This is a genomic window from Paenibacillus sp. USDA918EY (genome assembly GCF_009870825.1).
Classification (GTDB): domain Bacteria; phylum Bacillota; class Bacilli; order Paenibacillales; family Paenibacillaceae; genus Paenibacillus_AQ; species Paenibacillus_AQ albilobatus.
The window spans coordinates 173,015-230,685 of record NZ_WTWY01000007.1; the positions used below are offsets into that span (position 1 = coordinate 173,015).

Here is a 57,671-nt window from a genome sequence, read left to right on the forward strand (position 1 = left end):
GTTCCGTTGAAGTTCCCGACCGATTTGCCGGATACGCAGTTTACGTTGAGCAATTCGATTTTGTTGCGGACGAACGATCAAAACACCGGGTACGCGTTCAGGCAATCGGCGGATGCGCTGTGGAACATTTATCGTCCACCGTACAATTCCACCATTTACGATCTGAACGACGAACTTTGGTTTTACCAGAGCAAGACGCCCCTTTTGGACACGGACAAGCTTGCATACCTTCGTAAGCTGCAAATCAATGGCGTTGAAATTTCGGCTTACGCCGACAACAAACACGTCTACTTTAAGCCCTACTATTCCGAACCGTCGAAAATAAAAAGCCGAACCCTCTATTTGTGGAAGCAAGACGGTGTCTGTTATTCCGCAGTGTTTCTTGGTCTTGACCAACACCAGGAAAAAAACCTGAAGGCTTTGGTGCTGGCTCCTTACCGCCAAACCAATGCCTTACCGGGATGATTCACAACCGCCGTGCATTTTGTCCGAGCTAACCGTTCGTTCGATTGACCGTTCATATGTCCAATCCGTCACATTCAAATGCACCCCGTTCGTAGTACAGGATTTACGGATTACGGGTCCATTTGAACCGTACGAAAACAACCTTTGCCGACCGTCAAGTCAGCAAAGGTTGTTTCTTGTTCCTTGTCACATCAATACGTCATTTTCGGCATATATGCAATCAACGTTGTCGCTCCCGCACGGGTCATACACCGAATTGAACGTTGGTGCCCGCCACACCCACGCTCTTATTGCTCCACCTCATACAAGGACGGATCCGCCCCTTGAATGAACGGCGTCCACTCTCCTTCTGCAAAAAGCAGAAGCCGGTGCATGGCACGCGTGCATGCCGTATAAAACAGCTTGCGCTCACTTTCCCGATGATACGTCTGCGAAGAGGCGTCGTAGATAAGAACGGCATCGAATTCAACGCCCTTGGCGAGATAGACGGGGAGAATCAGCGTCCCCTTCTCGAAGTTGGGCGTATTCTTCGTCACAAGCTTCAGCCCGTGGCACCCCTGCGACGTCAAAAGATCAAAAGCTTCCTTGCTTTCGGCTGCCGTCTTCGTAACGATCCCGATGGAGGTAAAGCCCTCCTCTTGAAGAACTGCAAGGTGCTCGGCAATCCGCTTCACCCGCTTCTCCCCGCTCTCTACCTTAGAGAGGAGCGGTTTCCTGCCGCTTCGTTCAAACGGCACGATTTCCCCTGCGTTCGGCAGCACAGGTTTCGTGAATTCCACGATTTCCTTGGTTGACCGGTAACTGCGAACCAGGCGAAAGAGGGTCGTTTCGGATTCGCCATAAAGCCCGATGAGCGGCGAATCCTCGCCGTGCAGCTCCGTCGACTGGGCAAAAATGGCCTGACCGAAATCGCCGAGCACCGTCATGCGGGCACGGGGAAACAACCTTTTAAGGAATTCATATTGAAACATCGAATAATCCTGGCCCTCGTCGACGAATACATGCCGGATTTCGGTGTTTGTGCGGACGCCTTCGATAAGCTCTTTCAAATACAGGTACGGCGTCGCATCCTCATAGAACAGCTCATGCCGTTCAAGCTTATCCCTGGTCTGCCCGCAAATTTCCGTCCAAAGTGAAGGGATTTCGGCTGCATCCGTCATCGTTTTAAATGCATCATCATTTTCGAACAGTTGAAGGTACAACCCTACCATATCAATAAACAACATCCGCTTCACGCTTCGCTTGAGCGGTTTAAATTGCTCTTTTACGATCATCCGCCGCAGCAGTTGTTCCTCCCGATCGGCGTAGTCGAAGTCGCCTTCATCCGGCCTGCGCTCGCCTTGCAGTCTTTCACGGACTTCTTCATATTGCTCGGCGAAGTCAAAAACGCCTCTCTCTTTGTGCAGTTGTTGATATGCTTCGGCGTATTGATCTTTGTCGAGGTAATCAAGCTCCTCCTGCACCCAAAGCGCCTCCCGCTCCTTGCTCTCCAGCGAAGCCAGCTCGCGCAGCAGCCATTCCTGCAGCATTGCAATGCGGTTGGTCATGCGGATGGAAGGGTCATAGCCGTAAAACTTGGATTTCATTTGCTTCGCGGTGATCAGATCGCGGTCCCGAAAGCGAATGCTTGTGAACAGCATGCCCTCCCGCTCCAACCAATGGGCATAATGTTGAAGGGCATGAAGGAAGTCGACGGATGCCTTGTATTGGATCCCTTTTAACCGGGCCTCGTACCCTTGCGCCGATTGTTCCGTAAGCAAATATTCCATTTGATCGAAAGGATCTTCCAGGCGAAACGTTCTGCCAAACCAGTAGTCAAGGTATTCCTGGAACGTCGTCTGCTGCATGTTTTCTTCGCCGAGCTCGGGGAGAACGGTCGAAACATAGCTGTTAAACATCGGATTCGGCGAAAACAGAACGATTTGATCGGCTTTGAGCCGCTCGCGGTGTTTATACAGCAGGTACGCTACCCGCTGCAGCGCCGCCGAGGTCTTCCCGCTTCCGGCCGCCCCCTGCACGATGAGCATCCGGCTTTTGTCCTCGCGGATAATGGCGTTTTGCTCCTTTTGGATCGTCGCGACGATGCTTTTCATCTGATTGTCCGCGCCCTTGCCGAGCACCTGTTGCAGCAGTTCGTCGCCGATCGTCAGGCTCGTGTCGAACACGTTCTGCAATTTGCCCTCGCGAATCTGATACTGCCGTTTCAGCTTCATCTTGCCGGAGACGTGTCCAACCGGCGTATCGTACCCGGCTTCTCCCGGGGAATAATCGTAATACATGCTCGCAACCGGCGTACGCCAGTCATAAATCAGAAAACTCATGCCGTCCGAATCGACGAAGGAGGACACGCCAATATAGATTTGCTCGGTAAAACTCAAGCCATCTTCATGGAAGTCGATGCGTCCAAAATAAGGTGACGGCAGCAGCCGTTTCATGTTTTTCCATTGCTGCACGCGCAGCCGGTGGCTCCGCTCCCGCTCGGACAACAAAGCTTCCTGCTGCCGGATACTATAGAAGGTCTCTTCAAAGTCTTCGTCCGTGCTTGTGTTGACGGTGACCTCCTCCCAAAACTGTTTGCGGATGTCCGTCACCTGACCATGCAGCCCGACCACTTCCGGCTCCAGTTCGGCAATTCTCGCTTGCAGCTTTTCCGTAACCGCATCCAGCCGCTCCTGCTCCTGCTTCCAATCCTCCGCGTTGATCATCTTCCGCCACACTCCTTCATTCGAATTTGGTGAAAAAAGAATGTTTGACAAATCCCAATGTCCTGTGATAAGATTAAAGTGTAAATAAGATGGGATATCTATGGTGATTTTAAAGACATTGACAGTTCTTTAATCATATCATAGTGTCTTTTTGCGCGCAACTTTATTTAGTTATAAGATAACCCCGGCAGAATCTGCCGGGGTTTTTTTGCGGTTTAAAATCCAAGACTGCTTGGAGCTCGGCTCCAAGCGCTTGCATCATAAACGAGTGTCGTGGCTTGATTCGAACTCCTGTTGAATTTGAATACGCGATGCAAGAGCCCTATAAGACAAGCTGAGTGTGTTCCCGATGATTTTCGGAGGGTTTTGGGCCAAAACACGGAGGGAATCGGGAATGGCTATTCCCGCGCTGTTTTTTCCTCCCACTTCTCCTTCAAAGCTTTCAAATCCTCGACGAAAAACCTTAGTAAATTGGGCCTCCTTCTTACTGCCAACGGATGATAGGTGAATCCGATCGGCATACCCCCGAACTTGTGCCAGTTCCCTCTCAACTCTTTGACGGTGGCATTCTCCTGCTGCGGGAACAATGCTGCCGCAACGGCATTCCCAAAGCCGAACAATACCGATGGCTGCTTTTGAAGGAGCTGCAATTGCAGATGGGAAAGGCATGCCGCTCGGGTCGCGGGTTTATTGTAAGCACGGATTGGGCGGCGTTTGAGCAAATAAGTGACATAAACCGCGTGGGTATCCATCCCCGCTTCCCTCATCCCGAGTTGGAGAGTTTCCCGCGTGCCGCACAAGAACGGATTTCCTTCCCGGTCCTCCCGGGCTCCCGGATTATCAAGGATCAACATCAGCGAGCTTTCCGGATTGCCTTCCCCCCAGATGATGCGATTCCGCTGTTTGAATAGTTCGCAACGTTCACAATGTTGAGTACTTTCTGGAGCTTGCTCTTCAGGCAAGATGACACAGGGATGACCCATTTCCGTCGTCATGCATATCCCTTCCTTTCTATTGCACGACATGATTCCATTATGCCCAGTTATCGAAGTAGGCTGTCCGTTGATTTTCTTGAGAAGCCGGCAAGACCCGAAAAAACGTACCCTCAACCCAAAAAATGATGCCTGTTCTTCCGAATGCGGTATTCGATAGAATGAAGATGGCTCCATCTGTAAGCGTTTTCTTACCCACTCAACCAGCTGGAGCTCCAATATTTTTTAAGGGGGGGTATTTATGAAGCGATCTTACGCTACGGAAAGGCTGTTTAGGAAAAAGGCAGTGAGTCTGTTCCTTGGGATCTTGATGCTGGCCGGCGTCGGCCTATGGCCAACTTCGCAGGTTCAAGCTGCCGGGACGGCCGGAACCACCATTACCTCGATGTCTTATTTTTCGGCATCAGACGGACCCGTCATCACAAAATCGGGGGTTGGCCAGGCCAGCTACGGTTTTGTCATGCCCGTATTCAACGGGGGCTCCGCCACCTGGAATGATGTGGCCCAAGACTTGGGCGTCAAGGTGAAAGTAAACGGCAACTGGGTCGATATCGACAGCGTCGGCAGCTTTGTTTATAACCAGAACTGGGGGCACTGGAACGACGGCGGCTTTACCGGCTATTGGTTTACCCTCTCCGCGACGACCAATATTCAGCTGTACTCCAAAGCGAATGGGGTTACTCTGGACTACACCCTCGTTTTTGAAAACATCAACAAAACTACCATTACGGCGATGACCCCGACGCAAGGGCCGCAAATTACGGCGGGTTTTACGGGCGGTGCCGGGTTTACCTATCCGGTTTTCAACAATGACCCGTCCATTACCTATGAAGCTGTCGCGGATGATTTGAAAGTGTTAGTGAAGCCTGTAAACAGCAGCGAATGGGTCGACATCGACAACAATGCAGCCAGCGGTTGGATCTATGATCAGAACTTCGGCCAATTCACCGACGGAGGCGGCGGTTATTGGTTTACCGTCAAGGAATCGATCAACGTCAAACTCGAATCCAAAACCTCTTCGGCTAACGTCGTGTATACGATCACCTTTCCCGGTTCCGCGAGAAATTCATTCGTCCTTACGCCTTATGAAGGAACAACCTTTACCGCGGATGCAAACGGGGCCATCGGCATCCCGCTGCCTAAAATCGACGGAGGGGCGCCAATCGGCACCGAGCTTGACAAATTCGTATATCAGATCAACATCAACGGGCAATGGGTGGATTTGGACAATTCGAGTCAGAGCCGATTTGTATATTCAGCGAACGGCTACAATCATATGTCCGATGCCAATCAGTGGGGATATTGGGCCGACTATATCTATGGCCTATGGTTCCAGCCGATTCAAGAGGACATGCAGATCCGAATCGGCTATCCACTAAATGGACAGGCAGGTGGAAACGTGGGCAACAATTTCGTCAATTACACCTTGATCGGCAATCCGGATGCTCCCCGCCCGGACGTCACCGGTCAGGAGGATATTCCGATCGGAACGCCAAGCGATCCGGCCATCGAAGGCATGAATCTTGTCTGGCAGGATGAATTTAACGGGACCTCGCTTGATCGAAGCAAGTGGAACTATGAAACGGGTTATTATCTCAATGACGATCCCAACACCTGGGGCTGGGGCAATTCGGAGCTTCAGCATTACACCGACAGCGCGCAAAATGTTTTTGTGCAGGACGGGAAATTAAATATCAGAGCCTTAAACGAGCCGAAATCCTTCCCGCAGGATCCGAATCGGTATGCCCAATACTCTTCCGGGAAAATAAACACCAAAGACCGTTTTTCCCTCAAGTACGGCCGGGTGGACTTCCGTGCCAAGCTGCCGACAGGCAGCGGCATCTGGCCTGCGCTCTGGATGCTTCCGCAAGATAATGCGTATGGGACATGGGCATCCTCCGGTGAAATCGATGTGATGGAAGCAAGAGGACGCTTGCCAGGCGCGACGAGCGGCGCCATCCACTTCGGCGGGCAATGGCCGGCGAACCGGCATCTTTCCGGCGAATATCATTTCCCTGAAGGTCAAACCTTTGCCAATGACTATCATGTCTATTCCGTGGTCTGGGAAGAGGACAACATAAAATGGTACGTGGACGGCAAGTTCTTCTTTAAAACGACCCGGGATCAATGGTATTCCGCGGCAGCGCCGAACAATCCGAACGCACCTTTCGATCAGCCGTTTTACCTTATTATGAACTTGGCGATCGGCGGGGCCTTTGACGGCGGCCACACCCCGGATCCGTCCGATATCCCTGCAACGATGCAGGTGGACTATGTACGGGTATACAAAGCAGGCCAGGGCGGGCAGAATCCCGGAAACGTGCCGGTGACCGGCGTCACGGTGAACCCGGCTTCGGCACAGGTAGAAGTCGGACAGAAGGTACAGTTAACCGCCGCTGTGACGCCATCGAACGCAACGAACAAGCAGGTCAACTGGTCCGCAGCCAATAACGGCATCGCTTCCGTGAGTCAGAACGGCCTCGTGACCGGACTCGCTCCGGGCACGACAACCGTTACGGCGACAACCGCCGACGGCAATAAAAAATCCAGCGCCACAATTACCGTTGTGCCCGCGCCGTCCACCGTCATCGTCATCGGCGATGAGGTGAAGGGCCTGAAAAAAATCGGCGACGACCTGCTGTTCTATGTCAATGGCGCAACCTTTGCCGATTTGCACTACAAGGTCAACAACGGCGTGCAGCTGAACGTCGCCATGACCCCAACGGGGAACGGCAACTATACCTATCCCGTCCAAAACCTGAAGCATGGGGATAAGGTCGAGTACTTCTTTACGTACAACCCGGGGCAAGGGGCGCTGGATACCCCTTGGCAAACGTACGTTCATGGGGTAACTCAAGGGACGGTAGAGTAACTCCCCCATAACATGCTCGGAATGCACCTTTAGCCGTACGGATGATCCTCCGTACGGCTATATCGGTTTATTCCGCTTACGACATATGGATTATTTCCAGATCTCTTCGGCAATTTCTTTAATAAAAGCAAGCTTGCGCCACTGCTGCTCCTCGGTCAAGTGGTTGCCTTCTTCCGTGGAGGCGAAGCCGCATTGCGGGCTCAGGCAAATCCGGTTCAGATCGACGTATTGCGTCGCTTCCTCGATCCGTTTCAGAATATCCTCCTTGCTTTCAAGCTCGCCGAATTTGGAAGAGAACAGGCCCAGCACAACCTGCTGATTGTCCTTCAGGAAGCGAAGCGGCTTGAAATCCCCTGCCCGTTCGGTATCGAACTCCAGATAGTAGCCGGAATAGTTGTCGATGCCGAGGAGCGTTTGCGCGATCGGCTCGTAACCTCCCCCTACTCCGGCATAAGTGGAAACATAATTGCCGCGGCAGACATGCGTCGTTACGATGAGGTCTTCCGGCAAACCCGATACCACTTCCTCGTTCAATTTGGCAAATTCGTTCGCATATTCCGCTACGTCCACGCCAGCCCGCTTCATGAATGCCATAAACTGTTCGTCGCAAAGCGCCCCCCACGTGCAATCGTCGAATTGAATGCTGCGGCAGCCGGCTTCATAGAAGGCAAGAACCGCCGCTTTGTACGCTTTGGCAATATCCGAAACAAGCTCTTCCCGATTCGGGTAGACGGCCTTCGTGCTTTCCTGATTTTCTGCCCGGTCCAGCTCGAACAGGAACTGCGCGGCTGCAGGAATGGATTGACGCGCAACGACGTCCTCGCCTGCAACCCCTTTTAAAAAAACATAGTGCGAAACAAACGGGTGACTGCTGTAACCGATTTTACCGGTCAGGCGGGCGGTTTCGGGTCTGGATTCCGCGCCGTTAAATCGATAGCCTTGGTCAATAAAGGTCCGTTCTACGCCGTCAAAACCCCAGAAAAAGTCCAAGTGCCACCAGGAGCGGCGGAACTCGCCGTCAGTTACGGCTTGAAGACCAACCTCTTTTTGTTTCTGTACAAGCTTAACGATTTCGGCGTTCTCCACTTCATTCAACTGCTCGGCGGTCAGTTCGCCGTTTTGAAATTTTAGTCTAGCCTCTTTCAACGCCTGAGGGCGCAGGAAGCTGCCAACGATATCATATCGAAACGGAGTAACGGTTCTCTTTTTAGGTTCGGTTTGTATGCTCATCGATTAATCTCCTCGGAAAATAATAATAAGATCAATATAGCACACGGGATTGGTTATACCGTTCTACCAAAAGGTTATAGCTTGTTATAGCTAATAGCTATAACAAATGTTTGGACTCCTGCAATGCGGGATCGACAAGTCAAAGCAACCCTCGATGCTTGTCAGAAGAAAGCCCCGTTACCACTTTATTGTCAAAACCTTCATGTTGCCGTATCCTTAATCTTGTTGTAAGCATTTTCCTTCATGTACATAGAAATGGAGACTAAAAAACGCAATGAAATCATCGATCCTAACCCGTCCTTTCTATTTCCTGTGGACCACCCAGACTGCGGCGAATGCTGCGGATGTGCTCTATATCATGGCGCTTACCGTATTGGTATTAACCCGGACCGAATCGCTGGTGTCGGCGGCGTTTATGCCGCTGATGCGCAGCGGGGCACAAATGGTGAGCGGCCTGATCGCGCCGCTGCTGATGAACCGCTTTAAACTTCCGGCTCTGCTGCTTCTTTCGCAGACGGGCCAGTTTCTCCTGTTCATATGCTTGGCCGTATACCTGCAGCTTCAAGGAAGCGATGCTCTGCTTGTTCTTGTGTTTGCGCTGGTTTTTGCCATGTCTTTCCTCGATGGATGGACGGTTCCCGCCCGCAACGCGCTGGTTCCCCGGCTGGTCGCCCATGAACAGGGCCTGCTCAAAGCAAACAGTCTGATTAGCGTCAGCGATCAGGTGGTCATGTTTGCCGGTTGGGGGCTGAGCGGCGTGATCGTCGCCTTGCTGGGGCCAAGTCACACGCTGCTGCTGACAGCCGTCATCTACGGGTTGGCGGCCGCTTTTACGCTGGGCGTCAAGGAGCCGGCGGAGGCCCAGTCCGGGCCGCAGTCGACCGATGTCTTGCCTGGAGGCAATGGAGCGGCAGCTTCCACTACCAAATGGCACACCTTGACCGAGGGCTGGAAAATGATCTGGAAGGTACCTCGACTGCGGCTGCTGACCTTTATGGATATCATCGACATGCTGGGCGGTTCGGTATGGGTCGGCGCCTTTACGCTGGCCTTCGTTCAAGTGGCGCTCGGCAAGGGCGAAGAATGGTGGGGCTTCATTAATGCGGCCTATTTTGCGGGTTCGGTTGGCGGCGGACTGCTGGTTCTGGCCATGGCACGCGCCATCGGCAGCAATTTCCTGGCCGCCATGCTGATCGGCATGGCGGGTTATGGCGTCCTGACGGCCATTTATGCGCTCAACACCCAACCCTTTATCGCACTCATCCTCGTGCTGCTGATGGGCCCGTTCGCCGAGCTCTCGATGATCAATCGGCGCACGTTGATTCAGCGCAGCGTGGACAATGACATGCTGCCCAAAGTGATGTCCGTCCAAGCCTCCCTGCTGAATCTGGTGTTCTGCATTTCGCTGCTGGTCATGGCGGCCCTTGCCGAATGGCTCGGTATCGTGAACCTCTACTTGTTAGCGGCAGTCCTAACTTTGCTGGCGCTGGGAGTCGGCTTGATCGGCCGCCGGGCCTTCCGCAGCACTAACGAAATCGGCACCAAAGGCGATTGAATTTCCCAAATGCTCCGAAGCAAGGTTATTTCCGTTTCGATGGAAAAAGCCGAAGTTTTCAGGCGCTGTTACAACGTCAAGGCCATCCTGTGAGGGATGGCCTTTTTAAGATCGCTTTGTTCAACTGGCAATGAAGGACAGTCGTGTATTTATTATGCTTTTTCATGATGGATAAACCCCGTCACCCTGCGCACCCGGCACCGATTGTCGAATTGGCACTCTCGCGGCCAGGCGACTGGTACCGACATGGCTGTCAGGTCATACGCCGTCAAGCCCTTATTTGGACTCGATGCGCCCCAGCGGGTTGCCGCTCTCTTCCAGAGCAGCGCGGGCTGCCGCCCAGCTTGAATCGTCGATGCCGAGCGCGCTGCGCAGATAGGCCCATGTGACCTTCTGGAGCAGGGCGACCCGTTCGGGGTTCTCGTCCGTCGTCTCCGTGACGTTGTATCCGGGAATTCCGCCCAGCGAGTGCTCTCCCCCGAAAAGGGTGAGCAGGCTCTTGCTGCCCGGGCTCAGGAAGTACGGGTCGGCGAACCAGTCCGGCCCCCGGGTGGATAGCCGGGACTGATCCTGGTCCCCCGCAACCACGAGGGTCGGCGTGTTCATGTCCGCGAAGCTCGGGTTCATGAAAGGGAAGTGCTCGGCCGCGAACGGGCTTAAATCGGCGTCACCCTTACCGGTCGTGGCAAGCAGGACGCCGGCCTTAATCCGCGGGTCGGACATATCCTCTCCCGGCTTGCCGTCGGCATCAAGTACACGGGCGCCGAGCAGCGTGCTCACCGTCTGGCCTCCCCAGGAGTGTCCGGCTGCGGCGATGCGGCTTCGATCCAGGCGCCCGCTGAGGCCGGGCACGGAAGCTTCAATCCGATCAAGCTGGTCGAGGATGCGCTTCAGGTCATCGACCCGAATGCGCCAGATCAGCGGTGTTCGGGAATCTTCGGGAGGAAGATTCAGCGTTCTCGAGTCGAGGTGGGTGGGTTGAATGACCACGAAGCCGTGTGCGGCCCAGAAGTCCACCAACGGGGCGTAGCCGTCCATCGACGAGCCAAAGCCGTGCGAGAAAACGATAATGGGCAGGTCGTGCCCCGTTGCGGGCGCAGACACCCGCACTTGCAGATCCTCACCCCGTTCCGGGGCGGGCAGCACTACCGGTTTTACCGAGATGATTGGAGTAGGTGTATTAACGTTGATTTCCATAATTAAAGTTCCTTTCGTTGAGAGAATTGGGTTTGGATCAATCACTAGAGGCTGCATTACCATGGGAGCGGGCCGTCCTCGTTCGAAAACGTGCCTGTCGGACCGTTCTGATCGAATGAGCGCCAGGCGCACGGGTTCGCGTGCCCCCTGTTCGACGTTGCGCGTGCCCGCGAAGTTGTTGACGTCCGTCCCGGTAAAGCCCGGGCAGGCTGCGTTGACCTCGATGCCCGTCGACTCGAGTTCAATGGCGAAAGCAAGCGTCACGGCGTTAAGGGCGGTCTTCGACGGGCTGTACACGGCACCGAACATCGGGCGATGCGGATTGGCCGGGTCGGCGTTGAGCCTCAACGATCCCGCTTCGCTGGATACGTTGACAATGCGTGCCGCCGGCGCCTTACGCAGGAGCGGCAGCATCGCTTGGGTGACAGCGAGGACGCCAAACACGTCCGTCTCAAACACCGTGCGTACCTCGTCAAGAGAAGCGACGCTTGGCCGGCACGATTCCGCTATTTCCTCAAGCGGCCGGCCCGGATTACCTGCATGCGAGATGCCCGCATTGTTCACGAGCACGTCGAGACGGCCGAGCTCAAGGCGGATACGCTCTGCCGCAGCGTCGATGGAGGCTTGATTTGTGACGTCGAGCTGGAGGGCGCGCGCGTCCGCTCCGACGCTTTTCGCAGCCTCCTCCCCATTCTTAAGGCTGCGCGACCCAACGAGTACGATGAAGCCATGTGCCGCGAGTTCTTTGGCAATTTGAAGACTGATTCCTTTGTTGGCCCCGGTAACCAGGGCGACGGGTTTATCCTACACCTGAAAAATCTCCTTTCGTGCATTGAAGTGCGCTATTTGTAAATGCTCCAGGTTGATGCGCCAACTTCGTATCCAAAATGGATCATCGAGTTGATACGTCAACCCAAAGGATAAAAAACTTGGTTGCGCCTCAACCCGTCATGTGTGATCACACCTTGGTTGACACATCAACTAGGGATCCACTATAACATGTTGTGGTTGACGCGTCAACCATGATATGATGTTTCTATGGATAAGAACGAGCTAAATGAAGAAGAAATGCGAATTTGGCATATGTGGAAAGGCTCCTTCCAGACCATCTTCGGCCGCGTAATCAAAGAAATATCCGAGCAGACCGGACTATCGGAAGGTGATTATGGCGTATTGGACCGGTTAGACTTGCTTGGGGACGGCAGCCTTCGCCAACAGGAATTAGCCGACTCGATGGACTGGGATAAGAGCCGATTGTCGCATCATTTGACGCGGATGGAGAAACGTGGACTCGTGAGGAGGAAGCCGCTGAACACGGATCGTGGCGTTCAAGTCATCATCACTCCCGCCGGGAAATCGGCGTTGGATGATGCCCGTCCCATTGCCTCCAAAGCAATACGCAAGCATTTCTTTGATCAATTAACCGAACAAGACAAGGAGTCGATTACCAGGCTGGCGGAGAAGACAAGGTCTTCGTCTTGTAAAGCCCCGCCGCCTTGACCGCATTCATGAAGCAGATATGCACATCGACCGACTAGGAACCGGCCTCTTCCGCCAAAAACGCGGAGGGGGCCTTTGCTTTCCGCAAGCAAAAGTCCCCCTCTTATTCCCGTACTCGGACCCCAACGACATTGGGAAAAGGAGAGTCTCATCCGCTCCAATCGGAACCCGGAGAACGGATATAGGACCTTCACGTCGGGGGAATTAAAAAAGATTATCGTGCTGAGCAGCTTAAGGAAAACCGTCTATTTTATTGAAAATATGAGACAGCTTCTTACGGCTTTAGAGACCTCCGATTTCGCTGCGATTGAACGCTCCTTCAAGATGGCGCTGCAGCAGCTGAATGAGCAATTAAAAAATCAAATGAACGGCATATCCGAAATGATGAAATATATTGAGCTTCAGTCCACCCTATCTGTCGAAGCGCCAAAATTGTAATGCTAACATACAGCACCAGAAGACGCTTAGTTCTATCTTCTACGTTTGAGATCCGGCTCTTATTTTCCGTTATTTATGATACGGTTCATTGTAACTGGGCTAATGGCGAAAAACAAAAGAAGCTGCCTGCGTGGGCAGCTCCTTCGTTATTCGTCAGGTGTGAGGAGATCCCCCATCTTCTCCAAGCGGGAAACGAGGACCTTTAGCCTCCCTCAAAAGCGATCAGTTCGTGGCATTGCGGCTAAACCGATTCACGGCGCTAAACAGCGCTTTTACCGATGAGGTCATAATGTCGGCGTCGATGCCGCAGCCCCAATATACGCTGCCGTCGGAAGTCTTGATGCCGATATAAGAGACGGCTTGCGATTTGGAACCTGTTTCCAGGGCATGCTCCGTATAGACCAAATCGGAATAATTCAGCCCAAGATCGGTTTGCAGCGCATTGCTGATCGCATCAAGTCTTCCGTTGCCGGTGCCTTCGATTTCCTTGACTTCATTGCCGGTGCGGATCGTGACGATGGTGCGAAAATCTTCGTTGTCTGTAAAGCGATATTTGACAAACTCGACAGGCGTTTTGATATTCACGTATTCTTTCATGAAAATATCGTATATTTCATCGGGCATCAGTTCCTTTTGCTGCTGATCCGATACGTTTTTCACGAAGTATCCGAAGTTTTCGCGCATTTTCGCCGGGAGGTCGAGTCCGTATTTCATTTGCAGCACGTATCCGATTCCGCCTTTGCCGGACTGGCTGTTAATGCGGATAATATCGCCTTCGTACTCCCTGCCGATGTCCTTGGGATCAATCAGGAGATAAGGGACCGACCAATGCTCGGGTTCCTTTTCCTCGCGCCATTTCATGCCTTTGGCGATGGCATCCTGATGCGAACCGGAGAACGCGGTAAATACGAGCTCGCCTCCGTAAGGATGTCTTTCGCTTACTCTCATTTTGGTCAGCCGTTCATACACGGAGGCAATCGCAGGAATGTTTTCGAAATTCAGCTTCGGATCCACCCCGTGCGAGTACATGTTCAAGGCCAGCGTGACGATGTCCACGTTCCCCGTCCGTTCTCCGTTGCCGAACAACGTCCCTTCGACGCGCTGGGCTCCGGCCAGCATCCCCAGTTCGGCGTCAGCCACGCCCGTTCCTCTGTCGTTATGCGGATGGACGGATAAAATCACGTGCTCCCGGTAGTTCAGGTGCTCGCTCATATACTCGATTTGGCTGGCGTAGACGTGAGGCATCGACATGGATACCGTTGCAGGAAGATTGATGATGACCGGATTCTCCGCCGTCGGATGCCAAACGTCCAGAACGCGATTACAGATGTCCAGCGCAAAATCGATCTCCGTCCCGGTAAAGCTCTCCGGCGAATACTGGAACTGAAAGTTCCCTTCCGTCTCCGATGCGCATTCTTTCAGCAGCTTGGCGCCGCTCACGGCAATGTCGATAATCTCTTCCCTGGATTTGCGGAATACCTGCTCCCGCTGCGCCACGGAGGTTGAGTTGTACAGATGGACAACGGCTTTTTTCGCGCCTTTCAGCGATTCGAACGTTTTGCGGATGATGTGCTCCCTTGATTGGGTAAGCACTTGGATCGTGACGTCATCCGGAATCAAATCCTGCTCGATCAATGTGCGCAAAAAGGCAAACTCTGTTTCCGACGCCGCGGGAAATCCGACTTCGATCTCCTTGAACCCGATATCCACGAGCATCTTGAAGTATTCCAGCTTCTCCTCCAAATTCATCGGAACGATCAACGCCTGATTGCCGTCGCGAAGGTCAACGCTGCACCAAATCGGCGCCTCCGTAATATATTCCTTTTGGGCCCACTTCAAGCTGGTCTCCGCCGGCATAAAATATCCTCTGGCGTATTTGTTTACATTTTTCATGGATATCCTTCCCTTCATCGATTTCCTGCGTTGACCTGCCAAAGATCGAACGCACAAAAAAAGCCTTCCATCTCCACCAACAGAGACGAAAGACTTTGACATCTTACGCGGTACCACTCCGAATTCATGCCGTCGTCGGCATGCACTCTACGGATACGGGATTATAAAAAACGGACAACCCTGCATCCTCCTGATGATAACGGTCAGGCTCCGGCTCCGCCTACTTTACGGGTTCAGCGAGCAACTCCAAGGCGAGTTCCGATCTTCTCCGCGTCTGTTTCGCACCGTCCAACAGCTCTCTGTTCGCTTCAAAAACCGTACTATTCCTTTTCAACGTAGTTTAATTATTAGGGTTAATGTTATATAACCAACGCGATGGTGTCAAGTGGAATCTAAAACGTATTTTTCTTCAGTTCACGCTTTTTTATTTGGCGAATGAGCTATAGGTTCATACAGGATTTATTTTTGATTTCGTTCCGTCAAAATGTAGGCGGAGTGGAAACTGCTATGAGTAGCGTTTCACCGTCCCAGATATTCTTATAACTATGGGGGGTTCTGGCATCATAATAGATGCTGTCCCCTTCTTCGAGCGTATAACGTTCATTGCCAAGCACAAACTCCAAACGCCCGGAGTGAACGAATAGAAACTCCTCGCCTTCGCTATGGCCGACGCTGACGTCACCGTAAGATGCTCCTTCTTCCAGTACTCCCCAGATCGGTCCCATTTTGTTGCTGCTTCCTTGGCTGAGCGCGTACCAGGTAATGCGGGAACCCTCGGAATGCACCAAAGGTTTGCGCTCGTTTTTTCTAACGACAATGCTTCGCTTCTCCTCGCCGAACAAATCCGTAAAATTCACGTTTAATGCGTTCGCTATGCGCTTAAGCACACTGATGGAGGGATTCGCCTTATCCCGTTCAATTTCACTAAGAAAAGACAAGGATACAGATGCCGCTTCGGCTACCCTCTTGAGCGTTAATTTCTGTTTTTTTCGCGTGCTTCGAATGGTTTCACCGATCGAGTTCATTTGTAAGTCTCCTAAATTACGGAAGTAATTTCGCTGATAGCGAAATTCATAATTTTATAATAGGGGTAAACACGAGCAATATCAAGCCCTTTTACCAGGACGGAATTACGGTGTAAAAACGTTGATTTGTTAGTTTTATTGGGCTACTATTTTATTAGCGTTGACGAACGAATTTTACCCGGGTATGGCAGATCGTTCATTCTCAACAGAATAATTTTCATTTACAGCGAAATTTTTGATGGTTACGTGGCACGAATCACATGATGGCACCGGAAAGCCGTTCCTTGTTATTCGGATTCATAGAAACATGTCAGAAGGACGAAAGGGGCATAAAGAATGACTAATAAAATTCCCAAGGTCTATCAAGTAGGTGACGTTACCGTTACACGTGTCACGGAGATGATGCTTGACGGCGTCCCACCGGAAGTGTATTTTGCGGGATCGTGGGACCCCAAGTTTCTGGAGGAACATCGGGACTCTCTTCCGGCCGGCCTGATCGATGGCAATTCTCAGCTTATCGTTAGCATTGGAACATGGGTAGTGAAAACCCCGAAGCATACGATCCTTATCGATACGGCTACAGGAAATGATAAAAACCTGCCTTTAAATCCGGATCTCGCCAATCTTGATCTCCCTTATCTCGAGCGGTTGAAAGAGGCGGGAGTTACACCGGAGGAAGTCGATTACGTTCTGCTGACGCATCTGCACGTAGACCATGTCGGTTGGAATACGAAGCTCGTTGACGGAAAATGGGTACCGACGTTCCCAAATGCCAAATACGTATTTCCCCTGGCGGAACAACAATATTATTCGAGCGAGGCCAGCCACAACAAGGCAAACGAAGCCAACTTTAACGTTTACGAAGAAAGCGTATTGCCTGTTGTTGAAGCCGGCTTAACGCAAACGATTAGCCCTGATGGCGGGGAATTTCTTGATATTTTTACATTCATACCGACGCCCGGCCACAGTATCGGCCAAATGTCCATCCGTCTTAAAACCGGCGGAGAGGAAGCTTTATTTGGCGCCGATGTGATGCACCATCCGTTCCAAGTTTATAACCCCGAATGGAATTCCATGTACTGCGAATTTACCGACAAAGCCCGTGTTTCACGGCTCCAGGTATTGGAGAACATCGCGGATCGCCCAGTCATTTATTTCAGCACGCATTTTCCGGAAAGCGCGGCGGGGTACGTGACTCGAAGCGGGGACGGATACAAGTGGGAATTTATTTAATACGACCTGATACAAACACAATACGAAAGGCGTTGAGCTTATGACAACCCATGATTTTCTTAAGGATGTAAATATCGTGACCGAAGACCTTCGTATCCCTAGCGATACGCCCGGAATCGAACTTTATGTGCGTAATAAACGGCCAGCTTCCATGAATACCTTCTCCAACGAAAAAACGATCGTGATGGTTCATGGCGCTACCTATCCCATTGGCAGTCTGTACGATGTGGAGCTGGACGGCTTCACTTTTCTGGACTACCTTGCCAGCCATGGCTATGACGTGTACGCCGTGGACGTTCGCGGCTACGGCGGCTCGACAAGACCGCCCGAGATGGAGCAGCCTGCCGACCTTAATCCACCGCTTGTCCGTACGGAAACAGGGGTCCGGGATTTTGGCACAGCCGTGGACTATGTTCTGAAACACCGGAATTTAACGAAGGTTAATGTTCTGGGCATGTCTTGGGGAGGAACGGTTGCGGGGGCTTATACCAGCCAAAACAACGATAAGGTAACCAAGCTTACGCTTGTCGCTCCGCAATGGCTGAGCTCCAAACCGGTTCCGATCGATACCGGAGGTCCGCTTGGTTCGTATCGCCTTGTTGCTGTTGGCAGCACGAAGGAACGCTGGCTGAGCGCTGCGCCGGAACCTAAACGCGGAGATTTGATTCCGGAGGGCTGGTTTGAACAATGGGTCAAAGCCACCCTTGCTTCCGATCCAGGAAGCCTAACCGATCATCCTGAGCATATTCGGGCGACCAACGGCCCTATCCTGGATATCCGCGAATACTGGACGGCTGGCAAAGCTTTCTATGATCCCAAGGAAATCACCGTTCCCGTCCTTCTTGTTCATGCCGAGTGGGATATTGATGTACCCCTTGAGTTAGCCCAAAATTTCTTCACTTCCCTGACAGGAGCTGCCTATCGCCGCTGGGTCGAAATCGGAGAAGGGACGCACATGGTTTTGCTGGAGAAAAACAGACTTCAGGCTTTTCAAGCCATCCGCGGTTTCTTGGATGAAGCGTACGCACCTGCGAAATAAAGATGCCGCTGCAAGAGCGGATTTAATGATATCGCTCGCCTAATTAGAGAGGCCCGCGGGATTGTTGCCCCGGGCCTTTTATTACGAATTTATAAAAGACAGAGAGGAATTTCATACGATGAGCCATACCGCCATAACAACAACAAAAGCACCGTCAGCAATCGGCCCTTATTCGCAAGCCATCGCTTTGGGAAATACCGTCTACACTTCGGGCATGCTGCCAATTGATGCCGAAGGAAATCTGAAGGAAGGCATCATTGACCAAACCCATCAAGCATTAAAGAACCTGCAGGCCGTCTTGGCTGAAGCCGGATTTTCCTTAGAAGATGTTGTAAAAACATCCGTTTTCATGACGGATTTAGGGCAATTTCAACAGATGAATGAAGTGTACAGCCAATATTTCAGCGATCATCACCCTGCCCGAACAACCGTAGAAGTGGCTAAACTTCCAAGAGGCGCCAAGATTGAAATAGAGCTTATCGCAGTCAAACGCATTTAAACCCGTCCCGTCATCTCTATTTCTTTGAAAGAAGGCGCATCTGCTTGCGATCTTATTTGCTTCTCTTATTTTGTGCGACCCTTTACGGGAGCAATTTCGTCTTAGGCTCGTTGCTGCTACAAGCATTTCCCGCCTTGCACCTGTCGGCATACCGGCTTATGGTTTCATCGGTGTTCCTGCTTATTTATTTGGCTGCAACCCGTCGCTTAACGAAGATTACGTTACGTGACTCCGTTTATTTGGTGCCTTTCGTCCTGATCGGGATGCTGCTGCATCAAGTTTCTTTCTTTACGGGGCTTCGGACAACGGACGCAACGACGGCTTCGCTCATCTTGTCGTTGGCTCCGATTTTTACAGCGCTGTTTGCCCGCTTATTTTTGAAAGAACCATTTACGATCCGCATGGCCGCAGGCTCGATTGTCGCCTTCGCCGGTGTCTTCTTCGTCGTTGGACATGGCGGAAGCTTGAGAATTGCCATCACTCCAGGCATCTCGATCATGTTTGTCTGTATGCTGGCGTTATCAGGATCCATTATCCTGATGAGAAAGCTGACGGAACGTATGGACGCGTTGGTCGCAACCGTGTATACGACGGTGCTGGGCTGCATTTCGGTATACCCGGTAGCGGTGTGGAGCGAGCCTCACGTACAGGCCCAGCCCCGCTTCTGGTGGTGGGTTCTCTTGATCGGATCGGCGCTGCTTATTCAGGGCTTATGCGCGGTCATCTGGAATGGACAGATTCGAAAAGTAGGCGCGGCTAAAGCATCGCTGTTTCTGAATTTACAGCCGTTTGTCGCCATGGTTTTAGGTTATATCACCCTTGGGACCCCGATTTCCTTAACGCAAGTGGCAGGATCCTTTCTCATCATTTGCGGGGTAGTTCTAGCCACATTACAGGGGAAGAGAACAAGGAAATCGCATGATGATAAATTAGAGCTATCCCCTGCGGAGAGATAATGGTCTGTAATAAGCGACGGATAGACCGAGGATGCGCCGGCTAACTCGGATATTTTTTTCTTTAAAAATGAAGCTGACTGTATGGAGATCGTACGGCAAGTTCAGGGCCATCCTGCGGGATGGCCCTTTCTTTGAGGTTTATTATTTTTCAATCAGACAACCGTTCTCCAAATAAAAAACACGATCACACAGCGGCAGAACCCGTTCGTCATGCGTAACCATAATTGCGCTTTTGCCCCGTTCTTTTGCCTCACCGGCAATCATTCGTACAACGTCCATTCCCCTTGAGGCATCTAGGCTCGCCGTCGGCTCATCCGCCATCAGCACGGCCGGGTCGTTCATGAGCGCTCTTGCGATCGCGACGCGCTGACGCTCGCCGCCCGACAACTTGTCGGGATAAGCATTTCTGCGGTGGTTCAAGCCCAGCGTATGAAGCAGCTCCCGGATACGCTCATTCGCCTTCGCTTTGTTCATGTCCCCCAACTTTGCGACCAGCATCAACTGTTCTTCCACCTTCAAGTAGGGAATCAGGTTGGCATTTTGGAAAATAAATCCGATCTTGTTCAGCCGCATGTCGGACAACGCCTGCTTCTCTTTACCGGTTATCGATTCTCCGTCCAGCAAAACCGTACCGCTCGTAGGCTCCAGGAGCGCGCCTGCGATCGACAGGAACGTGCTCTTACCGGATCCGGAAGGCCCCATGACAGCGACAAATTCCCCTTCCGATACTTGCAAGTTTAGATGATCGAGCACCGTTCTTTGCGTGCCCCCATCCTCGTAGGTATGCGTAATATTGTCCAGGATCAGTCTATGTCTCATGCTGCACTCCTCCCAATCGCATCCAGCGCGTCTATTTTGGTTACTTTCCAGACGGAAAGCAATGATCCGGCGAGCGACATGGCGATAAAGGCGCCGCTAGTATACGCCAGCGTAGAGGGTTGAAGCTGGAACGGCATTCCGCCGGGCAAGACGGCTTCAATCGCTTGGACAAGAAGCATACTGACAATAAGGCTCCCTGCCGATAAGAGCAACACTTGCAGGGTGACGCTTCGCACAAGGTACGCCGTCCGTGTGCCAATCGCCTTCAAAATACCAAATTGGCTGCTCTTCTGGATGGTGATGACATAGAAAAACACCGCTAGGACAAATGAAGAAATGATAAACAAGAATATGATCATCATCCACAGCGAGCCCTGCTCCTCCTTGTAGCCAGGGATGGCCGAAACGGCATCCGATTTTGTAACGATCTCCGAATCCGGGAGGGCTGAAACAAGCTGCTCCGCTTGGTGCTTATCCGCCTTTACGGCAATCGCACTGTAGGTCTTTTCGTCTCCGGATCCTCCTGTTCCCGGTCGAGCCATGGTTGCCAACTGAAGCTGCCGCCAGTCGTGTTCATTCAGAAATACCGCCGGCGAATGGCTGAACGATTCATCGCTGACAAAGCCGCTAACGGTCCATTTCAAGCCCGAAGCCTGATCGACCAAAACCGTTCCGAGGCCAACCCCCGAATCCTTCAGCTTGCGATCCACAAGTACTTGTCCGGTTCCGTTTGATGTGATAGCCGAACCTTCGGTCACCTTGGGCATCAACCAGCCCTCCGGCCTAATTCCGAGAAGCGTCACGTCCAGCTTGCCGGCGGTTCCCTCCGCCGTCATGGTGGTCATCTTGACGCCAAGCGGCTGCACGTTCTGCTGTCCTGCGATTGAACCTGCTTGCACCAATACTTGTCCGCTGAGTTGCGAACGGGTGAAGCGGTGATTCGAATCCTTCTCCATAATAAAATGCGTAGCGTCCATATTTTGAATCGACGCCGCGTTATCATAGGCGAGCCCGCGCGCAAGCCCTGTAACGAACAGAACCAGGAAGGCGACGAGCAGCATAATAATCGCAATGAGCGAATAGCGGACTTTGGCGAACCTCATTTCCCGAATGGCCAAATACATTGTGCTTCCCTCCTCTTAGATGTCTCCAGTTTAGGAAGCGAATATAAACGGCGCATAAATAACAAATTACAATTTGGGAAGCGTTACAATAAATCTTGTGCCAACCCCTACCGAGCTGCTCACTTCAATATTTCCCTCGTGCAGCTGCACGATCCTTTTCACGATGGCAAGCCCCAAACCCGTTCGGCCCGAAGCACGTTCCCGTGCGCGATCGACACGGTAAAAACGGTCGAATAGAAAGGGCAAATGCTCGGGAGCAATCCCTTCTCCGGTATCCGAAATGACGACGCGGATATGGGACTGCATTTCCTCCGCATACACTTCAATGCTTCGGCCTGACGGAATATGGCTTGCGGCATTGCTCAGCAAGTTTGTCCACACTTGCATCAGCAGCACTTCGTCTCCCTGAACCGAAATGGACTCCGGAACCGATAGTTTAAGCAGCAAATCTTTCTCTTCCAGCTGCCATTGCAGCATCTCGACGGCTTGACGGATATGGCCGCGCAAGTAAAAGCGCTTCTTGTTCAGCGCCTCTTCCCCTTGTTCCAGCGTAGAGAGCAGCAAAAGTTGTTTGCTTAGCATCGAGAGGTGGCGGCTTTCAGTTTCAATAATCGAGGCATATTGCAAACGTTCCTCTTTCGGCAAATCCCCTTGCGCCAATACTTTGGCAAATCCTTGGATGGAGGTGAGCGGCGATTGGATTTCATGCGATACATTCGATACAAACTGTTGGCGTGCCAGATCGACCCGCTCCAGTTCCCGGCCCATCGTCATAAAATGCTCGGCCAGCTGACCGATTTCATCGCGTCTTCCGGTTTTTAACCGAAGATTGTAGTTCCCTTGCGCAAGGCGTTTGGTTGCTTCGGTTAACCGCGTAATCGGCTTGACGATATAACGAGTGCTCATCAAGAAAAATAATATGCTAATGATGATGGTCAGCGATAAGACCAGTGCAAAGAAGGTACGAAGCTCCCCGAACTGCAGCAGTACATCCGGCCGCATGAACAAGGCATAGGTCTTCCCGGATGTTTGGATGGACACGCCGACCGTATTGCTTAAACGGTTTTCAAAGAAGCCGGTAATGAACGGCTTGTTCGGAAACTGCGCAACACCGTGATAGATGCCTCCGCTAAGGACGAACCGGATGTCTTGCTTATCCAGATCCTGTTCACGGAAGCCCCCTCCATAAAAATGCGATTCTCCTTGCCCATCCGTCACATAGATTTCGTACCCTAACGAGGCTGCATTGCGAAGATATCGCTCCATACCGTCAGGATTGAATTCAATAAAGTCCTTCATCTGCACGGCAATGGAAACAAGCTTCTTATCGTTATAAGGTTTGAGCTTCATATGGTAGTAAATATTTGAACCAAGCAATCCCAGCACGCTGCTGGCGAAGATGACGGCTAATGTGATCAGAAACACGCGATAGTACAGACTCTTCATTTGTCCCTCACCACAATTTTGTAGCCGATGCCGCGAACCGTCTGAATAACAAAATCATCCGCGTAATCGGCAAAACGCTGACGCAGCCTGTTGATATGCACATTAACCGTATTGTCGTCTCCTTCATAATCCTGGCCCCATACGAGACGGATCAACTCTTCGCGGGAAAATAGACGCCCCGGATATTGCGCCAGCTGGGCCAGCAACTCAAACTCTTTCATCGGCAGTAAAATAAGAGATTGGCCGTCGGTCACTTCAACGTTTTTGCGGTCAATGGTAATACGATGCATCCGAATGATGTCATCCGCTGGCCGGTTATAGCGGCGGAACAGCGCCTTGACCCGGAAGAGCAGCTCTTCGGGCTCGAAAGGTTTGGTCACATAGTCATCCGTCCCTCTTAGATAACCTTGTTCTTTATCGGACAACTGGTCTTTGGCCGTCAGCAAAATAATCGGGATATCGTATTGCTGCCGAATATGCTCACACAGCTCAAACCCGTCCATATGCGGCATCATCACATCAATGATCGCAATATCGATCGGCGAGCGTTCCATAACCTTTACCGCCTCGGCCCCGTCTTGAGCTTCGTGCACGCGATATCCTTCACGGGTCATGACGTAACGCACCAGCGCTCTAATATTTGGATCATCGTCTGCCAGAAGCAGATGGTTCAACTTCAAAACCCCCAGTCTCTGTTCCTATTGTTCGTTACAAATTAGATAAACTATGCATCATGTCCTTCTATTCCCCTTCTTCACGAGGAACATCAAAAAATAATAGGTCACAGGGTTACCATTCCCCGTAATGTATCCAAATGGGCGTTTTTTTGCAAGAGCGTTCTGCATTTTATGCAGAATTGGTAGATATGAATGGTCAGGTATTATTGGATGAATCCAAAAAAATAGAGCCAAAGGATTATCAGGATGATGCCGAAACGCTGCAATCTCCAATATTTAAAACCGCCATTCGAAAAACGCAAGATGACCCTGACTTTACGGACTGTTTAATTAATATGGATACATTAAAAATTGTTACCTTTGACGAGTTATTGAACGCAAAAATCAGCTCAGCCGAATAATCGGTAGCTATGTGCGAGTGATTCCATCCTCCCGCAAAAACCGGCCGATAAAGCGCTGGAGAAAGGCGAAGCAAGACATCGGCGCGAAAAAAATTTGGATAGAAATTTGGGGTATTAACGCACAGAGGGCAACTCAAGCGCATACCATGCTACGTGTCGTCTTCCCCGTTTCATTGGACCATTCCGATTGATTGTATTATCAGGTGTAAGGCTACGGCATGTTGAATACCTTTAAATCGGATACCTCATTGGTTTTCGACACCGCCAAAAACGCTTGTTTCAAATTTCCTCTTGCTCAATACTGCCTATCCTGCTATTATGGAGAAGCATAATTTTTGGAAAGCGAATATTCGATATATGTAGGATCTTTCCAAGCAGATAATCTTTGACCACTTCCTTCGGGTAGTTAAGGCCATACGGACAGCCGGGTCAAATGCCGATTGGCAACTTTCGTTGCCTTATTGATTGAGTTAAAAGCTCAAATTTTATAAGTTGGTAACTTTATAACCAGTGCATACGCACACAACTTGTGAAACGGTCAATAAGAGTGGTAAAAGTAATTATTTGCTATATAGACTCTGATCCTAAGGCAATATATTTGAATATTAAGAGCCTTCCATGAAAACGATGCGTTTTATGGCTGACTGGCGAGCGCTTGAGGTTTGTCCTGTCATGCTTAATGGAACTATCTTATTATTTGACTATATCAAGCAAGTGTGATGCGCATGGGTGCGTGTTTCGCTTGCTTTTTTTGTGCCGTTTTACAGAAAATTTTATTTTGGTGAGGAGATTGAGAAATGGGAAAAGCACTAATCATCGGCGCCGGCGGCGTAGCATCTGTAGCAGTTCATAAATGCGTTCAAAACAGCGAGGTCTTCGAGGAAATCTGCATCGCCAGCCGCACGAAGTCCAAATGCGACGAACTGAAAGCCAAATTGGACGGCGGCAAAACCAAAATTACGACGGCTCAGGTCGATGCCAACAACGTAGACGAGCTGATCGCTCTGATTAACGAAGTTAAACCGGATATCGTCATGAACCTGGCTCTGCCTTACCAAGATTTGACGATCATGGATGCTTGCCTGGCTACCAAAACGCACTATATGGACACGGCAAACTATGAGCCGGAAGATACGGCGAAATTCGAATACAAATGGCAATGGGAGTACCGGGAACGCTTTGAAAAAGCAGGAATCACGGCACTTCTGGGCAGCGGATTCGACCCAGGCGTCACCGGGGTATTCTCCGCTTATGCATTGAAACACTATTTTGACGAAATTGAATATATCGATATTCTGGATTGCAACGGCGGGGATCATGGCTATCCTTTCGCAACCAACTTCAACCCGGAAATCAATATCCGTGAAGTGTCCGCCAACGGCCGCTACTGGGAAAACGGGGAATGGATCGAAACGAAACCGATGGAAATCAAACGCGAGTATAACTTCGCCGAAGTCGGCAAAAAGGACATGTATCTGCTGTACCACGAGGAGCTCGAGTCTCTTGCGCAAAACATCCCTGGACTGAAACGCATCCGTTTCTTCATGACGTTCGGCCAAAGCTATCTCATGCACTTGAAGGCGCTTGAAAACGTGGGAATGACCTCCATCGAACCGATCGAATTCGAAGGCAAACAAATCATTCCGCTTCAATTCCTGAAGGCTGTGCTTCCGGACCCGGCTTCCCTCGGTCCTCGGACAGTAGGCAAAACGAACATCGGCTGCATCTTCAAAGGGAAAAAAGACGGCCAAGACAAGACGTATTATGTCTACAACGTTTGCGACCATCAAGAGTGCTACAAAGAAGTGGGCTCCCAAGCCATCTCTTACACGACCGGCGTTCCTGCCATGATCGGCGCGGCGATGGTCCTCACCGGCAAATGGAACAAACCGGGCGTATACAACGTCGAAGAGTTCGATCCGGATCCATTCATGGAAGAGCTGAACAAATGGGGACTCCCATGGGTAGAAGACTTCAATCCGGTGCTGGTGGACGCCCTGCCTGAAGAAACAAAAGAGCCGGAGCTCGTTCGTTAATATGCGGTTCGAGGAGTTACCGACACCTTGTTTTGTTGTCGATGAGGCGCTCATCGAAAAAAACCTGAAAATTTTGAACGGCGTCATGCAGCGTACGGGAGCCAAAATCGTGCTGGCGCAAAAAGCTTTTTCCATGACCGAGATGTACCCGCTCATCGGACAGTATTTAAGCGGCACGACTGCGAGCGGTTTATTCGAAGCACGGCTGGGGCACGAGGAAATGGGCAAGGAAAACCACGTCTTTGCCCCTGCCTACCGTGAAGATGAAATCGACGAGATTGTTTCCATTTGCGACCATATCATCTTCAATTCCTTTTCCCAGCTGGAAAAGTTTAAAGGGAAAGCTCTTGCAGCCGGCAAAAAGGTAGGCCTTCGCATCAATCCGGAATGTTCGACGCAAGTGGGGCATGAAATTTACGATCCTTGTTCGCCGGGTTCTAGATTTGGCGTAAAACAAGAGGATTTCCGGCCGGAACTGCTTGAAGGCGTGACGGGATTGCACTTCCATACCCTGTGCCAGCAGAACTCGGATGATTTGGAGACCACGCTGAACGCGGTCGAAGACAAGTTCGGGCCATGGCTGCCGCAAATGGAATGGATCAATTTCGGCGGCGGCCACCATATCACGCGGGAAGATTATGATATTCCGAGATTGGAAGCATGCATTAAGAGAATGCAGGAGAAATACGGTTTGGAAGTTTATCTCGAACCGGGAGAAGCCATTGCACTGAATGCGGGCTATATGGTTACTTCGGTCCTAGATATCCATCGCAACGGCATCGAGATCGCGATCGTGGACACGTCGGCGACCTGTCACATGCCGGATGTTCTGGAAATGCCTTATCGCCCGCCGCTGATCGGTTCGGGCGAAGCCGGGGAGAAACCGTACACTTATCGCCTTGGCGGTCCGACCTGCCTTACGGGCGACGTCATCGGAGACTATTCCTTCGATCAACCCCTGAAGAGCGGCGACAGATTGGTGTTCGAAGACATGGCGATCTACTCCATGGTCAAAACGAACACCTTCAACGGCATGCCGCTGCCGGCCATCGCCGTGCAGGAGAAAGACGGCAATTGCCGCATCGTGCGCGAGTTCGGCTATCAGGATTTTAAGATGAGACTCGCTTAATGAATAACAAAGCCTTAGCCCTGTCATCAGGGTTAAGGCTTTGTTGCGTTTTCGCCGTTCCTTATGATACGGTTCTCCGCGCTATCTGAAACGGCAAGTTTTTTCACCCGCCGCCTTTTCGTGCTTGGACTTCCTCGACAAAAACCGAAAAGCCTTCACTTGAAAGCATATATCATGATCTTGCAAGACACAAAGACCCCTTTCGCGTGACTTTCGCGGAGGGGGTCTTCAACTTTTTCGGGAGGGATGAACATGCGAACCATCAACACCCGGCAGGACGTCGAAGACCTTCTCCGGGACGGCACTGCGCCCGCAGCGCTGGCAGAACACATCGCCGAGTTCTTTCGGCAACTGGAGGAAGAGTTGGCCGACGACGAGGAAGACGCATTCCGGCTCGACCAGCACGGGCCGATTGTCTTGCTGGAAGCGGGCGACGACCTGCGCGGCCTGAACTTTGCGGGACTGAACAGCGAGAGCGGCGATTTTCCCCGCCGCGCAGTCGAGTTCGTCGAAAAGCTCGACCTTGTCGAAGTGCAGGCGTACAGGCTCGCGGCAATGCTGGACAACGACTTTGTAGTAACGATCTTCACGCTGGCGGGAACACACGACGAGGAGGCGGAGCAATGGCTGAGCGAACAAGCGCAAAGAAGCTAACTGTAAACGAACTGATCGTCCAAAAGCTCAAGGAAACGTTTGACCGCAAGGGTACTTCCCCGGACGAGGGCTCGAACGTCTGGGTCATGGCAGCGGCGGCAAAGCCGTTCCGAGAAGGTGAAGAAAACGGACTGTCTCAGGAACCCGGCAGTCGCAGACCGACTCACCGCGTTCGCGTCGTGCTCCGAACTTCTGACGCGCAGGAAGCGAACCCCTACGTCGACGGCTCGGACTTCTTCCTTGAAGTCGACGAGCGCCAGCAGTCGGCGGAGTTCGTTTGGGAAGAGGAAAGCTTCGCCGACGCCCCGCACCTGCACGGCTCCGAAGTCTTGACCGCAATCCGGTGGACAAGCGAACCGGACGAAGCGCTGCTGTGCGTCCGGCTCGAAGACCCGTTTCAGACCCGGACAGACCAAGCGAAACTGGGAGAAGCAACGAGACAAGGAACGAGCGAGGGGGACGAAACGTGGACGTGACCGCCAACCCGTACGAAACGTACAATCAACTTATCAATGCGGAAGACAGACTGCTCGAGCGGCTGGAAGCGTGCGAACTGGCCCAAAGCTCCATTTTTGACCTGTTCTTCAAGAGCGAAGGGCCTCTCAGTCGCGAAGGGGTCGAAGAGATCCTCCAAGCCGTTCACGCCATCAGCCTGCGGCTCCAGTCCGAGTTGCTGGCCCTCCGTTTGGAGAAAAAGACCGTCGCCCGCCAGTTGAAAAAGTTTACGTAGACCGCGCCGCTCTCCTCCCCTGAACCGCCCTGCCGCACTTTCCAAGCCCCGCAAGGCTTTTCAGCCGCACTCGACCTGCACTTTGCCGCCCTTCCGTTGCCCTGCAGCCAAAACCAAAAAACGGCGCTGCTTTGCTGTGCCGCCTGGACCGAACCAACACGCTTCAAACTTCTGTCGCTGCACGGGAAGAAAGCGCCGCCCTGCCGCACTTTCCACGCGGCTCAAGGGCTTGACTCAGCCCTGAACCTGAACTCAGCCGCCCTCCGGCTTGTCGACCCTCCGAAAAAGTGCGGCTCAGTGCGGTAGCAGGGCGGGTTGTCCAAGCACGAAAAGACACGCCCTGCAAGGCTTTTTCCAAACAGGGCGGCAGTGCGGCTCAAACCCGGCTCTGGGCCGAACCCGCTTTTTGTTGTTCCCTTCACCTCGGCTTGTCGTCCAGCACCGCGTCGATCACTTTCAGCACTTTCTTTTGCTCGGCGGTGCTCCGCCCACGGAGCCTGTCCACGATCTGCCCAAGCGCTGTGTCTCCACCCGCCCCGACCTCCGGTTGGATGTAGCGGAAAAAGTCGACCAACGAGACGCCGAGCGCGTCCGTCACCTTGGCGAGCACCTCGACCGAGCAGGTTTTCTCAGACCTCTCCAGCTTTCCGATGTAGCTCTCGTGGATTTGCGCTTTGTGGGCCAAGTCCTCCTGACTCAAGCCCCTTTGTTTTCGGAAGTGTCGGATTCCCTCCCCGACCTTTTTCATGATTTCACTCACAACGATCACCCTATGCCAACCATAGAACAGCGGGTCAAAGCACCCAAGGGACGATAGGGTAGCCTTCGACAAAAATCTACCCCAAAGGAACTATCTGTGCTAGAATAGGACTGTCGCTGTTCAGGAAGAATCTTCCAGAAGACCAACCACCAAAAACGAGACGGAGAGAGATAGCATGAACAAGAAAACAGCTTTTTCAGCAACAATTCTGCTGCTGGCCATCCTTTTGACAGCGTGCGGCCAAAAGCCGGACGAGCCGACGACTGCCGCGCAATCGCAGGCTGCTTCCCCCGCCCCGTCGGCCAGCCCGCCGCCGTCGCCCCAGTAGAGCAAAAGCGCGGAACAGGAATCAGTGCCGCCGACCAAGCCTGCCAACAGCGCAGTTCCGGAGGAAACAACCGACCCCGACGCCCCTGCTCCGCTCCTGCCGATCGGCAATCTCGAAACGGACGAGAACGGAAACGTTGTGAACGACCCGTCCCAAGCCAACGCAGACGACTCCCCGTCCACCAGTGGCATCACCGCCGATGGATTCGAAGGCTTGGAAATGTACGTCCTGTCTTCTCAATGGTCTTCGAAGGACAAGCAGACGACCGTGACCATCGAAGTGAACAACGGCTCCGACAAGACCGTGGAGGCGGGAAGCAGCAACATTGCCGCGATCACTGTAGATCAGGCCATCGTGGATTCGGGAATCGACCCCTATACCTCCAGAAGAAAGATTCTACCGGGAGGAAAGGCGAAAATTGAACTGGGGTTCAGCGTGAAGCCCGAGGAGATTGCAGGGTACGCGCTAATGGAGGATTCCCTCAGCGACAAACCGCTCCGGGCCATCATCACCAACCCGAACGTCGGAGGAAACTGACGTGAAACTTTGCCAAGGAGGTGAAGAACTCGCTTGAAACTGAACGCAGAAGCGATCACGAAACTGCTCGCGTGGGCTTACGAGAAGGCTGTCCAAGGCGGCGTGCCCAAGACGCAGTCGGCAGCCGAACTGGCTGAGGAGTACATGAAGCGCGAAGGAACCCTGACTGAAAAGGCCAACGCCCTCATGCGCGCCCAAAACACGAAAGCCGCAGCGACTGGCTTCCTGACAGGCCTTGGCGGTCTTGTCACCCTCCCCGTTGCCGTCCCGGCCAACATTGCGAGCGCAATCTACCTCCAGCTTCGCATGGTCGCGGCCATCGCCATCCTCGCGGGATGCGACCCGGAGGACGACCGCGTCAAGGCGCTTTCCATTGCCTGTCTTGCAGGGAACGCGGCAAAGGGCATCCTCAAGAACGCGGGCATTGCTGTCGGAACCAAGCTGACCGAGCAAGTGCTTGCCCGATTGTCCGGCGAAGTCGCCAAAAGAGTGAACCAAGCGGTTGCCGTGAAGCTCGCGGCAAAGCTGGGTCAGAACGGCGTGGCTAGCCTCGCCAAAGTCGTCCCGGTCGTCGGCGGCGTCACGAACGCCCTGTTCGACGGCATCACGACCAACATCGTCGGCAACGTCGCCCGCGACACGTTTGTCGGGAAAACAGTATAAAGAATTTCTCAAGAGCCCTTCGGACAGTCCGAAGGGCTTTTTGCATTTGGCCGGGAGCCCTTGAACTTCGAGGACAAATCCGATCGTCCCCCCTTTTTTCAAAACTTCTCGCGAAAAAAAGAGCTAGAGTGCGATTTTGCAAGATTGGGAGACAATTTCCTCTCAACTGTCTGACCCTTGTCGGACGTTTTGGCGTCGAAGTCCATCGGCAAAAGCCTCACGAACGTTAAAGAGGGGCAGCGTTTTTTTCCTGTTTCCGACCTGTTTCGGGCAATGATTCTTCTCCCCCTTGACTCTATGATATGGACTTAGAGAAAGGGGATGAAAAATGGACAACGAACAGCAAGTGAGAAACCTGATTGACGAAGCGCTGGAGGAGTACGCCAGCGGCAACAGAGGCGCTCCTTTCGAGCAACCCGTTTTGCGGGCGCTGCTGAATGCAAAACAGGAAAACCTTGCCGAGTTCCAGCGACTGAAGGGAGCGCTCGCCGACAGGGGCGTGCCGTTGCGCGACCTGAACGACGCGCTGAAGTCCGAGGCGGAAAAGGCCAAGTTCAACGCGTCCTCCCGTTCGGGCGAAGCCGTCTTGTCCCTCGAACGAATTGAGGACTTAGAGCGAAAGGGCTTCGTCGTCGACCCGGTCAAAGGGATCACGGACATCAACCCCAACCTGTTCGCCAAGTACGTGCTTAAGAAGTTCGAACTGCGGTTCACCAAAGGCGAGCGCTTCTTCCTCTTTGAACGCGGCGTTTGGCGTCATCTCGCCGAGAAACAACTGCAGCGACGACTTACCAGGCTGATCGAGACCACCCAACCGAACGTTTGGCGTCCAGCTTGGGAGAGCGCCTACATGACGACGCTCGCGCGGCTGGCCAAGTCCGTGGAGGAGTTCGACACGTTCCGGAGTCACTTGAACTTGGCGAACGGCATGTTCAACACCGACACGCTCGAACTGGAAGAGCACCACCCGGACTTCCACTCCAGCATCCAGAACCCCTTGGTTTACGACGAAAACGCCGAGTGTCCGAGGTTCTTGAGGTTGAAGTGTTTCAAGGCGACAAGCAAACCATCGGCGTCGTGCAGGAAATGATGGGGTACTGCTGCACCGCAGAAACACGGGCGCACAAGGTCTTCATTCTGGAAGGTGTCGGCTCGAACGGCAAGTCGGTGCTGATCGAGATCATCGAGCACCTGTGCGGGAAACAAAACGTCTCCCACGTCGCAATGAACGAGCTTAGCCAACCTTTCGCTCGCGGCGAACTGGTCGAGAAGCTGCTCAATGTCTCCTCCGAGAACGAGTTCAGCGAAAAGGGGCTAAACACGCAGCAGATCAAGAGCATCGCGGCAGGAGACATGATTCGCGTCGAGAACAAGCACGAGAAAGGGTTCAGCTACCGCCCGGTCTGCAAGCTGCTGTTCGGCATGAACGCGCTGCCCGCCACGATGGACAAGTCGCACGGCTTCTTCCGCCGTTTGGTCATCATCCCGTTCCGGCGCGTGTTCAAGGGGGCGGAGGCCGACAAAATGTTGCTGGAGAAGCTGCTGGAGGAGTTGCCGGGCATCTTCAACTTCGCCATGGAAGGACTGCGGCGCTTGCGGGAGCGCGACTTCGTCTTCTCGGAGGCCGTGGCAATCGAACAAGCAGTCAACAGCTACAAGGCAGAACAGAATCCGGTCATTCCGTTTGTGTCTGACTTCGTCGAGCAGGGAACCGACGATGACCGGGTAAACAAAAACGAACTGTTCGACCGCTTCCAAACGTGGTGCAGGCAACAGGGCGAGACGGATTTCGCGTCGAGGACTTCGCGCGACCGCCGAGTTTTCTGGACGGCCTTCAGAAACGCGCTGCTGGAAGCAGGGATTCCCATACCGGAAGAACGCCAGTCGAACGGTCTCCGGTTCCTTCACGGTTTGAAACTGTTGAAGGAAGCAAAACAGAGCATCGTCGACATTTTCGGTGAAAGCGACGACGCGGCGACTGAAACAGCGCCCGGCCAACGGGAGAGCCAAGCCAACAGCGGACAGAAAGTGACCGCGCGAGTCACCGTTGGCGGCAGGTTCGGCGAACTTTTGGAAGAGGACTCGAACGAGCGGTTGTCTGGGAATGAAGACGACGAGGACTGCGAAGTGTTCGCGTTAGAGGAAGAGTGGGATCACGAAAGCATCCAGTTCGACCTCAACTACCTTCCCGCCCAGATCTTCCACGGAATCCAAGTCAGGGAGTGGCTGGACGGCAAGCCGGAGCACTTTGACTTTGACAACTACCGTTTCCACCTCAGTTCTTGGGGAGGGCAACAGTTCGTCAGTTTGAGGTGCTGAGGCGAAGCTTCTGCTGCTCTGCCGCACTTTCGCCGCCAGCCCAACGGAGCCGAGCAAAGCGCTGGATTCCGCTGGTGAACTGCTGGCGCACTCAGACGCACTCTCGAAAGGCGTTGAACCTGTGCAAAGTGCGGGTCAGGGCGACTCCAGTGCGACTGAGTTTCCAAGCGACGCAACAAAGGGCGACAGGGCGGCACCTTTTCGGTACCGCTCCACTCACCGACAACGGACTAAACATCGAACTTCTCGGCAATCGAGCGTTCGTGAGAATTGCATAAAACAGGGAGGAAATCACATGAAAATGGCAGGAGAAAGCAAGCAACTACAAGTGTCTCGTACGGGCGGACGGGCACGAAAGAACGTTCAGAACTCGGGGTGGGCATCGAGGAGCAGTTGGAAGCAGTCAGGAACAGGTGCAAGGATGAACACAAAATCGTCTTCAAGGAGTTTGTGGACGCAAGTTTTTCCGGCAACTCGATCGAGAAGCGTCCCGCACTCCTCGAACTTCTTCAGGAGATCGAGAACGGAAAGGTATCGGAGCTTTGGGTCTGGAAGGTAGACCGACTCACACGCCGACTTTCCGATCTTTTGCTCATCATGGAGCAGCTCAAGCGTCACAACGTCACCTTGCGCTGCGTGTCCGACCCCAATTTTGACCCGACCACATTCTCCAAGATGGGGATGCAAATCGTTGGAGTCTTGGCCCAGTGCCGCAGAATATCATCGTGCTAGACGCAGTTCAACCTGACTCCCCAGCCGACTTTGAACGAAGGAGGAACCCGCCGATGCAACTCACTGTTGCCGACAACTACCAAACGATGATCGAGCTTCTGTCCGAACTGGTCAAGCGCCACCTTACCCAACCGGCAAGACGGTCCGCCCGCGCGAAAGTCGACGAGCAGACTCTCCTGTTCGTCAATGCCTTTCTGGAGCAAGAAGACGACGAGCAAGCCGATTTCGAACTGACCGCCGAACTCCTCGGAACGCGAGAATTCAGGCGAATTGCTTAGAACAAGGAGGACACGACCACCATGACACTGGTAAAACGAAAAACGCCGCCCCTCAACGTGCTCAAGAACCCCTTTCCTCCGGCTGTTGTCCAGATAGCCATCTACGCTAGAGTGAGTACGGAGGAGCAGGCCGAGCAAGGGTACAGCATCGAAGCCCAGTTGGAGACGCTTCGGGCACTCTGCAAGACGGAGCACAAAATCGTGTTCAAAGAGTACATCGACGCCGGGATCTCCGGCAAGACCATTGACAAGCGCCCCGCTCTCAAGGAGCTTCTCAGGGACGTCGAGAGCGGCCAGATCCAAATGCAACCTTTCACTCATAAAATGTGTCTTATATTTGTAAGGGAGGTGGAAGATCAACTGAAAACGAGAGACAACGTCGCTGAGCCTAACAACTGCGTCAGTCATCAAGGTGCATCCACTCTTCTAAGTCAGTCAGTAGAGACAACTCTATTCAGGAGGAGAATGCGTACTATGACCTTGAAGAAACGCAAACCCATTGCCACGTTACTTGTCGTGCTTGCCGCACTCACCCTTCTCGCCGTTCCAGCAGCCAATGCGAGCCCCGTAAACCCCCATTGGTATGCTGCCCAGCGATTGTCAGTAACCACTACCGGCATCTATTCGTCGATCACGAACGACCAAGAGGACTTGGATCACGTTTCCGGAAGTTTCATCAATAAGGAAATGTGGATCGGTTTTAGCAACACTCGCTGGATTGAAGCCGGAACGACACGCGGCCCTGTAAATAACAGTGATGGCTATGTGGATGACTGGCATGGCCATTTCATCGCCTATCAGACGGCTACGGGAGATTATCATGAGCGAAACGTCGAGACAGAGTATAAAACAGGTACCCACAACTTCCAGATTTCCCGTGACACCATCAATGGTTCAACAAACTGGACCATCTATTTTGATTACAACCGCGTAGCAACCATACCGGCCATCACAAACACAAGCGGTATTAGTCATGATGTCGGCATTGAGAGTAATGATTCGAGTAACTCCTTCACCAGTGGGACATACTCTTCCGCCATGCAGTATAGGAACACATCCGGATCGTGGGTAAATTGGAGTTCTTCTTCGGCCACACGAACCGATCTCACCAATGGAACGGGATGGACCACGACTTACTCCAGCACCAATAACCGTTTAACGTATACTCATTAAATTGAAGCGAAAGGAAGAGCCGATCCCAATGAAAAATATAACGAAATGGACAACCGTTTTAGCGACAATGGCTGTTCTTGCAGGAGGTCTCTGGTACACTTCATCGAACGCAGATGCCGCAAACCCGCAACAATTGAAGCCGATTGGTGCTGAAAATCAAAGCTACAATTTGAACCCCGAACCTAAGCTGAAAGCAAACGCGGATCAAAAGACGGAAATCCTATCCAAGAAGGACGAGATTTCTAAAAAATTCAGATTACATGGGAATAACAAAATCAGCTCTTTTGAACTGAAAACCTGGGATGAATATAACACGGGAAATGCATCAAATGGCGCCAAAGAACTGAATACGTCCATTGATGACTCCCGTCTCGTTTGGGTCGTGAAAGTTGATTTTGCAGACGGCTATGATACGAGAGTTGGACATTTTAAGAACGCAAAAGTGACTTATGTCATCGATCCGGAAACGGAGCATGTGTTGGCTCAAGATGTTCAAGGAGAACAAGAAACATTTGAGGGCGGCCCAGCTCAATTTGCTGGAAAAACACCAGTCGATGCAGATTAAACACTTGAAAAGCAGCTTCCGAAACTCCGGAAGCTGCTTTTTTCCATTGCTCGTCGTTTGATGATTTGTTTTTTTTTGGTCAGCTAAGTAGCGAAGGCGAGTTTCTCTACCACGCAGCCGACTTCGTTGAATAAGCTCGCAGCAGCACGCTTGCATCGACTTTTCCGCCGTACGTTGCCCTTCCCCGACCCATGCCCTACAAAGCGCCTTTCCAAACCTGCTGCGGGATTTTCTGAAAAAACTTGCCGTTCCTTATGATACGGTTCACTCAGATGTATCCCCTGGACGATCTGCTCCGTAGAGCATATTCATGTGCTCGATATGTGCCGCTCCCCAATCGTTTAATGCCTGTAATACCACACTTAAACCTTTACCGTAATCCGAAATCGAATATTCTACTTTCGGAGGGATTTGGTTATAAACCTCGCGATGTACAATATCGTTATACTCAAGTTCCCTTAATTGTTGGGTGAGCATCTTTTTGTTTATATTCGGTATCGCTTTTTGAAGCTCGCTGAACCTCATTGTACCGTTTGATATCAGCTGAAGCAGAATGACGGGCTTCCACTTCCCCACTAAAATATCCAGTGCCGATTCGAATTTACAATACTCTTTCATTGAACCCCCCACTTCCCTTTTGCTTTGCAAGGTAACTTTTTGTTTACTATGTTTAGATAAAGTGCCTACTTCCGAAGGCGAATACCATGATCTATTATACCTTCAGAGGATATCGAAAAAGCAATCAGGAGGTTGGCACCGTTCATGAATTTTGTAATATGGATCATTCAAGGGCTTGTAGCCTTAGGTTTTGTCTACTCGGGGTGGCTGAAGGCATTTCAATATGAAACAGCCAAAAAGTCATGGGGTTGGGTAAAAGACGTTTCAAAAGGATTCGTCGTTTTTATCGGGTTAGCCGAATTGGTCGGGGCACTGGGAGTTATTCTGCCTCAAGCGTTGGATATTGCGCCTGTATTAACGCCCATTGCCGCAACCGGACTTGCCGTCGTCGTTCTTTTGGGCGCCTTATTTCATATTAAACGCAAGGAGTACCGGGATATCGGCGTGAACATTGTCTTCTTCGCATTAGCTGTATTTGTTGCCATCTGTCGTTTTTAAGCCGATATGATATCTATGTGATGTTAGGGGCATCCGCTATGGAGGTCCCTGTAAATGAAAATGAGTCCGGTATAAATTACCGGGCTCATTTCAAATAAACCGCTCAATACATATGGTGTCTGGCCGTTTAAGATACTTTACAACGGAACAGCCTTTAGACCATTAAGGCTTCGACACGGATACGAGAAGCTCGTTATCCCCAGAGATGACTGTCACTTCAGGCGGTAGGATTAGATCTTTCACGAAGCGTGTATCCCCGATGTCCATCGCGCTGATGTCCAGCTCAACGGAAGATGGCAGGTCTTTCGGGAAAGCCTCCACTTCAACATACGGGTCCTGGATTTGCACAACTCCGCCCGACTTCGTTCCGATTGGAGTACCTACGAATTTCACCCCGAGCTTCGTACGAATGACCCCACCCGTCTGAACGAGTTGAAAGTCGACGTGCACAAGCGCGCGGGTTACCGGGTTCCGCTGAAGATCCTCCAGCAGCACCGTCATTGATCGTTCACCCTCCATCTGCAGCTCAATAAAGCCGGATGCCCCTTGCTTTAGCCATTTTTCAAATTGTTTAGTGGAAATATGAATGGTTTCGTTATCTGCGTTTTTACCGAACACAACCCCCGGCAAACGCCCCTCCTGACGTAAATTGCGTAGTCCTGAAGAATTTAATCGCGGACGTCTTTCTGTATGAATACATGCAGCCATGCTCTACCTCTCCTTTACATGAGTGATCTTAGCGCCGTAACAGCAGCCGTCGAACCTCCCCTGAACGGGGATCAATAGAGAAACATAGCATCCGGACCTCCATCCATTCAGATCGATAGCCATACATTAAATGTAAAAAACCCGCAAATACAGACGAAGGCACCCCACTCCGAGGAGTGGAATGCCTATGGGTTTTATCCACTATATCATAGATTGGTTAGTATTTCCACGGGGTAATTTTTGTCTACTCGCGAACCACCTGAAGATTCCTTTAACAGGGATCTATTAACGTGATCTGCAAATCGAATATGCCTCCATTTACAGATACCGTCCGGTGGGCCACGCACATAAGGAGATCGGACTTAGTATTCGTGTTCGATCGATCGCATAGAAGCGCTCCTCTCCGTTCCTACTGTCACCTTTTTGCCGCCATCAGAGCAGCTTCATTTTTACTCCGCGTCACCTAACGCAAAATCAACAGCAGCCTCGGCATGAAGCCGTGTCGTATCATAAATCGGGATATTACAGTCTTCCTGTGAGATGAGCAGTGTGATTTCCGTACATCCGAGAATGACGGCTTCCGCCCCCTTACGGATAAGACTGTCAATGATGTCCAGATATCTTTTCTTTGAATCTTCATTTATAATTCCCAGACAAAGCTCGTGATAAATGATATCGTGAACGACCGCCCGATCTGCTTCATCCGGAACAACGACCTCAAGTCCAAACTGATTGATAAGTCTGCCCTTGTAAAATTCCTGCTCCATCGTAAAGGCGGTCCCTAACAAACCCACCTTCTTTATTTTATCGCCCACAATTTTATTGGCTGTTGCATCTGCAATATGAAGTAAAGGAATCGATACCGAGTCCATCACTTCGGGCGCCATCTTGTGCATCGTATTCGTGCATATGACGATGACATCGGCCCCGCCTGCTTCAAGCTTTTGTGCCGATTCAATCATGACCTTCGCAGCCTCTGCCCATTTCCCTTGATGCTGCAGATCTTTGACTTCTTGAAAATCCACGGAATACATCAGACTTTTTGCCGAGTGGTGTCCACCTTTCCTTTCTTTTACCCGTTCATTGATGATTTGGTAATAGAGCATGGATGATTCCCAACTCATGCCGCCTATAAGCCCTATTGTTTTCACTGCCTACTCACACCCATCCTTTTTATCTTATTTTGGCATAAGTATTCCGGGTTTGCATTAAGATGGATCAAAACTTGCCTTTACTTGTGGCATGGTTCTTTGTATTGCCTGCAGCGGCAAGGTTTAGGGTTATTTTTTGTGGACGGCTCTTTACTTTTCTCCTTTAAAGTTGAAAATAATTCCTGCAAGTCCCCTTCGAATAGTAAAGCCCGTCATACGTGTGTTATACTAACCTTTTGAATCCGTTGCAGATCAATTTAGGCATAAAAAGTTAGAAAATGGCTTATAAATGGATATTCTTATTAAGAGACGATGCTTTTGGCAACATTTATTGCACCTAGGGGGAAGTAGCAGCATGACTGATTCAAACAAACAAAAAATTGTTGAGAGTGTTCCGCAACGGGGATTTTTTGGACATCCCAAAGGATTGTTTACTCTGTTCTTCACGGAATTCTGGGAACGCTTTTCCTACTATGGAATGAAGGCGATTCTGGTTTATTATATGTATTACGAATTGAGTCGAGGCGGACTCGGCATGGAGGAGAGCACGGCTCTCGCCATTATGTCCATCTATGGTTCACTTGTCTATATGTCCGGGGTTATTGGCGGTTGGTTGGCGGATCGGATATTTGGAGCGTCCAAAGCTGTATTCTACGGCGGCATATTCATCATGCTGGGGCATATCGCCTTGGCCATCCCGGGAAGCATATTCTTATTTTTTGTTTCCATGGTTCTGATCGTGTTGGGCACGGGCTTGCTAAAGCCCAATGTATCCAGCGTAGTAGGAGAACTTTACAGCGAACATGACCAGCGCAGGGATGCAGGATTCAGCTTATTCTACATGGCCATCAACCTGGGGTCATTTATCGCTCCCCTCATTGTAGGAACCACCGGCCTGAATTACAATTTCCACCTGGGCTTCGGCATCGCAGCCGTAGGTATGTTTCTGGGATTAATCATCTTTACCTGTACCAGAAAAAACCTCGGCCTTGCAGGCACCTTCGTGCCGAGTCCGTTATCACCGGCGGAACGAAAAAAGGTGTTCCTTATCATCGGTATCGGCGCAGTGCTTCTCGCAGTTGTCGTTGCAATTACCATACCGTTAGGTCTGTTAACGTTTGATTCGCTGATCGTGACCGTAGGCATTCTTGGAATGCTGATTCCAACCATATATTTTATTGTCATGTTCCGCAGTCCGCGAACCACAAGCGTTGAACGCTCCAGACTTATGGCTTATATTCCGCTGTTCATTGCAGCGGTTATGTTCTGGGCTATACAAGAACAAGGGTCGACCATCCTTGCCAATTATGCGGATAAACGGACGCAACTGGATTTTGCCGGAATTCATATTTCGCCGGCCTGGTTTCAGTCTTTAAATCCATTGTTTATTATCACCTTTGCCCCTGTATTTGCTTGGGTTTGGATGAAGCTTGACAAACGGCAGCCTACGATTCCGAAGAAATTCGCCATGGGCTTATTGTTTGCCGGATTGTCCTTCCTTGTCATCCTCTTACCGGCTTACGTTGGCGGCGAGGACTCCTTGGTTAATCCTTTGTGGCTCGTTCTTAGCTATTTCATCGTTGTGCTGGGAGAACTATGTTTATCTCCTGTAGGACTGTCGGCTACGACAAAATTGGCGCCCTCCGCTTTCTCAGCCCAAACCATGAGCTTATGGTTCTTATCCAATGCGGCTGCCCAAGCGATTAATGCGCAGATTGTTAAATTCTATTCACCTGCCACAGAGATGGCATACTTTGGCGTCATTGGAGGAGTGGCCATCCTCCTCAGTATTGTGCTTTTCTCGTTCTCCTCAAAAATCCAGGGGTATATGAAAGGGATACAGTAAAAGAATGCTGTCCAGATTACTGCGCGTTATCTACCCAAAACGAGCCCCGCAGCCGGACTAATATACAAAGCGGCGATTCTCTATGAGAATCGCCGCTTTGTGCTAGATTAAAAAAATTCAGGATAATTGATTGCTGAAGATATGGCTAACCAAGTCGTTTCATTAAACCTCCAGCGTCATTCTTCCCGCCAGTTCCTCGGCTTCGGCGATATTGCCCGTTTTGTTCAGGCTATTTGCCTCATACTAAACTCTTTGAGAAGATTCAAGCGACTCTGACTGCCGGCCCCGATAATCAATTAACAGCTGCAGCATTTTTCCCACCGTCCCGCCTTGATGGGGAACATGGATCGAAACGGTCAAATTTGTATCGTTCAAATGCTGAAATGAAACAAAATCAAAATTCAAAATCCCGAGATTCGGACACTGCAGCGCTTTTGGAGCATCGATGGCATCGAGAATCTCATGGGAGTCCCAAAATTCCCGAAACTCGCTGCTGGCTTGACACAACGCCTCGAATTGACCAGACCACCAGGGGTCGTCAACGTGCCGCGCATCCGCTGCAAGGCTCTTATGGATTTTTAACTTGGTTAAGCTCGGTCACTTCAATATCCTTTTTACTGAATTCATAGGCTACTGTAACATTCTTGATAATTTCCGTATCCTGATAGGCAAGGGAACCCTCAAACTCAAACGTATCATTGTCCTTCCACTCTATGTTATTTGCAAAACTATAATTTTCATGATCGGAACGGATCCATGTATCTAAACGGTTTTGCGCACCAAATTTGACTCTTGCCGATTCAACTAATTCCGGGCTGACTCTACCTTTTTCAACATTTATAATTTCAATGAATTCGCTTTTATTCGAACAGGTGACTACAGCGACCAGCTTTCGATCCGGCGAAGGGATAAGTTCTTTAATGTACATGGATGGTTCTGAAAAACTTAGATACACTTTAAGCACGTTGTCTTTTATTCTCCATAACACATTTTGGCTCCCGTAATCCGAATAATGGTTAAACAACGTAAATATCATGCTGCCGTCTGACAATTTATAGATATAGGGGCTTTGATAACTTTTCGAAAGAACATCGACGGCGAAGGCAGCCGCATCAGCGATTTTTTGATTATCATTTGCTGCTAACGGCTTCAGCTCGTTTAACGCTTTTATTCTTAATTTGGGATCATTAAAGCATTCTACCAGCCTATTAATCGCAATATACACATGCTCGTCATTATCGCTTTTTAGAGCTCGCAGAAATTTTTCCGCATCGTACTCCTCAGCAGGCTCTAACTTCATGTCTTCCGCCGTTAAATATCGAATGTACAGCTCCTTACTTTGATGTTTATAATATTCCGTGGCTAATAAAACCGTAGAGGTAGAACTATACAAAACAAGACATGCAACCAAGGCGGTAATCCACTTTTTCGAAAATCCTCTTTTTCCCTTCGCTTTTTCATAGTTCCCGGCTGCCTCAATTAAATGATCATCAATGGATCCGATCTCCCTAAACAACTCTTCTCTTTTCACAGGTAACCCCCCTCTTTGTCCAGATAAGCTCTCAGTTTTTTTCTTGTCCTAAATAAAATGGACTTCACTTTACTGCTGCTCATATTAAACCGCATGGCAAGGTCCTCGATGGAATCGGAGTACCAATACCTCCGAATAAATATATTTCTTGCACGTACTTCGGTGCCATATAAAAATTGACTTATCGAATTTGCCAGTTCACCCGCTTCATACTCTTTCTCTACAGTACGGGGGGAAGCCAAACATCCCTCCAATTCGGTCAGCATGACTTCAAATTCACGATTACGCTTTTTCGCTGTATTATAGCCATGTTTATCAAGCGCGATGTTGCGTGTAAGCCTCCCTAGAAATACAGGGAACTTCCTGGGCAGATGAGGCGGTATGGCGTCCCAGGCCGCTAAGTAGGTATCGTTCTCACATTCTTCAACATCGGAATCATTGGAAAGTATGTTCCTTGCAATCACTCTGCAGTATGCTCCGTATTTATTCTTAGTCTCTACGATGGCACGTTGTGAGCGTTGTAAGAATAAGTGGACTATTTCTTGATCCTCCATCCGGTCTTCTCCTCTTTTCAATCTTAACCCCTCTGATCTATATAGTAGAAATTTCGCAAAATGCGTTGCATTTCCGGGACAAAAAAATTTAAAATGGTTATCCGATGAAACGTCAACACATCAGTTAACGGTCTCTCTATAGGAATGGCCGCCGATTACCAATAGCTAATCGATTCAAAATAAACAGCCCGTGCCATTCTTTGTGGAAAGACAGATTGTATTGGGTGTGATGATTAAAATTTGGCTAAGCGCAAGCACAATATATGAATAGCCCCTTTTCTTAAAGTCGAAAAGAGGCTGTAATACATCCGGTCGAATTATGGATGCGATTGTAAAAATCACCGGCAATAACCCTGCCATAATTATTTCTTACTGATTTTCACTGTAAATCCTTAACGATTAAAATTTATGCGGGGTGAAACCCCCATTACTTATGATACGGTTCAGCGCCAAATCGGAATCAGGAGGCTAGTTTGGGACATTATACTCTTCGAGAGCACGGACCAACTTCCTTCTTACAGCTTCTCTTAATTCTTCCGGCTGGAGCACGACCGCTTCTGTGCCGAACGAAAAGAAATATTCAGCAAAGAATCGTATTTCCGAGGGGAAGATCCCCATCTCCAGTATGCCTGTGCCGTCATCGGAACTATGCACTTCTCCCCAAGGGAAAATCCAGCTCTTATCGCGGAATAACTCAATTCCTTTTGCCGTTAGTTTCACTTTGACATCTACGCTTTCTTGTTTGCTGTAGAAATGAAGTCCCCAGTTCGTTAAATCCACCTCTGAAACATCCACTGTAGACGATAACGCTTCAGAATCCGCCAAAACGGCCGACTCTATCCGATCTACCCGGAATAATCGGAAGGCTTTTCGCAAATAACAGTAAGCTGGGCAAAACCAATATCCCTCATGGGCATATATACCGATGGGCTGAATCGTTCTTTCGTTGGTCTCATCCTTTCGAGTTCCATAATAGATGGTTACGGGCAACTTTTGAATGGACGCTTGGAGCAATATCTCAAGGTAGCCAGCCCGTTCCGGGCGCGTATGCGTAAAGAAGTCAATTCGGTGTCGCATCTCGTCGATCTGACTTTTCACATCATCCGATAAGTACCTGTAAAATTTTCGACGTGCGGATTCTGCAGATGCCTCGAAGGGCAGCGAACTGAAGTGTCGAAGAGCATGGGAAGCAAAAAATATGGAGAAGGCCTCATTTTCCGTAAATGAAATCGGTGGAAGGGTGCGCTCCGTAAGTACCTGGTATCCGCCTCCTGCACCAACTTGAGAGTATAAAGGCACCCCCATTCCGCTCAGCTCCTGCAAATCGCGCAGCATAGTCCGGGTAGACACACCAAATTCTTCAGCAAGCTCTTTGACGGTGAATTTCCGCTTCCGATTGACTGTCATCATCAATTCAATCAGTCGCTTCGATTTTCCCATTTAAATTCACCCCCAAAAAAATATAGTGACAAGTTCTGTCACATTTATATTATACACTATAAACAAGCCGGATCGCTTGAAGAGATTACGGTAGAAATCGAATTAAAAAAGGAAAAGGAGAACATCTTATGTCTAGAGAACAACGTAAAATTCTGGATAAAATGCTGCGGAGTCCCAAGCCCGGCAAGCCGCAAACCGTCGAGGAGATGCGCGCGAACTTCGCTGCCATGATGGCAACGATGAAAGTACCTGCGGGCGTGCGAACCACGCCGACGACCCTCGGCAATCGACCCGGTGTGAGCGTTGAACCCGCACAGGATACCCGCCCAGGAATCATTCTCTATTTCCATGGCGGCTCGTATATTATGGGTTCCCCCTACACGGCCATGTCCCTTACCGCGAACCTGGTCGACAGGACCCGTATCCGGTCCGTCTCACTCGATTATCGCCTGGCCCCGGAACATCCGTTCCCTGCGGCTCTAGAGGATGCTCTCGCAGCCTACCGTGAGCTTCTGGACAACGGAGCCCAGGCGGCGTCTATTGCGTTTGCTGGCGACTCTGCCGGTGGCGGTATCGCTGTCTCGACTTGCCTGATGGCACGGGACGCAGGTCTGCCGATGCCAGCAGCGGTAGTGGCGTTCTCGCCGGGGCTCGATAAGACGCACTCCGGGGCAAGTATGGACAGCAAAACGGGGATCGATCCGTTCTTCACCCGTGAGGGCTTTGCAATAACGGACGAGATGTACCTCGCTGGGCAGGATCCGAATCATGAACTCGTGAGCCCAGCCAGGTTCGCCGATCTTACCGGATTCCCGCCGATCCTGCTGCAGGTCGGAACCAACGAGCTGCTCCTTGACGACTCCACGCAGTTGGCCGACCGTGCACGGGCGGCAGGCGTGGATGTCATCCTTGACGTTACCGCCGACGTCCCGCATGTTTTCCAGGCGTTCACAGGAATTCTCGATGAAGCCGATCAAGCCCTGGACCGTGCTGCGCTCTTCATCACACAGCATCTCAGATGAGCATTGGCTCGATAGTACAATCCTAACGAATAGGAGAGTTGAAAATGAATAATAGGAGAGCCCTCTGAACATGAAGGCTCTCCTATTTATAGTTATAACAATCGTTCTTCGTTTGTTCAGTGAGAAAAAGCGCTCACGGCAAGCAAATCCCACGATAAATCCTCCCCCTCCCCCGCTTTCATTTAGCGGTGTGACATGCTAAAATTATTATGCATGTAGCGATTATGGAAAGATGCGGGTGATATGTCAAATGAAATTTACCTATTACGAATCATTATCCATACATCTTGCAGTTGACCTCATTAATTCACTCTGTCCCGTCACGGGAATCGATAACTTGTCGACGCCTGATCAATTAAAGCAATTTCTCATCGACAGCGAAAAGCATGTGGATTTAAGCTTGGAGAAATATAGCGAGATTGATGGTGATGCCGTTATCGCCGTGTACCGGGAGACCGTTCAATCATGGCCTGTTCGGTCGGAGGATGTTAAGTTCGTCCAATCGCTCAGGAAATCTCTGCGCACGGTGTTCGAGCTTGCCGCAGAACAGAAGGCACAGGATGCAGCGGCGCTTTTGAATGAGCAATTGCGCATCAGCGGGGCGACGCCAAGAATAAGCTGGCTTCATGGACCTTACCATCTGCATTTTGAATCGAAGGAGGATGGGTGCGCTCATTGGCTGGCTACGACGACTACCATGGGGCTCACCTTTGTATTAATCGAGTTTGGAACAGAGAGATTCGGGATTTGTGCTTCTGCTTCCTGTCAGAAAGCCTTTATCGATACATCCAAAAACAAATCCAAGCTTTACTGTTCCGAGGCATGCGCTCATCGTGAAAGCGTGGCGGCCTTCCGCAAACGTCAACGCTCCAAGAGATGAACAAACGACTTGATTAAGTGTCTGCAACAGCTTGTTCTGATTTCTTGTTAAGAGCAGAACATAACTAAACAAACAACCATTCCTGCGCTAGCATCATGGAATGGTTGTTTGTTTTTATGATGATGCAAACGAAAACGAGGCGTCACTGCAAGTTTTTTCGATAAACACTTGTAACACCCAAAACACGATTGACATGTCACGATATTGTGGATAATATTGTAATATGCTAAATCGATTTATCATATTACACATGTAAAGGAGTTATCTGCTATGAGAGACGAATCACTGATCGTACAGACATCTCTTGGCTCACTTCAAGGCATCCGAAAGAATGATGTCATTCAGTTTCGCGGTGTTCCTTATGCCGACCCGCCAACCGGAGAGTTTCGCTTTGCCCCGGCACGTCCTGTCTCCGCTTGGACGGGAATTCGGGATGCAAGCGCTCATGGCCCCATTGCACCACAACCTCCTTCTTCACTACGTCGTATCAGCGGAGAATCTACTGAATTGCCGCAGGGGGAAGATTGTTTATCCCTTACGATTTCAACGCCTGCCACTGATAAAGAAAAACGGCCTGTAGTCGTTTGGCTTCATGGCGGACACTACATGACTGGCTCCGGGTCGCTAGACTGGTACGATGGGGCGAGGCTTTCCAAGGAAGGAAACATCGTTACCGTAGGGGTTAATTACCGACTTGGCGCTTTTGGATTTTTGCATTATCCCGGGGTCAGCGACGGAAAAATGGGAATTTATGATATCGTAACTGCTTTAAAATGGGTTCAACATCATATTGAGTGTTTTGGCGGCGATCCCGATCAGGTCACTGTTATGGGGCAATCAGCAGGGGCGCATATCATTATGTGTTTATTGGCAATGCCGGATGTCCAGGGTCTTTTTCAAAGAGCGATTCTACAGAGTCCCCCCGCAAGCCTCGCTCCTTTGTCAGAAGCCAAAGCGACTGAAAACGGAAAGCGGCTGCTGGATATGTTGAATATGGATCAAAATAATCCAGAAGAAATTATCGCCCAGTTGCGTTCCCTATCACCGATTCAAATCCTGCAAGCAACGGGAAAATTGGCTCAGGAAATCGCACGATTTGGTCAAATTGTTCTTCCTTTTATGCCTGTTTTCGACTCTCTCGCTGAAACCGAGCATTTTATTGGGGTGGCTGCAAAAGGTGCCGGCGAAGCGGGTATTGACCTCATTATTGGCACCAACAGGGAGGAAGCAAATGCCCTGCTTTTGAATGTACCTGATGTCGATCCGGCTTTAGTGAAAGAGCGTTTTTTGGCTGTGACCGGGAAAGAAGAAGCATTCGAGCAATACCGCCTACGTCGCCCCGGCAGCACACATATCGATCTGCTATCCGACTTGATTACCGATTACGCGATTCGGCTTCCCTCCCTGAAGTTAGCGGAAACAGCCCATAAAGCCGGTTCCCATGCTTGGGTTTATCAATTTGATTGGGCGCCGCATGAGTCTCCTTTTAAAGCCTGCCACGGCATAGAATTGCCTTTTACATTCGGAAATCTCGAAGCATGCAGCGATGCGCCAATGTTCCAGGGGGCTGATTTGGGGGTCGTTGCCGATCTATCAGCTGCTGTCCGCAGCGCTTGGATAGGGTTTATACGTGTGGGCAACCCTGACGTTTCCATCCCATGGCCATCTTATGAGCCGAAACAGAGACAAACCATGCGATATGCCTCTGTTATTGGTGCTGTAGGCGACCTGGCCGGGATCAATCGCTTCTAAAAAAAGGCGGGCAAATTTTCGCAACGGGGATGGGATGTCCAATGAATAAAATATATTCTCTACTAGTTTTCATTCATATTTTTAGTGCCATTTTAAGCGTAGGGCCGCTATTTCTCATGAACTGGATATTAAGAAGCGCAAAGAACGTAAATGAATTGAAGTACGCACATCAAACAGTAAACAAGATCAGTGGAGTCGCTCATGTTAGTTTGTTGATCTTATTGCCTACGGGTCTGCTGCTGGGCATGATTCATCCGTCGCTGTTTAAAATGATTTGGTACGACGCATCATTGGCACTATTCATTGTTTACGGGGTTTATTCACATCTTGTGGTTGATCGCAAATCGAAGGCTTTGTACGAAGATATCATGGCTTATACAGACCAACAGATCCCGCAGCAATATACTACCAAGTTCAGGGAACTGGTGTCGTATGAAAGGATTGGCAAAATGATTACCGTTGTCATTGTTTTTCTAATGGTATTAAAACCGTAATCATTTGCGATACGGCTAAGAATAATGGGCTATCGGCGAAAAACCGAAACGAAAAGAGCCAGCACGTTAAGAGGGGGGGCCATCAGAACATAAGGGCTCTCCCATTTATCGTTGTAATCATCGTTCTTGCCGGGCCGCTTGCTACCGGATGAGCGTGAGTCGAAACCTATTCGAGCAGTTTTTTTCGATTGGTCGTAAGAGGCGGTTGTTCGATCCATTTCTGTTTCACCATAACATCAAATATATCTTTTCCGTACGACATCACCTGAGCAATGATTTTGGTGTAGTGACCAGTGAGATCACCTCTCATCGAGAGAGCGAGAGCATGTGAAATCAAGATGATGTCCACGGAGTTCAATACGTTGATCATCGAAAAGATCAGCTTATCCGAAAATGGAGAAACCGTCGAATCCGTAACTTCCATGCTTACCGGTACCGTTCCGAGCAAATCCTCCTGCATTAACAAGTTGTTAAACAGCTCGATTTGTTGTTCGCTAATTTTTTTGCCTCTAATCATTAAATCCTTTAATTTCTTATCTTCTATTACCTGTGCAAATCCCAGCATGATAATAACCGAGAAGTAATTTCGCTCAATGTTAAAAAATATTTCAGATAATTCAATCGCATTGAGCGGTCGCTTCCCACCAAAGATCCCGTCCAGGAATGAGGTTTTCTCGATGTACTCAATTTTGTGGGGGTAGTTCATTTTCGGCGGGCGATCATAAATTCCCTTCTCCAACATCATTCGCACCGCTTTCCCGAACATCTCGGTTGAAGTATGTATGCATTCGTTGAAAAAATCCAACACATCCAGTCGAACGTTATTTGTGGCGGTAAAAGCGAAATTAATCATACCTAAACGATTCATCATGTAGATAAAGCTAAGGGTAAACGTATCATGAAAAAGCGCGGGAGCTGCTAAATTCACGTCACCTTCTGAAAACCCTGCGGGAACCGGAAAATTTTCCGAAACAAAAAAACTTTTGATCTTCTCTACTCGCCCTTTCGAGATGTTCAATGCTTCTTCAGCCAATGGAAGAATTTCTCCATCTTGAAGATGATGCAACAAGTAAGTGAGGAAACAAACCGTCAGGCTTTCTTGAATATAAACACCCCAAAGTCCCCCAATTTCCGTACAGCTTAATTCGATATTTGTTGGTTTTACTTGGGGTTTCTGAAATGACATGTAAGTCCCTCCTTGAGCTCCTCCTCATTTTAGGATTAGTTTGTTAATTAGCCTCCTTTTTATTCACCGAATCGGCATGATTTGCGTTCCTTGCCGTATAAGCAACCACCTACTAGAAATTTGCCGTTACTTGCGATACGGTTCAGCTTAACGGGTTGCCGGCAAAAAATGCAAAAGGAGCATGCCGCGCGACACGCCCCTTTATTGCTTCCCTTGAACACTTATTTACTGGTTGATATCCTACTATCCTACACATCACAGTCGAGCAATGTTTTCTTCCGATACGAAAGTTAGGTTCATAATGGTTTATGATCCAACACCTCTGGAAATTTCAGGCGCACAAATGATGTCCAAAGTTGATTGGAATGCAAAATTCACTCTGGAGATGGTTCACGTCCTTGGATATATTGCTCGCCCCAATCGTTCAATTGGTCCAATATCGATTTCAGCGAATTTCCTAACTCGCTCATTTCATAGACAACTTTCGGCGGTACTTGGTTGTATACCGTTCGAATGATGATATTGTCTTCCTTCAACTCCCGGAGCTGCTGCGTTAACATTTTTTGTGTAATTTCCGGTATTTCCTTCTTCAATTCACTTGTTCTCTTGGGTCCACAGTTTAAATGACACAGAATCAATAATTTCCACTTCCCGCCTATAATGTCCAACGTTGCTTCTGCGGGGATGTTATAAGCCCGAACGGATTGTTTCTCCACGGAATTGCCTACCTCCTGTACAAAGATAGTCAAGCTTTTATGCCAAGGCACTTTTTGGTGCCTATATAACTTTTTTGTATAAATGATACAAAAAAGTGCGTACTTTTCAACATCCATTATATGTTACATAATCCATTCATACCAGCAATACGACACCCTCTCGTCTCTTGATCAACATGTCTCTAAACGAAATGAACCAAAAGTTCATAGAAAGGAGAAAAAATGAAAGTATTGACCGTTGTATCACACCCAAGAGTTCATTCCTTCACTTTTTCTGTTGCAGCCCAATTTACGCAAGGCTTGATGGATGCTGGCCACGAAACGGAGGTGTTGGATCTGCACCGCAGCGGATTTAATCCTGTGTTGTGGGAAGCAGACGAACCGGACTGGGCAGCAGATCATAAAACATATTCACCTGAAGTAGAGAAGGAAATGGAGCGAATGAAACAGCATGAAGCGCTTGCCTATATTTTCCCAATTTGGTGGTACAGCATGCCAGCCATGCTAAAGGGCTATATCGACCGCGTATGGAACAATGGTTTTGCATACGGCTCCAATAAGCTGCATCATAAACGGATATTATGGCTTGGTCTCGCAGGCGCTCCACGCGAGCACTTTGAGAAAAGACAGTATGACAAGATGATCCAGCATCAACTGAACATAGGAATAGCTAGTTACGCAGGAATCCCGGATACAAAGGTTGAGATATTGTATGACACCTTGGATTCGAGGCCGGAAATTCATGAAAAGCTGCTGAGACAAGCTTATCGCCTCGGTTTGCATTTTGACAGCCATCCAAAGTAATCATCAAATCATTCATGTTTTCGAATCCCGACCTTGCGAACAACGATAAAAAGGAGAACGATGATGAACACTCAAAATCAACAAATTATTTTAATAAACCGTCCAGAAGGTGTACCCACAGAAGATGCGTTTGAACTTCGAAATATTCCTATCGATAAACCCGAAAGAGATCAGGTGCTTGTAAAAACCCTTTACTTGTCTGTAGATCCATACATGAGAGGGCGAATGAATGCTGGAAAGTCTTATATTGAACCATTTGCTTTACATGAGCCTATTACGGGTTCCATGATTGGTGAAGTGATTGAATCCAATTCAGCCGAATTGAACGTCGGGGATAAAGTACAGGGCTTCCTGCCTTGGCAACTTTACAACACGGTTGACGCAAAAGCCGTTAGTAAAATCAATAATACCAATGTTCCCTTGTCCGCTTATTTAAGCGTACTAGGAATAACGGGATTAACAGCTTATTTTGGACTGCTTGATGTTGGTCAACCGAAAAAGGGAGAAACCGTTGTTGTCTCAAGCGCTGCAGGTGCCGTTGGCTCTATCGTCGGTCAAATCGCAAAAATCAAAGGAGCCAGAGTGGTAGGCATTGCAGGTACGGATGAAAAAATTGCACATTTGGAAAATGAACTTGGCTTTGATAAAGCTATTAACTACAACACTACAGATGATTTACAAAAAGCTCTTGAAGAAGCATGTCCGAATGGAGTGGACGTCTATTTTGATAATGTTGGCGGCAAAATTTCTGATGCAGTGCTCAGTTTACTTAATAATTTCGCGCGTGTACCATTATGCGGTTCAATTTCATCCTATAATGGTGAGAATGAAGCGTTTGGACCAAGTATTCAGCCGAAATTGCTAAAGACTCGTTCCACAATGAAAGGTTTCCTTATCACGGATTATGAAGAACGTTTTGATGAAGGGCTTCGGCACCTGGCCGAGTGGCTATTTGCAGGGAAACTGAAATACGAAGAAACCATTGCAGAGGGCTTTGAAAATGCACCGAGAGCTTTTCTCGATTTATTCGCAGGGAAAAATGTAGGGAAACAGCTTGTGAAGGTTAGTGATCCGTCTAAGTAAAGACACCTGCAACCTTTGATGAAGCCAGATAAGCCAAAACCACCAATAACCAGAAAAAGGTGTCGGTGGTTTTGGCTCCGCTCTTTATTCATCCACTTCATTAGTCTGAATCATCCAAATGGACGCCCTCTTAGCATGTTTTAACGCAATCAAAAACCTTATTCATGAGAAATCGACTCTTTCAGGACCTCTCTAAAACTTTTCGGAGGCCGGCCGATCAAATCAGCTAGAGCAGGATCGACTTGTGCGAAGTCTCCCTGACGGCTCGCCCGAAACATTCCCATCCGCATATTTATACTCGTTTCCGGCACGCCTTGAGCCATCATGCGGTCCCGAAACTCTTCGTCCGACACAACGATCCGGCGGATGGTCCGCCCCAAGACCTCGGAAGCGATTGTCGCAATCCCTTCCATGTCAATGGCCTCGGATCCCGTAAGATTGGGGGTCATGCCATCTATTTTCTTCTCGCTTATGATTGCCGCCGTAGCCTCGGCCAAATCGAAGTGCGCTGTCCAGGCAACCGGACCGTCCTCAGGAGCGATCAATTCCCCCGTTTTTATTGCTTCGCCGATCATCATTAGTGCCGATGCAGCGTAGTAGCCATTACGCAGCGACGTGAAGGCTATACCTGAAGCTTCCAGCAGTTTTTCGGTAGCCGCATGGTGAATCATGGGGGCGAAGTGAGATGTCGGGGAAGAGCCCATATGACTTGTGTATAGCACCTGACTGACCCCTGCTTTCTTTGCCGTGTCAATCGCGGTTTGATGCTGCTGAATGCCACGCGGGATATCAGCCTCGCCCATGATGCCGGACGAAACGATGAGAACCTGCGATGCCCCCTCAAAGGCATGGTGCAAACTCTCGGCATCGTCGAAGTCGCCCCGACGGACACGAACTCCACGTTCCCGAAGCTCTTGTGCTTGATTCGGATCGCGGACGCTGACACCGATCTGCTCGGCGGGTACACGCTTAAGCAACTGTTCTACCACAGCCCGCCCTAATTTCCCGTTGGCTCCGGTAACGATAATCATGGCAAACAACATCCTTTCATTTGTATGATCGTGTGTATGCGCGAACAGTCTTCCCGTTTCTAAATTGCATATTGGGGAAAGAAGCGCCGGCGATCTCCTGTTCTGGTATCGCGTCTTCAATTTCTCTGATATCTTCTTCGGTCAAATGAATATCGAGTGATTGCAAAGCTTCTTGAAGATGAACCGGCGATATGGTACCGATAAGCGGCATGATGTCTTCGCCTTTGGATAACATCCATGCAAACGCCAATTGAGATAACGTTATTTGTTTATTTGCGGCGATCTCACCCAGCTTTTGAGACAAGGCAACGTTTTTTTCTATGTTTTCCTCAAAAAACAACGGAACGTAGCCGCCTTTGCTCTTTTGGATTCGCTCGTCTGTCCAATGGCCGGCAAGAAGACCATGAGCCAACGCCCCAAAAGCAACAACGCCGATGCCCAATTCCCTCGCAGTCGGCAAAAGTTCTTTCTCGATGCTTCGGTTAAAAAGCGAGTATTCCACTTCCACCCAGCTGATCGGATGCGTGGCATGCGCCCTTCTCAGCGTCTCTGCGTCGACCTGGCTGACTCCGATCTGCCTGACATAGCCGGCCTTAACCAGATCGGAAATGGCGCCGACCGTTTCTTCAACAGGAATACCCAGATCGATTCTTGCGGGCTGATAAAGATCAATATAGTCAAGATTGAGGCGTTGGAGCGAATAGGCGAGATAGTTCTTAACATGATGTGGGGAGACATCCAGCCCGTACAAGGAGCCTTCGAGCGTATTCAGTGCCCCGAACTTCAGCGATATAAAATAGTCATCCCTTTTATGCCCCTTCAGAGCTTCGGCGATGACCATCTCGCTTCGGCCTGCACCGTAAAAATCCGCTGTGTTGAGATGGTTGATCCCACTCTCAAAAGCGGCATGAATGGTGGCAATGCCAGCACTTTTTACAGCTTCATTGACATTTGACATGTGGCCGCAGCCGAGTCCGATTCTGGATAGCTCCAGTCCGTTTTGTTGATCATTCATCACGGAAACCTCCTGAACTAAAATGAAATTGTGTAGCCGTCTACTTGTTTGTCTAAAAAAACATAGACATACATGGCAAATTCATCACTTCGGCGGCTGTTTTCCGACGTTTTCAAAAGCACGGGTCAGCAAAGAAGCAAACATGGCTTTTTCGGCATCAGACATCCCTTGCGTGATCAATTCTTCAGATTTCGAGAAGGCATCACTCCTCTCGCTAAGAAATTGTTTGGCTTTGGACGTTATATCGATCCGGAGGTTGCGTCCGTCGTCAGGGTTGTTGCTGCGCGTGATAAATCCGGATTTCTCCAAACCGTTCAATAAGTTTGTCACAGACGGACCGCTTAATGCCATTGTTTTTTCTAGATATTTTCGATTGATCTCTATATGCTCCTCAATGGATTGATGAATATGCGAGAGAAGAATCGCTTGCGAACTGTTCAAGCCATGATCCTTCAGAAGCTGGTCGATAATTTCCCGGACCCGTTGCGCGATAAGTTTAGTGTATAGGCTATAGGGGTACATGTCGAAAACGCTTGGCATAAATTTCTCCTTAAATTCGTGTAGATGTCTACACTATAGATGGGATTTTTTGTTTTGTCAATTGCAATTGTCAGATGTGCCGTTGACCCAAGCTAAAGACCCCTTTTTCGAGGGGTCATTTTCTATTACACACATATACTCATGTCCAGTAAGGAATTGCGCAAAAAGCTTGCCCATGTGTGTGATACGGTTCACCTTATAGCTAACCCCTCTGGAAGTTCCTGCGCGAAGGGTAAATATCAGTTCAAATGCTCTGCCGAAATCGTTTCACACCCGTTGAATAACGCAAATTTTTGGAAGCAACCGTTCAAGGCTGTTCGCAATTGCGTGGTTTGCTTCACACCGTTCTCGTACCAGATGTTTTTAACAACGAGGGTTCCCGTTTTTCGCTCCACGATGATCTCAGCTCGTCCAATAAATCTCTATCCATATAATAGAGGTAGCACATAATAGCCGAATTTTCGTTTGATTGCAGGCGTGTAAATCTCCCAGGTGTAATCGAAGCCAAACAATTCGTTGATAAGTTTTCTGTCCCATATCAAATTGTCCAACGGGGCAATCAGCTCGCAGCGAAATTTCGGCTCCGGATTTTGCAGGACGGCTTCAATAAGCGGCAAGTCCTCCGCCCGGCAGTACAGCGTATCCTTCATTTGTTCCACGGCAACGGCAACTATACGAGCTTCGTGTAATAGCTGGCGAAAAACCTCGTTGCGCTGTGCTGCTTTTAACCCCCATATATTCAGCCATGCATCTGACGCACGATTCCATAAGAGGCCAACAGAGCCGATTCGACGCAGTACCCGCCACTTATGATGTTCAAGCTCATCCTCCAGCGGCTCTGATGCATCCTCCGATTCAAAAAAACGGGTAGTTTTAAACCAAAATCAAAAAGCGCCCCTGAGGCCAATTCAGGGGCGCAGAGCGTTAATGTGGAGCTTGTGCGCTGAAGTCATTCTAATGAAACAAAGAAAAATAGTGCCGGGGGGGGGGGCGTAGAAATGTGCACAAAAGCCTGGATTTTGGACATATGTCTGGTTTCTTGCGTGATATAGCATTCTGTAACGTTGAATCAACAATCATCACTTCGTAGGCAAATTAAAAGGCTCCTACTCGGTAATTAGTGAGTAAGAGCCTTTTATCGATGCTATCGGATTGAATAAAAATAATAGATTTTATTTCTTAACATACACACCATAATCTTCAATTAAAACCTTGGTATTAGCAGTTAATTCTTTATCATTCTGTGCAATTTCAGAATCATCTAGGTTAGAATAATCATAGGTATTATTCTTAATAAATTCACCAAAGTCATTTACAATGACAGAGGTATTCTTCTCAATTTGATCCATTTTTTCAGATGTTTTCATTATATCCCCCACTGTTTCTACGCTTGGATTGATATATGCGTTTGAGGGTTCTTCCGGTTCTGCAAAAGATTTTGCACCTACAACACTACCAGTAACGATAATAATCCCGACAATTGTTCCAAGCAATACAGTAAACTTAGCTTTCATCTTCATTAATTATTCCCCTCTCGTATGTTTTACTAAAGGGTAATATATCCGTTCCCCTTCATATCATAAGCATCTGGATAGTTAGAAATTACAACCTTATAGGTTCTATCTGTCGGTACGTTACTAAATGTATAGGAAAAATTTGTGCTAGTGTAATTTTTACTAACTCGAACCCCATCATTTATCCAATTATTCGTATCGACATCAACAAGTGTGTAATATACATCACAATTACCAGGAATAGGTCCACCAGAGTATGGAGACTGTACTAGCGTAAGAGTCGGCTTTTTTCCGGGTGGTAAATAAAAAGAAGCATCAGAATATTTTGTATTTCCACTTGATAATTTGAGAATATTATAACTCATTACAGCCGCCAGAATGCTCACATCATTTGATCCAATCTTATTTTCAATGATTGAATCAGAAGGTACCGCTCGATTCATAATTTCTAGCTCTTTGTCTGTTAATTTTCTCTCAGGAGAAAGATCAGATTGTGTTGTAATGGTTTGTTGTGTCGTCTGGTTTTCAGAAGGAGTTTCTTTGGTTGGATCAGCAAATGCGCTTAAAGGAAGTGTGAACATGGCAGCAACTAAAGAAACAGATAGTAGCATGGATTTGAATGATTTCATAAAATAAAGCCTACTCAATATTAAATTAATTAAGAAACATTTATTCATAAGAGGTAGCTCTAGATGTGAAAGTTATATTTTCTCAATGTATCCTCCTTAAAAATACATTCAAAATATATAACACTTTCAAATATCAAAAAGTTACACATTAATTCTAATTCTCTGCTATAGGGGTCCAGCCAACATTTTAACGAAAATATACGCTAAGGGCTTCAGGGTGCATGAATAGCGGATTTTATTCAGCAGATGTGGTTGTATGTACTTCTTGGCTATATCGTAGTATTTACGCGTTCCTTTTTTATGATGGATAATCAACTCACCCGTCGAATACATCTGTTCCAGCACCGACCTGGATGAATTGTTTCCACCGCTCCAGTGGATGGCCGATCGCCATGAGAAATCTCCATCCAATTTTAAATCGTCCGAACTTACTGCACCGTGATTTTGGATATGAGTCCGTACTTGCGCTGTCAACGCTTCCATTTGGGGATAGCGTTCGGCATGTTGCCTAGCGGCTTGCCTGTATCGCTCAAAATACGGCCAGTCCTCGACAGAGATAATAGCCAGGTTCTTGTCAGGATAATCGACAAGGCTTCTATCCTCATACAGCAACTCGGCGAGCATTCCCTTGGTAAATCCCTTGATTCGCGATTGTAGCACCAATTCGGCGTTTTTCCCGCAAACATCGA

The 57,671-nt window shown here is 49.7% G+C and carries 59 protein-coding genes, 1 pseudogene and 1 other annotated feature (2 of these 61 running past the window's edge); of the genes and pseudogenes, 31 read left to right on the forward strand and 29 right to left on the reverse strand.

The window, feature by feature from the left end; translation table 11 throughout:
• Positions 1-465: the final stretch of a peptidase M56 gene (locus GQY55_RS16425; protein WP_236575659.1), read on the forward strand. 741 nt of this gene lie to the left of the window's left edge; 465 of the gene's 1,206 nt are visible here — the last part of the coding sequence; the start codon falls outside the window, past its left edge; the stop codon is at positions 463-465.
• Positions 466-752: 287 nt separating this feature from the next.
• On the opposite strand, the gene helD is transcribed toward GQY55_RS16425, so the two are convergent.
• Positions 753-3,170 (reverse strand): RNA polymerase recycling motor HelD, encoded by a 2,418-nt coding sequence (helD, locus tag GQY55_RS16430; RefSeq protein ID WP_160042958.1) that lies wholly within the window; start codon positions 3,168-3,170, stop codon positions 753-755.
• A 398-nt stretch (positions 3,171-3,568) separates the two neighbouring features.
• Positions 3,569-4,165: a uracil-DNA glycosylase gene (locus GQY55_RS16435; RefSeq protein ID WP_160042959.1), complete on the reverse strand. Its 597-nt coding sequence runs from the start codon at positions 4,163-4,165 to the stop codon at positions 3,569-3,571.
• Positions 4,166-4,403: 238 nt separating this feature from the next.
• Between GQY55_RS16435 and GQY55_RS16440 the strand changes: the two genes are divergently transcribed.
• The gene (locus tag GQY55_RS16440) at positions 4,404-7,034 is read left to right on the forward strand and encodes a family 16 glycosylhydrolase (RefSeq protein ID WP_160042960.1); all 2,631 of its coding nucleotides are present in this window, start codon (positions 4,404-4,406) and stop codon (positions 7,032-7,034) included.
• Positions 7,035-7,124: 90 nt separating this feature from the next.
• Here GQY55_RS16440 and GQY55_RS16445 read toward each other — a convergent pair whose 3' ends face one another.
• A complete protein-coding gene (locus GQY55_RS16445; RefSeq protein ID WP_160042961.1) occupies positions 7,125-8,264 on the reverse strand; it encodes a 5-methyltetrahydropteroyltriglutamate--homocysteine S-methyltransferase in 1,140 nt (379 codons plus the stop codon).
• Between the two features lie 274 nt (positions 8,265-8,538).
• Between GQY55_RS16445 and GQY55_RS16450 the strand changes: the two genes are divergently transcribed.
• A complete protein-coding gene (locus GQY55_RS16450) occupies positions 8,539-9,819 on the forward strand; it encodes an MFS transporter (RefSeq protein ID WP_160042962.1) in 1,281 nt (426 codons plus the stop codon).
• A gap of 276 nt (positions 9,820-10,095) precedes the next feature.
• On the opposite strand, the gene GQY55_RS16455 is transcribed toward GQY55_RS16450, so the two are convergent.
• Both GQY55_RS16455 and GQY55_RS16460 read right to left on the reverse strand, forming a co-directional pair.
• Positions 10,096-11,016: an alpha/beta hydrolase family protein gene (locus GQY55_RS16455; RefSeq protein WP_160042963.1), complete on the reverse strand. Its 921-nt coding sequence runs from the start codon at positions 11,014-11,016 to the stop codon at positions 10,096-10,098.
• A 228-nt stretch (positions 11,017-11,244) separates the two neighbouring features.
• Positions 11,245-11,805, reverse strand: a pseudogene (locus tag GQY55_RS16460) (SDR family NAD(P)-dependent oxidoreductase); the annotation flags it as partial.
• 249 nt (positions 11,806-12,054) lie between these two features.
• On the opposite strand from GQY55_RS16460, the gene GQY55_RS16465 reads away from it, so the two are divergent.
• Together GQY55_RS16465 and GQY55_RS31960 are read left to right on the forward strand one after the other, a co-directional pair.
• Positions 12,055-12,516, forward strand: a complete 462-nt coding sequence (locus GQY55_RS16465) for a MarR family winged helix-turn-helix transcriptional regulator (RefSeq protein ID WP_160042964.1) — start codon at positions 12,055-12,057, stop codon at positions 12,514-12,516.
• A 261-nt stretch (positions 12,517-12,777) separates the two neighbouring features.
• A complete protein-coding gene (locus GQY55_RS31960) occupies positions 12,778-12,954 on the forward strand; it encodes a hypothetical protein (protein ID WP_328803743.1) in 177 nt (58 codons plus the stop codon).
• 222 nt (positions 12,955-13,176) lie between these two features.
• On the opposite strand, the gene leuA is transcribed toward GQY55_RS31960, so the two are convergent.
• Positions 13,177-14,847, reverse strand: coding sequence for a 2-isopropylmalate synthase (gene leuA / locus GQY55_RS16475; protein WP_160042965.1), 1,671 nt, complete (start codon positions 14,845-14,847; stop codon positions 13,177-13,179).
• A 78-nt stretch (positions 14,848-14,925) separates the two neighbouring features.
• Positions 14,926-15,190 (reverse strand) — a binding site (T-box leader).
• A gap of 136 nt (positions 15,191-15,326) precedes the next feature.
• On the reverse strand, positions 15,327-15,872 hold the full coding sequence (locus GQY55_RS16480) for a helix-turn-helix domain-containing protein (RefSeq protein ID WP_160042966.1): 546 nt from the start codon (positions 15,870-15,872) through the stop codon (positions 15,327-15,329).
• 336 nt (positions 15,873-16,208) lie between these two features.
• On the opposite strand from GQY55_RS16480, the gene GQY55_RS16485 reads away from it, so the two are divergent.
• The 4 genes from GQY55_RS16485 to GQY55_RS16500 all read left to right on the forward strand — a co-directional run bounded on the left by GQY55_RS16485 (position 16,209) and on the right by GQY55_RS16500 (position 19,599).
• On the forward strand, positions 16,209-17,105 hold the full coding sequence (locus tag GQY55_RS16485; protein WP_160042967.1) for an MBL fold metallo-hydrolase: 897 nt from the start codon (positions 16,209-16,211) through the stop codon (positions 17,103-17,105).
• A gap of 76 nt (positions 17,106-17,181) precedes the next feature.
• Positions 17,182-18,144, forward strand: coding sequence for an alpha/beta hydrolase (locus tag GQY55_RS16490; protein WP_236575660.1), 963 nt, complete (start codon positions 17,182-17,184; stop codon positions 18,142-18,144).
• A gap of 118 nt (positions 18,145-18,262) precedes the next feature.
• Positions 18,263-18,643, forward strand: coding sequence for a RidA family protein (locus tag GQY55_RS16495; RefSeq protein WP_160042969.1), 381 nt, complete (start codon positions 18,263-18,265; stop codon positions 18,641-18,643).
• Positions 18,644-18,699: 56 nt separating this feature from the next.
• Entirely contained in the window at positions 18,700-19,599 is a 900-nt protein-coding gene (locus GQY55_RS16500; protein ID WP_328803744.1) for a DMT family transporter, read from the forward strand.
• Between the two features lie 141 nt (positions 19,600-19,740).
• Here the strand turns inward: GQY55_RS16500 and GQY55_RS16505 are convergent, their stop codons facing one another.
• The 4 genes from GQY55_RS16505 to GQY55_RS16520 form a co-directional block, all read right to left on the reverse strand.
• Positions 19,741-20,418, reverse strand: coding sequence for an ABC transporter ATP-binding protein (locus GQY55_RS16505; RefSeq protein ID WP_160042971.1), 678 nt, complete (start codon positions 20,416-20,418; stop codon positions 19,741-19,743).
• On the reverse strand, positions 20,415-21,542 hold the full coding sequence (locus GQY55_RS16510; protein ID WP_160042972.1) for an ABC transporter permease: 1,128 nt from the start codon (positions 21,540-21,542) through the stop codon (positions 20,415-20,417). The genes GQY55_RS16505 and GQY55_RS16510 overlap by 4 nt, the downstream gene beginning before the upstream one ends.
• Before the next feature lie 66 nt (positions 21,543-21,608).
• The gene (locus tag GQY55_RS16515; RefSeq protein WP_160042973.1) at positions 21,609-22,988 is read right to left on the reverse strand and encodes a sensor histidine kinase; all 1,380 of its coding nucleotides are present in this window, start codon (positions 22,986-22,988) and stop codon (positions 21,609-21,611) included.
• Positions 22,985-23,668, reverse strand: coding sequence for a response regulator transcription factor (locus GQY55_RS16520; RefSeq protein ID WP_160042974.1), 684 nt, complete (start codon positions 23,666-23,668; stop codon positions 22,985-22,987). Before GQY55_RS16520 ends, GQY55_RS16515 begins: the two co-directional genes overlap by 4 nt.
• Before the next feature lie 134 nt (positions 23,669-23,802).
• Between GQY55_RS16520 and GQY55_RS16525 the strand changes: the two genes are divergently transcribed.
• From GQY55_RS16525 to GQY55_RS16550, 6 genes are all read left to right on the forward strand, one after another.
• Positions 23,803-24,066 (forward strand): hypothetical protein, encoded by a 264-nt coding sequence (locus GQY55_RS16525; RefSeq protein WP_160042975.1) that lies wholly within the window; start codon positions 23,803-23,805, stop codon positions 24,064-24,066.
• A 797-nt stretch (positions 24,067-24,863) separates the two neighbouring features.
• Entirely contained in the window at positions 24,864-26,102 is a 1,239-nt protein-coding gene (locus GQY55_RS16530; protein WP_160042976.1) for a saccharopine dehydrogenase family protein, read from the forward strand.
• A 1-nt stretch (position 26,103) separates the two neighbouring features.
• A complete protein-coding gene (gene nspC / locus GQY55_RS16535; RefSeq protein WP_160042977.1) occupies positions 26,104-27,231 on the forward strand; it encodes a carboxynorspermidine decarboxylase in 1,128 nt (375 codons plus the stop codon).
• Positions 27,232-27,483: 252 nt separating this feature from the next.
• Positions 27,484-27,885: a hypothetical protein gene (locus GQY55_RS16540; RefSeq protein ID WP_160042978.1), complete on the forward strand. Its 402-nt coding sequence runs from the start codon at positions 27,484-27,486 to the stop codon at positions 27,883-27,885.
• On the forward strand, positions 27,855-28,361 hold the full coding sequence (locus GQY55_RS16545) for a hypothetical protein (RefSeq protein ID WP_160042979.1): 507 nt from the start codon (positions 27,855-27,857) through the stop codon (positions 28,359-28,361). Before GQY55_RS16540 ends, GQY55_RS16545 begins: the two co-directional genes overlap by 31 nt.
• Complete coding sequence (locus GQY55_RS16550) at positions 28,352-28,615, forward strand: hypothetical protein (protein WP_160042980.1); 264 nt, start codon at positions 28,352-28,354, stop codon at positions 28,613-28,615. The genes GQY55_RS16545 and GQY55_RS16550 overlap by 10 nt, the downstream gene beginning before the upstream one ends.
• A gap of 418 nt (positions 28,616-29,033) precedes the next feature.
• Here the strand turns inward: GQY55_RS16550 and GQY55_RS16555 are convergent, their stop codons facing one another.
• Both GQY55_RS16555 and GQY55_RS31460 read right to left on the reverse strand, forming a co-directional pair.
• Complete coding sequence (locus GQY55_RS16555) at positions 29,034-29,363, reverse strand: helix-turn-helix domain-containing protein (RefSeq protein WP_268895030.1); 330 nt, start codon at positions 29,361-29,363, stop codon at positions 29,034-29,036.
• Between the two features lie 132 nt (positions 29,364-29,495).
• Positions 29,496-29,708: a hypothetical protein gene (locus tag GQY55_RS31460; protein WP_236575662.1), complete on the reverse strand. Its 213-nt coding sequence runs from the start codon at positions 29,706-29,708 to the stop codon at positions 29,496-29,498.
• Positions 29,709-29,727: 19 nt separating this feature from the next.
• On the opposite strand from GQY55_RS31460, the gene GQY55_RS16565 reads away from it, so the two are divergent.
• The 8 genes from GQY55_RS16565 to GQY55_RS16600 all read left to right on the forward strand — a co-directional run bounded on the left by GQY55_RS16565 (position 29,728) and on the right by GQY55_RS16600 (position 35,970).
• Positions 29,728-30,240 (forward strand): hypothetical protein, encoded by a 513-nt coding sequence (locus tag GQY55_RS16565; protein ID WP_160042983.1) that lies wholly within the window; start codon positions 29,728-29,730, stop codon positions 30,238-30,240.
• A gap of 33 nt (positions 30,241-30,273) precedes the next feature.
• A complete protein-coding gene (locus tag GQY55_RS16570; protein ID WP_201452171.1) occupies positions 30,274-30,903 on the forward strand; it encodes an EcsC family protein in 630 nt (209 codons plus the stop codon).
• Positions 30,904-31,231: 328 nt separating this feature from the next.
• Positions 31,232-31,993, forward strand: coding sequence for a hypothetical protein (locus GQY55_RS16575; protein WP_160042984.1), 762 nt, complete (start codon positions 31,232-31,234; stop codon positions 31,991-31,993).
• Positions 31,924-33,222 (forward strand): DNA primase family protein, encoded by a 1,299-nt coding sequence (locus tag GQY55_RS16580; RefSeq protein ID WP_160042985.1) that lies wholly within the window; start codon positions 31,924-31,926, stop codon positions 33,220-33,222. Before GQY55_RS16575 ends, GQY55_RS16580 begins: the two co-directional genes overlap by 70 nt.
• 375 nt (positions 33,223-33,597) lie before the next feature.
• The gene (locus tag GQY55_RS32090) at positions 33,598-33,954 is read left to right on the forward strand and encodes a recombinase family protein (RefSeq protein WP_373309254.1); all 357 of its coding nucleotides are present in this window, start codon (positions 33,598-33,600) and stop codon (positions 33,952-33,954) included.
• 53 nt (positions 33,955-34,007) lie between these two features.
• The gene (locus GQY55_RS16590) at positions 34,008-34,232 is read left to right on the forward strand and encodes a hypothetical protein (RefSeq protein ID WP_160042987.1); all 225 of its coding nucleotides are present in this window, start codon (positions 34,008-34,010) and stop codon (positions 34,230-34,232) included.
• A 21-nt stretch (positions 34,233-34,253) separates the two neighbouring features.
• Positions 34,254-35,405: a recombinase family protein gene (locus GQY55_RS16595; RefSeq protein ID WP_160042988.1), complete on the forward strand. Its 1,152-nt coding sequence runs from the start codon at positions 34,254-34,256 to the stop codon at positions 35,403-35,405.
• 28 nt (positions 35,406-35,433) lie between these two features.
• Positions 35,434-35,970: a hypothetical protein gene (locus tag GQY55_RS16600; protein WP_160042989.1), complete on the forward strand. Its 537-nt coding sequence runs from the start codon at positions 35,434-35,436 to the stop codon at positions 35,968-35,970.
• 264 nt (positions 35,971-36,234) lie between these two features.
• Here GQY55_RS16600 and GQY55_RS16605 read toward each other — a convergent pair whose 3' ends face one another.
• Positions 36,235-36,588, reverse strand: coding sequence for a winged helix-turn-helix transcriptional regulator (locus GQY55_RS16605; RefSeq protein ID WP_160042990.1), 354 nt, complete (start codon positions 36,586-36,588; stop codon positions 36,235-36,237).
• A gap of 144 nt (positions 36,589-36,732) precedes the next feature.
• Here GQY55_RS16605 and GQY55_RS16610 point away from each other — a divergent pair, with 144 nt between their 5' ends.
• Positions 36,733-37,086, forward strand: a complete 354-nt coding sequence (locus GQY55_RS16610; protein ID WP_160042991.1) for a DoxX family protein — start codon at positions 36,733-36,735, stop codon at positions 37,084-37,086.
• A 162-nt stretch (positions 37,087-37,248) separates the two neighbouring features.
• Here the strand turns inward: GQY55_RS16610 and GQY55_RS16615 are convergent, their stop codons facing one another.
• Both GQY55_RS16615 and GQY55_RS16620 read right to left on the reverse strand, forming a co-directional pair.
• Positions 37,249-37,794, reverse strand: a complete 546-nt coding sequence (locus GQY55_RS16615) for a 50S ribosomal protein L25 (RefSeq protein ID WP_160042992.1) — start codon at positions 37,792-37,794, stop codon at positions 37,249-37,251.
• A gap of 449 nt (positions 37,795-38,243) precedes the next feature.
• Positions 38,244-38,945 carry an aspartate/glutamate racemase family protein gene (locus GQY55_RS16620; RefSeq protein WP_160042993.1) on the reverse strand — a complete coding sequence of 234 codons (702 nt, stop codon included), beginning with the start codon at positions 38,943-38,945 and terminating at the stop codon, positions 38,244-38,246.
• A 355-nt stretch (positions 38,946-39,300) separates the two neighbouring features.
• On the opposite strand from GQY55_RS16620, the gene GQY55_RS16625 reads away from it, so the two are divergent.
• Entirely contained in the window at positions 39,301-40,791 is a 1,491-nt protein-coding gene (locus GQY55_RS16625) for a peptide MFS transporter (protein WP_160042994.1), read from the forward strand.
• A gap of 243 nt (positions 40,792-41,034) precedes the next feature.
• Here the strand turns inward: GQY55_RS16625 and GQY55_RS16630 are convergent, their stop codons facing one another.
• From GQY55_RS16630 to GQY55_RS16645, 4 genes are all read right to left on the reverse strand, one after another.
• Complete coding sequence (locus GQY55_RS16630) at positions 41,035-41,367, reverse strand: MmyB family transcriptional regulator (RefSeq protein ID WP_160043095.1); 333 nt, start codon at positions 41,365-41,367, stop codon at positions 41,035-41,037.
• Positions 41,360-42,322, reverse strand: coding sequence for a hypothetical protein (locus GQY55_RS16635; RefSeq protein ID WP_160042995.1), 963 nt, complete (start codon positions 42,320-42,322; stop codon positions 41,360-41,362). Before GQY55_RS16635 ends, GQY55_RS16630 begins: the two co-directional genes overlap by 8 nt.
• Positions 42,319-42,876: an RNA polymerase sigma factor gene (locus GQY55_RS16640; protein ID WP_160042996.1), complete on the reverse strand. Its 558-nt coding sequence runs from the start codon at positions 42,874-42,876 to the stop codon at positions 42,319-42,321. Before GQY55_RS16640 ends, GQY55_RS16635 begins: the two co-directional genes overlap by 4 nt.
• Positions 42,877-43,344: 468 nt before the next feature.
• On the reverse strand, positions 43,345-44,316 hold the full coding sequence (locus GQY55_RS16645) for a helix-turn-helix transcriptional regulator (protein WP_160042997.1): 972 nt from the start codon (positions 44,314-44,316) through the stop codon (positions 43,345-43,347).
• A gap of 128 nt (positions 44,317-44,444) precedes the next feature.
• On the opposite strand from GQY55_RS16645, the gene GQY55_RS16650 reads away from it, so the two are divergent.
• The 4 genes from GQY55_RS16650 to GQY55_RS16665 all read left to right on the forward strand — a co-directional run bounded on the left by GQY55_RS16650 (position 44,445) and on the right by GQY55_RS16665 (position 48,464).
• Complete coding sequence (locus tag GQY55_RS16650; protein ID WP_160042998.1) at positions 44,445-45,338, forward strand: alpha/beta hydrolase; 894 nt, start codon at positions 44,445-44,447, stop codon at positions 45,336-45,338.
• Between the two features lie 250 nt (positions 45,339-45,588).
• Positions 45,589-46,218 (forward strand): CGNR zinc finger domain-containing protein, encoded by a 630-nt coding sequence (locus tag GQY55_RS16655; protein ID WP_160042999.1) that lies wholly within the window; start codon positions 45,589-45,591, stop codon positions 46,216-46,218.
• 270 nt (positions 46,219-46,488) lie between these two features.
• Entirely contained in the window at positions 46,489-47,970 is a 1,482-nt protein-coding gene (locus GQY55_RS16660; RefSeq protein ID WP_160043000.1) for a carboxylesterase/lipase family protein, read from the forward strand.
• A 41-nt stretch (positions 47,971-48,011) separates the two neighbouring features.
• Entirely contained in the window at positions 48,012-48,464 is a 453-nt protein-coding gene (locus GQY55_RS16665) for a DUF2269 family protein (protein WP_160043001.1), read from the forward strand.
• Positions 48,465-48,630: 166 nt separating this feature from the next.
• On the opposite strand, the gene GQY55_RS16670 is transcribed toward GQY55_RS16665, so the two are convergent.
• On the reverse strand, positions 48,631-49,650 hold the full coding sequence (locus tag GQY55_RS16670) for a DUF3231 family protein (protein ID WP_160043002.1): 1,020 nt from the start codon (positions 49,648-49,650) through the stop codon (positions 48,631-48,633).
• A 374-nt stretch (positions 49,651-50,024) separates the two neighbouring features.
• The gene (locus GQY55_RS16675) at positions 50,025-50,366 is read right to left on the reverse strand and encodes a winged helix-turn-helix transcriptional regulator (protein WP_236575667.1); all 342 of its coding nucleotides are present in this window, start codon (positions 50,364-50,366) and stop codon (positions 50,025-50,027) included.
• 222 nt (positions 50,367-50,588) lie between these two features.
• Here GQY55_RS16675 and GQY55_RS16680 point away from each other — a divergent pair, with 222 nt between their 5' ends.
• Positions 50,589-51,170 carry an NAD(P)H oxidoreductase gene (locus GQY55_RS16680; protein ID WP_160043004.1) on the forward strand — a complete coding sequence of 194 codons (582 nt, stop codon included), beginning with the start codon at positions 50,589-50,591 and terminating at the stop codon, positions 51,168-51,170.
• 63 nt (positions 51,171-51,233) lie between these two features.
• Positions 51,234-52,253 (forward strand): NADP-dependent oxidoreductase, encoded by a 1,020-nt coding sequence (locus GQY55_RS16685; protein WP_160043005.1) that lies wholly within the window; start codon positions 51,234-51,236, stop codon positions 52,251-52,253.
• 158 nt (positions 52,254-52,411) lie between these two features.
• On the opposite strand, the gene GQY55_RS16690 is transcribed toward GQY55_RS16685, so the two are convergent.
• The 7 genes from GQY55_RS16690 to GQY55_RS16720 form a co-directional block, all read right to left on the reverse strand.
• Positions 52,412-53,284, reverse strand: a complete 873-nt coding sequence (locus tag GQY55_RS16690; RefSeq protein ID WP_160043006.1) for an SDR family oxidoreductase — start codon at positions 53,282-53,284, stop codon at positions 52,412-52,414.
• Positions 53,285-53,300: 16 nt separating this feature from the next.
• Positions 53,301-54,299 carry an aldo/keto reductase gene (locus GQY55_RS16695; RefSeq protein ID WP_160043007.1) on the reverse strand — a complete coding sequence of 333 codons (999 nt, stop codon included), beginning with the start codon at positions 54,297-54,299 and terminating at the stop codon, positions 53,301-53,303.
• 84 nt (positions 54,300-54,383) lie between these two features.
• Positions 54,384-54,839, reverse strand: coding sequence for a MarR family winged helix-turn-helix transcriptional regulator (locus tag GQY55_RS16700; protein WP_160043008.1), 456 nt, complete (start codon positions 54,837-54,839; stop codon positions 54,384-54,386).
• 422 nt (positions 54,840-55,261) lie between these two features.
• Entirely contained in the window at positions 55,262-55,672 is a 411-nt protein-coding gene (locus GQY55_RS31470; protein ID WP_268895031.1) for a DNA glycosylase AlkZ-like family protein, read from the reverse strand.
• Positions 55,673-56,011: 339 nt separating this feature from the next.
• Entirely contained in the window at positions 56,012-56,359 is a 348-nt protein-coding gene (locus GQY55_RS16710) for a hypothetical protein (protein ID WP_160043009.1), read from the reverse strand.
• Positions 56,360-56,385: 26 nt separating this feature from the next.
• Positions 56,386-56,982, reverse strand: coding sequence for a hypothetical protein (locus tag GQY55_RS16715; protein WP_160043010.1), 597 nt, complete (start codon positions 56,980-56,982; stop codon positions 56,386-56,388).
• 165 nt (positions 56,983-57,147) lie between these two features.
• On the reverse strand, positions 57,148-57,671 hold the 3' portion of the coding sequence (locus tag GQY55_RS16720; protein ID WP_236575668.1) for a DNA glycosylase AlkZ-like family protein. It continues 136 nt past the right edge of the window; the window shows 524 of its 660 coding nt (coding positions 137-660); its start codon lies beyond the right edge, outside the window; it ends in the stop codon at positions 57,148-57,150.

Bases quoted from the DNA above. Each gene is read 5' to 3' on its own strand.
- GQY55_RS16440 (WP_160042960.1), top strand. From the start codon at position 4,404: ATGAAGCGATCTTACGCTACGGAAAGGCTGTTTAGGAAAAAGGCAGTG.
- GQY55_RS16435 (WP_160042959.1), bottom strand. From the start codon at position 4,165: ATGACGACGGAAATGGGTCATCCCTGTGTCATCTTGCCTGAAGAGCAA.
- GQY55_RS16575 (WP_160042984.1), top strand. From the start codon at position 31,232: ATGGACAACGAACAGCAAGTGAGAAACCTGATTGACGAAGCGCTGGAG.
- GQY55_RS16450 (WP_160042962.1), top strand. From the start codon at position 8,539: ATGAAATCATCGATCCTAACCCGTCCTTTCTATTTCCTGTGGACCACC.
- GQY55_RS16545 (WP_160042979.1), top strand. From the start codon at position 27,855: ATGGCTGAGCGAACAAGCGCAAAGAAGCTAACTGTAAACGAACTGATC.
- GQY55_RS16480 (WP_160042966.1), bottom strand. From the start codon at position 15,872: ATGAACTCGATCGGTGAAACCATTCGAAGCACGCGAAAAAAACAGAAA.
- GQY55_RS16465 (WP_160042964.1), top strand. From the start codon at position 12,055: ATGGATAAGAACGAGCTAAATGAAGAAGAAATGCGAATTTGGCATATG.
- GQY55_RS16455 (WP_160042963.1), bottom strand. From the start codon at position 11,016: ATGGAAATCAACGTTAATACACCTACTCCAATCATCTCGGTAAAACCG.
- GQY55_RS16660 (WP_160043000.1), top strand. From the start codon at position 46,489: ATGAGAGACGAATCACTGATCGTACAGACATCTCTTGGCTCACTTCAA.
- GQY55_RS16680 (WP_160043004.1), top strand. From the start codon at position 50,589: ATGAAAGTATTGACCGTTGTATCACACCCAAGAGTTCATTCCTTCACT.
- GQY55_RS16530 (WP_160042976.1), top strand. From the start codon at position 24,864: ATGGGAAAAGCACTAATCATCGGCGCCGGCGGCGTAGCATCTGTAGCA.
- GQY55_RS31960 (WP_328803743.1), top strand. From the start codon at position 12,778: ATGAGACAGCTTCTTACGGCTTTAGAGACCTCCGATTTCGCTGCGATT.
- GQY55_RS16655 (WP_160042999.1), top strand. From the start codon at position 45,589: ATGAAATTTACCTATTACGAATCATTATCCATACATCTTGCAGTTGAC.
- GQY55_RS16590 (WP_160042987.1), top strand. From the start codon at position 34,008: ATGCAACTCACTGTTGCCGACAACTACCAAACGATGATCGAGCTTCTG.
- GQY55_RS16555 (WP_268895030.1), bottom strand. From the start codon at position 29,363: ATGAAAAAGGTCGGGGAGGGAATCCGACACTTCCGAAAACAAAGGGGC.
- GQY55_RS16445 (WP_160042961.1), bottom strand. From the start codon at position 8,264: ATGAGCATACAAACCGAACCTAAAAAGAGAACCGTTACTCCGTTTCGA.
- GQY55_RS16510 (WP_160042972.1), bottom strand. From the start codon at position 21,542: ATGTATTTGGCCATTCGGGAAATGAGGTTCGCCAAAGTCCGCTATTCG.
- GQY55_RS16495 (WP_160042969.1), top strand. From the start codon at position 18,263: ATGAGCCATACCGCCATAACAACAACAAAAGCACCGTCAGCAATCGGC.
- GQY55_RS16700 (WP_160043008.1), bottom strand. From the start codon at position 54,839: ATGCCAAGCGTTTTCGACATGTACCCCTATAGCCTATACACTAAACTT.
- GQY55_RS16610 (WP_160042991.1), top strand. From the start codon at position 36,733: ATGAATTTTGTAATATGGATCATTCAAGGGCTTGTAGCCTTAGGTTTT.
- GQY55_RS16505 (WP_160042971.1), bottom strand. From the start codon at position 20,418: ATGAGACATAGACTGATCCTGGACAATATTACGCATACCTACGAGGAT.
- GQY55_RS16485 (WP_160042967.1), top strand. From the start codon at position 16,209: ATGACTAATAAAATTCCCAAGGTCTATCAAGTAGGTGACGTTACCGTT.
- GQY55_RS16715 (WP_160043010.1), bottom strand. From the start codon at position 56,982: ATGAAATCATTCAAATCCATGCTACTATCTGTTTCTTTAGTTGCTGCC.
- GQY55_RS16695 (WP_160043007.1), bottom strand. From the start codon at position 54,299: ATGAATGATCAACAAAACGGACTGGAGCTATCCAGAATCGGACTCGGC.
- GQY55_RS16690 (WP_160043006.1), bottom strand. From the start codon at position 53,284: ATGATTATCGTTACCGGAGCCAACGGGAAATTAGGGCGGGCTGTGGTA.
- GQY55_RS16710 (WP_160043009.1), bottom strand. From the start codon at position 56,359: ATGAAGATGAAAGCTAAGTTTACTGTATTGCTTGGAACAATTGTCGGG.
- GQY55_RS16615 (WP_160042992.1), bottom strand. From the start codon at position 37,794: ATGGCTGCATGTATTCATACAGAAAGACGTCCGCGATTAAATTCTTCA.
- GQY55_RS16650 (WP_160042998.1), top strand. From the start codon at position 44,445: ATGTCTAGAGAACAACGTAAAATTCTGGATAAAATGCTGCGGAGTCCC.
- GQY55_RS16665 (WP_160043001.1), top strand. From the start codon at position 48,012: ATGAATAAAATATATTCTCTACTAGTTTTCATTCATATTTTTAGTGCC.
- GQY55_RS16645 (WP_160042997.1), bottom strand. From the start codon at position 44,316: ATGGGAAAATCGAAGCGACTGATTGAATTGATGATGACAGTCAATCGG.
- GQY55_RS16605 (WP_160042990.1), bottom strand. From the start codon at position 36,588: ATGAAAGAGTATTGTAAATTCGAATCGGCACTGGATATTTTAGTGGGG.
- GQY55_RS16625 (WP_160042994.1), top strand. From the start codon at position 39,301: ATGACTGATTCAAACAAACAAAAAATTGTTGAGAGTGTTCCGCAACGG.
- helD (WP_160042958.1), bottom strand. From the start codon at position 3,170: ATGATCAACGCGGAGGATTGGAAGCAGGAGCAGGAGCGGCTGGATGCG.
- GQY55_RS16685 (WP_160043005.1), top strand. From the start codon at position 51,234: ATGAACACTCAAAATCAACAAATTATTTTAATAAACCGTCCAGAAGGT.
- GQY55_RS16640 (WP_160042996.1), bottom strand. From the start codon at position 42,876: ATGGAGGATCAAGAAATAGTCCACTTATTCTTACAACGCTCACAACGT.
- GQY55_RS16540 (WP_160042978.1), top strand. From the start codon at position 27,484: ATGCGAACCATCAACACCCGGCAGGACGTCGAAGACCTTCTCCGGGAC.
- GQY55_RS16600 (WP_160042989.1), top strand. From the start codon at position 35,434: ATGAAAAATATAACGAAATGGACAACCGTTTTAGCGACAATGGCTGTT.
- GQY55_RS16525 (WP_160042975.1), top strand. From the start codon at position 23,803: ATGGGCGTTTTTTTGCAAGAGCGTTCTGCATTTTATGCAGAATTGGTA.
- GQY55_RS16670 (WP_160043002.1), bottom strand. From the start codon at position 49,650: ATGTCATTTCAGAAACCCCAAGTAAAACCAACAAATATCGAATTAAGC.
- GQY55_RS16595 (WP_160042988.1), top strand. From the start codon at position 34,254: ATGACACTGGTAAAACGAAAAACGCCGCCCCTCAACGTGCTCAAGAAC.
- nspC (WP_160042977.1), top strand. From the start codon at position 26,104: ATGCGGTTCGAGGAGTTACCGACACCTTGTTTTGTTGTCGATGAGGCG.
- GQY55_RS16515 (WP_160042973.1), bottom strand. From the start codon at position 22,988: ATGAAGAGTCTGTACTATCGCGTGTTTCTGATCACATTAGCCGTCATC.
- leuA (WP_160042965.1), bottom strand. From the start codon at position 14,847: ATGAAAAATGTAAACAAATACGCCAGAGGATATTTTATGCCGGCGGAG.